This window comes from Zestomonas carbonaria (assembly GCF_904061905.1).
Taxonomy (GTDB): domain Bacteria; phylum Pseudomonadota; class Gammaproteobacteria; order Pseudomonadales; family Pseudomonadaceae; genus Aquipseudomonas; species Aquipseudomonas carbonaria.
The window spans coordinates 1-57,671 of the sequence record NZ_CAJFCI010000074.1; the positions used below are offsets into that span (position 1 = coordinate 1).

Annotated in this window: 42 protein-coding genes (1 of these 42 running past the window's edge); 15 read left to right on the top strand and 27 right to left on the bottom strand. The window is 66.1% G+C overall.

Going from position 1 to position 57,671, the window contains the following annotated elements:
• The 10 genes from PSEWESI4_RS18355 to tssB form a co-directional block, all read right to left on the bottom strand.
• Positions 1-381: contractile injection system protein, VgrG/Pvc8 family (locus tag PSEWESI4_RS18355; protein WP_268960801.1), on the bottom strand; the 381-nt coding region annotated here is incomplete at its 3' end.
• 30 nt (positions 382-411) lie between these two features.
• A complete protein-coding gene (gene icmH, locus PSEWESI4_RS18360) occupies positions 412-1,239 on the bottom strand; it encodes a type IVB secretion system protein IcmH/DotU (protein ID WP_187672673.1) in 828 nt (275 codons plus the stop codon).
• Position 1,240: 1 nt separating this feature from the next.
• Positions 1,241-2,578 carry a type VI secretion system baseplate subunit TssK gene (tssK, locus tag PSEWESI4_RS18365; protein WP_187672674.1) on the bottom strand — a complete coding sequence of 446 codons (1,338 nt, stop codon included), beginning with the start codon at positions 2,576-2,578 and terminating at the stop codon, positions 1,241-1,243.
• Complete coding sequence (gene tssJ, locus PSEWESI4_RS18370) at positions 2,575-3,486, bottom strand: type VI secretion system lipoprotein TssJ (RefSeq protein WP_187672675.1); 912 nt, start codon at positions 3,484-3,486, stop codon at positions 2,575-2,577. The genes tssK and tssJ overlap by 4 nt, the downstream gene beginning before the upstream one ends.
• Positions 3,483-4,835, bottom strand: a complete 1,353-nt coding sequence (tagH, locus tag PSEWESI4_RS18375; protein WP_187672676.1) for a type VI secretion system-associated FHA domain protein TagH — start codon at positions 4,833-4,835, stop codon at positions 3,483-3,485. Before tagH ends, tssJ begins: the two co-directional genes overlap by 4 nt.
• On the bottom strand, positions 4,832-5,851 hold the full coding sequence (tssG, locus tag PSEWESI4_RS18380; protein WP_187672677.1) for a type VI secretion system baseplate subunit TssG: 1,020 nt from the start codon (positions 5,849-5,851) through the stop codon (positions 4,832-4,834). The genes tagH and tssG overlap by 4 nt, the downstream gene beginning before the upstream one ends.
• On the bottom strand, positions 5,815-7,581 hold the full coding sequence (tssF, locus tag PSEWESI4_RS18385; RefSeq protein WP_187672678.1) for a type VI secretion system baseplate subunit TssF: 1,767 nt from the start codon (positions 7,579-7,581) through the stop codon (positions 5,815-5,817). Before tssF ends, tssG begins: the two co-directional genes overlap by 37 nt.
• A 7-nt stretch (positions 7,582-7,588) precedes the next feature.
• Positions 7,589-8,020: a type VI secretion system baseplate subunit TssE gene (tssE, locus tag PSEWESI4_RS18390; RefSeq protein ID WP_187672679.1), complete on the bottom strand. Its 432-nt coding sequence runs from the start codon at positions 8,018-8,020 to the stop codon at positions 7,589-7,591.
• 19 nt (positions 8,021-8,039) lie between these two features.
• Positions 8,040-9,521, bottom strand: a complete 1,482-nt coding sequence (gene tssC / locus PSEWESI4_RS18395) for a type VI secretion system contractile sheath large subunit (protein WP_187672680.1) — start codon at positions 9,519-9,521, stop codon at positions 8,040-8,042.
• 216 nt (positions 9,522-9,737) lie between these two features.
• A complete protein-coding gene (gene tssB, locus PSEWESI4_RS18400) occupies positions 9,738-10,241 on the bottom strand; it encodes a type VI secretion system contractile sheath small subunit (RefSeq protein ID WP_187672681.1) in 504 nt (167 codons plus the stop codon).
• Positions 10,242-10,635: 394 nt separating this feature from the next.
• Between tssB and tssH the strand changes: the two genes are divergently transcribed.
• The 5 genes from tssH to tssM all read left to right on the top strand — a co-directional run bounded on the left by tssH (position 10,636) and on the right by tssM (position 20,682).
• A complete protein-coding gene (gene tssH, locus PSEWESI4_RS18405) occupies positions 10,636-13,218 on the top strand; it encodes a type VI secretion system ATPase TssH (RefSeq protein WP_187672682.1) in 2,583 nt (860 codons plus the stop codon).
• Positions 13,219-13,404: 186 nt separating this feature from the next.
• A complete protein-coding gene (locus PSEWESI4_RS18410) occupies positions 13,405-14,799 on the top strand; it encodes a sigma 54-interacting transcriptional regulator (protein ID WP_235978963.1) in 1,395 nt (464 codons plus the stop codon).
• A complete protein-coding gene (gene vasI, locus PSEWESI4_RS18415) occupies positions 14,787-15,530 on the top strand; it encodes a type VI secretion system-associated protein VasI (RefSeq protein WP_235978964.1) in 744 nt (247 codons plus the stop codon). The genes PSEWESI4_RS18410 and vasI overlap by 13 nt, the downstream gene beginning before the upstream one ends.
• Positions 15,518-16,978 (top strand): type VI secretion system protein TssA, encoded by a 1,461-nt coding sequence (gene tssA, locus PSEWESI4_RS18420; RefSeq protein ID WP_187672684.1) that lies wholly within the window; start codon positions 15,518-15,520, stop codon positions 16,976-16,978. Before vasI ends, tssA begins: the two co-directional genes overlap by 13 nt.
• 11 nt (positions 16,979-16,989) lie before the next feature.
• Positions 16,990-20,682 carry a type VI secretion system membrane subunit TssM gene (gene tssM, locus PSEWESI4_RS18425; RefSeq protein ID WP_187672685.1) on the top strand — a complete coding sequence of 1,231 codons (3,693 nt, stop codon included), beginning with the start codon at positions 16,990-16,992 and terminating at the stop codon, positions 20,680-20,682.
• A gap of 118 nt (positions 20,683-20,800) precedes the next feature.
• Here the strand turns inward: tssM and PSEWESI4_RS18430 are convergent, their stop codons facing one another.
• From PSEWESI4_RS18430 to PSEWESI4_RS18445, 4 genes are read right to left on the bottom strand one after another with little or no spacing between them, the layout of a single operon-like run.
• Positions 20,801-21,628 carry an SDR family NAD(P)-dependent oxidoreductase gene (locus PSEWESI4_RS18430; protein ID WP_187672686.1) on the bottom strand — a complete coding sequence of 276 codons (828 nt, stop codon included), beginning with the start codon at positions 21,626-21,628 and terminating at the stop codon, positions 20,801-20,803.
• 25 nt (positions 21,629-21,653) lie between these two features.
• A complete protein-coding gene (locus tag PSEWESI4_RS18435; RefSeq protein WP_187672687.1) occupies positions 21,654-22,076 on the bottom strand; it encodes a MaoC family dehydratase in 423 nt (140 codons plus the stop codon).
• 10 nt (positions 22,077-22,086) lie between these two features.
• The gene (locus PSEWESI4_RS18440; protein ID WP_187672688.1) at positions 22,087-22,530 is read right to left on the bottom strand and encodes a MaoC family dehydratase N-terminal domain-containing protein; all 444 of its coding nucleotides are present in this window, start codon (positions 22,528-22,530) and stop codon (positions 22,087-22,089) included.
• A gap of 29 nt (positions 22,531-22,559) precedes the next feature.
• Positions 22,560-23,747 carry a lipid-transfer protein gene (locus tag PSEWESI4_RS18445; protein WP_187672689.1) on the bottom strand — a complete coding sequence of 396 codons (1,188 nt, stop codon included), beginning with the start codon at positions 23,745-23,747 and terminating at the stop codon, positions 22,560-22,562.
• 187 nt (positions 23,748-23,934) lie between these two features.
• Between PSEWESI4_RS18445 and PSEWESI4_RS18450 the strand changes: the two genes are divergently transcribed.
• The 8 genes from PSEWESI4_RS18450 to PSEWESI4_RS18485 all read left to right on the top strand — a co-directional run bounded on the left by PSEWESI4_RS18450 (position 23,935) and on the right by PSEWESI4_RS18485 (position 36,600).
• Complete coding sequence (locus PSEWESI4_RS18450; RefSeq protein WP_187672690.1) at positions 23,935-25,077, top strand: acyl-CoA dehydrogenase family protein; 1,143 nt, start codon at positions 23,935-23,937, stop codon at positions 25,075-25,077.
• A 35-nt stretch (positions 25,078-25,112) separates the two neighbouring features.
• A complete protein-coding gene (locus PSEWESI4_RS18455; RefSeq protein ID WP_187672691.1) occupies positions 25,113-26,627 on the top strand; it encodes an aldehyde dehydrogenase family protein in 1,515 nt (504 codons plus the stop codon).
• 26 nt (positions 26,628-26,653) lie between these two features.
• The gene (locus PSEWESI4_RS18460; protein WP_187672692.1) at positions 26,654-27,853 is read left to right on the top strand and encodes an iron-containing alcohol dehydrogenase; all 1,200 of its coding nucleotides are present in this window, start codon (positions 26,654-26,656) and stop codon (positions 27,851-27,853) included.
• Between the two features lie 65 nt (positions 27,854-27,918).
• A complete protein-coding gene (locus PSEWESI4_RS18465) occupies positions 27,919-29,478 on the top strand; it encodes a long-chain-fatty-acid--CoA ligase (RefSeq protein WP_187672693.1) in 1,560 nt (519 codons plus the stop codon).
• 427 nt (positions 29,479-29,905) lie between these two features.
• Positions 29,906-31,786, top strand: a complete 1,881-nt coding sequence (locus PSEWESI4_RS18470) for a DUF1302 domain-containing protein (RefSeq protein ID WP_187672694.1) — start codon at positions 29,906-29,908, stop codon at positions 31,784-31,786.
• Positions 31,787-31,799: 13 nt separating this feature from the next.
• On the top strand, positions 31,800-33,158 hold the full coding sequence (locus tag PSEWESI4_RS18475; RefSeq protein ID WP_187672695.1) for a DUF1329 domain-containing protein: 1,359 nt from the start codon (positions 31,800-31,802) through the stop codon (positions 33,156-33,158).
• 63 nt (positions 33,159-33,221) lie between these two features.
• Positions 33,222-34,178: a WD40/YVTN/BNR-like repeat-containing protein gene (locus PSEWESI4_RS18480; protein WP_187672696.1), complete on the top strand. Its 957-nt coding sequence runs from the start codon at positions 33,222-33,224 to the stop codon at positions 34,176-34,178.
• A 7-nt stretch (positions 34,179-34,185) separates the two neighbouring features.
• On the top strand, positions 34,186-36,600 hold the full coding sequence (locus PSEWESI4_RS18485; RefSeq protein WP_187672697.1) for an efflux RND transporter permease subunit: 2,415 nt from the start codon (positions 34,186-34,188) through the stop codon (positions 36,598-36,600).
• Positions 36,601-36,781: 181 nt separating this feature from the next.
• Here PSEWESI4_RS18485 and PSEWESI4_RS18490 read toward each other — a convergent pair whose 3' ends face one another.
• The 10 genes from PSEWESI4_RS18490 to PSEWESI4_RS18535 form a co-directional block, all read right to left on the bottom strand.
• Positions 36,782-37,792 (bottom strand): HAD family hydrolase, encoded by a 1,011-nt coding sequence (locus PSEWESI4_RS18490; protein WP_187672698.1) that lies wholly within the window; start codon positions 37,790-37,792, stop codon positions 36,782-36,784.
• Positions 37,789-39,141 (bottom strand): BatD family protein, encoded by a 1,353-nt coding sequence (locus PSEWESI4_RS18495; RefSeq protein WP_187672699.1) that lies wholly within the window; start codon positions 39,139-39,141, stop codon positions 37,789-37,791. Before PSEWESI4_RS18495 ends, PSEWESI4_RS18490 begins: the two co-directional genes overlap by 4 nt.
• Positions 39,138-40,661 carry a VWA domain-containing protein gene (locus PSEWESI4_RS18500; RefSeq protein ID WP_187672700.1) on the bottom strand — a complete coding sequence of 508 codons (1,524 nt, stop codon included), beginning with the start codon at positions 40,659-40,661 and terminating at the stop codon, positions 39,138-39,140. Before PSEWESI4_RS18500 ends, PSEWESI4_RS18495 begins: the two co-directional genes overlap by 4 nt.
• 1 nt (position 40,662) lies before the next feature.
• A complete protein-coding gene (locus PSEWESI4_RS18505) occupies positions 40,663-41,664 on the bottom strand; it encodes a VWA domain-containing protein (RefSeq protein WP_187672701.1) in 1,002 nt (333 codons plus the stop codon).
• Positions 41,651-42,154: a DUF4381 domain-containing protein gene (locus PSEWESI4_RS18510; protein WP_187672702.1), complete on the bottom strand. Its 504-nt coding sequence runs from the start codon at positions 42,152-42,154 to the stop codon at positions 41,651-41,653. Before PSEWESI4_RS18510 ends, PSEWESI4_RS18505 begins: the two co-directional genes overlap by 14 nt.
• Positions 42,151-43,095, bottom strand: a complete 945-nt coding sequence (locus tag PSEWESI4_RS18515; RefSeq protein ID WP_187672703.1) for a DUF58 domain-containing protein — start codon at positions 43,093-43,095, stop codon at positions 42,151-42,153. The genes PSEWESI4_RS18510 and PSEWESI4_RS18515 overlap by 4 nt, the downstream gene beginning before the upstream one ends.
• A gap of 9 nt (positions 43,096-43,104) precedes the next feature.
• On the bottom strand, positions 43,105-44,085 hold the full coding sequence (locus tag PSEWESI4_RS18520; RefSeq protein ID WP_187672704.1) for an AAA family ATPase: 981 nt from the start codon (positions 44,083-44,085) through the stop codon (positions 43,105-43,107).
• Between the two features lie 67 nt (positions 44,086-44,152).
• Positions 44,153-45,070: a LysR family transcriptional regulator gene (locus tag PSEWESI4_RS18525; protein ID WP_187672705.1), complete on the bottom strand. Its 918-nt coding sequence runs from the start codon at positions 45,068-45,070 to the stop codon at positions 44,153-44,155.
• 140 nt (positions 45,071-45,210) lie between these two features.
• Positions 45,211-46,758 carry an arylsulfatase gene (locus tag PSEWESI4_RS18530; RefSeq protein ID WP_187672706.1) on the bottom strand — a complete coding sequence of 516 codons (1,548 nt, stop codon included), beginning with the start codon at positions 46,756-46,758 and terminating at the stop codon, positions 45,211-45,213.
• A 228-nt stretch (positions 46,759-46,986) separates the two neighbouring features.
• Complete coding sequence (locus PSEWESI4_RS18535; protein WP_187672707.1) at positions 46,987-49,710, bottom strand: LuxR C-terminal-related transcriptional regulator; 2,724 nt, start codon at positions 49,708-49,710, stop codon at positions 46,987-46,989.
• Between the two features lie 629 nt (positions 49,711-50,339).
• Between PSEWESI4_RS18535 and PSEWESI4_RS18540 the strand changes: the two genes are divergently transcribed.
• Together PSEWESI4_RS18540 and PSEWESI4_RS18545 are read left to right on the top strand one after the other, a co-directional pair.
• Positions 50,340-51,923: a GMC family oxidoreductase gene (locus PSEWESI4_RS18540; protein WP_187672708.1), complete on the top strand. Its 1,584-nt coding sequence runs from the start codon at positions 50,340-50,342 to the stop codon at positions 51,921-51,923.
• A 142-nt stretch (positions 51,924-52,065) separates the two neighbouring features.
• Positions 52,066-53,181 (top strand): CaiB/BaiF CoA transferase family protein, encoded by a 1,116-nt coding sequence (locus PSEWESI4_RS18545; protein ID WP_187672709.1) that lies wholly within the window; start codon positions 52,066-52,068, stop codon positions 53,179-53,181.
• 25 nt (positions 53,182-53,206) lie between these two features.
• Here the strand turns inward: PSEWESI4_RS18545 and PSEWESI4_RS18550 are convergent, their stop codons facing one another.
• The 3 genes in view from PSEWESI4_RS18550 to PSEWESI4_RS18560 are tightly spaced (at most 15 nt apart) and all read right to left on the bottom strand, a layout consistent with a single transcriptional unit that may run on beyond the window.
• Positions 53,207-53,935 carry a fimbrial biogenesis chaperone gene (locus PSEWESI4_RS18550; protein WP_187672710.1) on the bottom strand — a complete coding sequence of 243 codons (729 nt, stop codon included), beginning with the start codon at positions 53,933-53,935 and terminating at the stop codon, positions 53,207-53,209.
• Positions 53,925-55,277 carry a fimbrial protein gene (locus PSEWESI4_RS18555; protein WP_187672711.1) on the bottom strand — a complete coding sequence of 451 codons (1,353 nt, stop codon included), beginning with the start codon at positions 55,275-55,277 and terminating at the stop codon, positions 53,925-53,927. The genes PSEWESI4_RS18550 and PSEWESI4_RS18555 overlap by 11 nt, the downstream gene beginning before the upstream one ends.
• Positions 55,278-55,292: 15 nt before the next feature.
• Positions 55,293-57,671, bottom strand: partial view of a fimbria/pilus outer membrane usher protein gene (locus PSEWESI4_RS18560; RefSeq protein WP_187672712.1) — the 3' portion only. 216 nt of this gene lie beyond the right edge of the window; the window shows 2,379 of its 2,595 coding nt (coding positions 217-2,595); the start codon falls outside the window, past its right edge — the gene reads right to left on this strand; the stop codon is at positions 55,293-55,295.

A 57,671-nucleotide genomic window follows, 5' to 3' on the forward strand; every position in this document is an offset into this window, starting at 1 on the left:
GATGCCCTGGGCGCGAAGGACGCTGTCGAGGATCTGCGGGACGCTGCGCTGCTGGAAGATCCGCCAGTTGGAACGCAGCTCGGCGCGGGCCAGGGCGGGTTCGACCACGGCGCTGTAGCGGGTGCGGCGAAAGCCGGTGTCGCCCTGGGCGAAGGCGCTGACCAGGCCGTGGACATGGCGCACCGCGCGTTCGCCGTGCCAGAGGGTGAACAGCGCGGGCCGGTCGAGGATCGCGCCAAAATCCACGGCGGGATCGCGGCTGGAGAGCTCGAGGGTCAACCGGAAGGGCGTGGACAGCCCTTCGTCCAGCTCGAAGGAGATGACCTCGAAGTCGCCGCTGGCGGGCGCGAAGGTGAAGCGCAGGTCGGATTGGCGGGGCATCGCGTGCAGCTCCTTGAGGTGATCCGCGGCTCAGTGCCTGAGAATCTCGTCCAGCGATTGCAGGACCTGTTCCGTGGTGTTGCCGAGGCTCATGGCGTAGAGGATGTAGACGCAGGCCAGCAGAGCCGCGGCGGCGATCCAGGGCGCCCACCAGGGCAGTTGCCGGCCGATGCGATAACGCCGGGAGGTGACGTTGGCGCTGGCGTCGGTCAGTTGCTCGGGGCTGTCGCCGCGCAGTTCGCGCAAGGTGCGGTGCAGCTTGTCGATGAGGGCCTGGAGCGACTTGTCGTTGTTGTCGTGCTGCAGGCCGTACTTGCCCCTGAAGCCGAGACAGAGGCACAGGTACTTGAACTCCAGCACGTCGCGGTATTTCTCCGGCTCCATCAGCATGCGCGAGAGGATGGTGAAGAACTTTTCGCCGCCCCAGGTCTCGTCGTGATAGGCGCTGAGCAGGGAGCGCTGCGCCCACATGGATTTGGAGCCCCAGGGGGTGCCCATTACCGCTTCGTCGACGAAGGTGCACAGGGCGTAGCGGAAGGCGAGCTGGGTAGCGGTGTCGTAGTTGTGCTGGTTGATTTCCTCGTCGAGCGCGGCGATCTGTTTGCGGACCATCTCGTAGAGCCCGCCCACGTCTTCGTATTTCTCCATCCCGCGCAGGCGGATGACCAGCCCGAACAGTGGGAGAGCGCCGTCCACCATCGGGTTGTAGCCATGGCCGCGCAGTTGGAAGTCGAGGTCTTCGTCGTGGTCGATGTGCTGGATGCCTTCGAACATGATGTCCTGCTTCTGCGTGACGACAGACGCCGGAGTGGTTCGCTGGTAGTCGGTACGGCGGCTGGCGGTTTCGGTGCTGCTCATGTCATTGGCTCCTGATGGCCCAGAACTGCAGTTCGAGCTCGGGGTATTCCCCAGCGATGTGGAAGCCGAAACCGGCGGTTTCGCGCATCATTTGCCAACTGGGGTGGGAACGGTCGAGCTGGAAGTAGGTGAAGCCCGCATGGAAGGGCAGGTGGCGCGGCGCCACCGGCAGGGGGCTGAGCGGAATGCCCGGCAATTGCAGGCTGACCAGTTCGGGCAGCTTTTCCATGGAGGCGACCTTGGCCTGCTGCACGAATTGCTGGCGCAGCTTTTCCAGCGGCATGCGCGCGCGCACGGCGAGGATGAATTCGGCGTCGGCCAGCAGGCGCTTGTCCTGGACGGCGGCGGTGAGCATGCCGTACTGCTGCTTGACGATCGGCAGGGAGACGGCGCGCGGTTGCAGGACGGTGCTCAGGGCGCGTCGCAAGGTTTCCTCCAGCGTGCGGAAGGACAGGCGCAGGTCGTCGTGCTGGTAGGGGGAATATTCCTGCGGCAGGCGCCCTTCGTCGGTGAAGGTGACCAGTTCTCCGCATGCCTGGCTGAAGGCGATGTAGAGCTGTTCGGGGTGCACGTGGCGAAGGCGCGAGAGATGCTGGAAATAGGGCTGCAGGCGGTTGAGCGTCTGCAGCAGGTTGAAGTCGGTGACATCCGCCACGCCGGCCTGGCCGGGTGAGCCGATGCGTTCCGCGATGTTCTTCGCGCGCTCGCGCATGAGGCCGGCGATTTCACCGAGGAAGCGCTGGAGCGGCGGGATGGCGGTGAGCGACAGGCTGGTGGGGTAGAAGGCTTCATCCAGCACCAGGCTGCCGTCCGGCCGCTTGTCGAGGATGCGGCACAGGGCGATGCCGGTGAAGGCGCTGCGGTCGTCGCGTTCCAGGGACAGTTGCAGGTTCGGGAGGGCGAGGTCCATCTGGACGTGGTCGCCCTCCAGGCTGTGGCTGTCCTTGACCTCCTCGGAGCGCGCCACATAGCGAGTGTTGGCATAGCTGTCGGGCCACTGGATTTCCAGCACGCCATCGGAGCGTAGCGGCAGGGTCAGGTACACCACCTGGTTGACGGCCGACAGGTCGTTGATCGCCAGCGGTGTGGGTGGCGGCACGTCGTTGGGAATGTCGAAGGTGCTGCCGTCGGGCATGGCGCCACGGGCGCGGACGATGGCGATCTTGCCGAAGCTCAGGTACTCGTGGTTGAGCTCCAGTTCGCTGAAGCCGTACAGGTGTTCGCTGACGCTGTTCACCCGCTGGTGGATGAGGTGTTCCAGCGAGCGAGACTGTTGCTGAAAGTGCTGGGGCTTGACGAACAGTCCTTCGCTCCAGATGACGGGGTTCCTTGAAGTCATGGTGTGGGTCTCGGCTTCGGCTGGCGGTAGCTTTCATCGGTGATGGCGACCTGGGTGTCGGTCAGGGTCACCAGCACGGCGTACTTGTGTCCGGTGGGTTCGAGGCGGAGCACCTGTTTCCAGACCGCGCCGTCCTGGTTGTGGAAGTTCGCCATCACGGCCAGGTAGTGGGTCTTCTCGTCGATTTCCGCGTAGTCGATGAACTTGAACTGGCCCGGCTGCAGGACGTAGTCGTCGTCGTCCAGGTAGGTCTTGCCCAGGGCCTTCTTCAGGTTCTTGGTGAGCATGTCGTGGTCGGCGCTGAGGAACAGCGAGTCGTCCTTGAGCTGCAGGACCTTGAAGGTAATGGGCGTGGCCGCCTCCCTGGAGGCGAAGGCGTTCTGTCGCTCCTGGAGGCCGTCGACCATCTCTTCGGCGTATTGCCCCAGGGCAGGGGGCTGGTCGGTATCGATCGGGAACGGCACGCCGGGACGCCAGGCCGACTTGTCCGGTGCGGGATGGGCGGAAGGTTTCCCAGGCATCTGCAGTGCCGGGTCGAACTGCAGGCTCAGGGACGGCTTTTTGCCGTACTCGGACGAGCCGGTGCCTTCCTGCTGCATGTATTCGAGCAGCGCGCGCAATTTCTCGGTCAGGTCGACGTGGCTGCTACCGCTCAGGTTGATGCGGTAGGGGCCTTCATTCCCGGTTCCGAGACCCGCCTGCTGGACGGGCGCCGCACCGGGAGGCGTCGCCGTGGCGTCGGTGGGTTCCGGCTGTACGCTGGCCGGGTTGGGATTGACGTCTGGGGCCGCGTACAGGCTGAGCGAGAGTTGCGTGGGCGGTGCTTTTTCCTTCTCGCCGCCGAACAGGCCGCATCCGCCTATCAGCGTGCCGGCCAGCAACAGCAGGATAGGGCGTCGGGCTTTCATTGGGCTTCCGCTCGAAGGGCCTGGTCGTAGGCTTGTTCGAACACTTCCCAGAACAGCTTTTCGAAGCCCTTCTGGCGGGAGGAGGTCAGCTCGTTGTAGTAGTGGGTGTACATCTGCCACGCCCAATCGTTGCTTTCCGACTGTGCGGTATGGCCTGGCCGATAGCGCTGGAAGCGCTGCAGGAGCACGTCGGGAGCGAAGGAGCGCAACAGGGCATCGAGGCTCGCGCTGATGGCCTGGATGATCGCGGTGTTGTGCTGGCGCGCCTGGGCCAGGCTCTCGTCGATGGCCGCCCTGGGGGACAGGTGGACGACACTGCGGTCGCTGGAGAAGAGCGCGCGGACGGTATCGTCGTAGCTCTGCCCGAGGCGCAGGGGATTGTCCTCGATCGGTTGCAGGGTGCGGTTGAGCAGCGCCAGGCGCTGCTGGGTACCGGCCTGGCTGCCGTACAGGGCGGCGATGCCGCGGATGGTGGCATTGAGGGCCTGTCCGGCCTCCAGCAGCAACTGGTGGGCCGATTGCCCGTCGAGCCGGCCGATCGGGGCGCCGAGCCCTTGCAGCAGGGGTTCGATGGCTTGCTGGGGATCGCCGCCAATCACCGGAGCGGCCGGCGTCGAGTAATCGTATTGCTGCGTCATGTTGGGTTCTCCGGAATGGGGCAGGGGAATGCCGGATACGGCTTCGAATCGGGTTTCGGCCAGGTCCGCCTGGGTCGTGGATGGCGACAGGCCATAGTGGGTGGGGTCGAACGGGTTCGAGGAGCGCTTCTCCGCCTGCTCCTTGGCACGGCGCTCGGCTTCGTCGAGGGCGGCGAGGGGGTCGAGGGCGCTGTCGCGTTGCGTGCCTTCGACGAGATCGTCCAGGGCTGAGCGGCCCTTGTCCCTCTCCGGGCGCATGTCTGGCGCGGCGGGACCGTTGGCCAGTTCGTCCAGTTGTGCGCCCTGGTCGTTGAGCATTTCTCCGACGCCGTACTGGCTGAGGTGGCGCGACGGATCGGGAAGCTGGTGGTCCTGATCCTGCAGGTGGGCGACGATCCTGTAGGGGCCGACATGCAGGGTGTCGCCCTCGCCCAGGCGGGCGCTGACGTTCTGGCCCACGGGGCTCTCGTTGCTGTTGACGCGGGTGTGCCCGGAGCGGTCGATCACGCAGAAATTGCCTTCCTCGAACAGGATCTCGCAGTGGATCGCATGCACGCGGTCACGGCTGTCGGTGAGTATCCAGTTCGCGCCGCGGCAACCGATGGTGCCGCCGGTGCTGTCGAAGGTGTGGGTGGGCGCGCAACCCTGCTGCAGCATTTGCGGGTTGACGACTGCGAGGGCGATGCGGCGAGGGGCGGCCGATTCGTTCATGAGCGCACCTTGATGCGGACGGTGGATTGTTTGCGCAGGACCTTGTGGTCGACGAAGCTCGTCCAGCCCAGATGGGTACCGTTGGTCCTGCCGAGATTGAAGGGGGGCACTTCCTCCTGGCGCAGCCCCAGTTCCAGGTCGTAGGCGGCCGGGTCGCGCAGCAGGAAGTCGATGAGCTTGCGCAGGCGCCCGTAGTTCTCGCCGCTGGGCAGGAATTCCCGGAAGCGGCGCTGGTCGAGATCGGAAATGACGATGGTGAACTTGCTGCTGCGCGAGCGGACCCGGCCACCGATGACGAAGCTGTCGCCCAGGGTGCCGTTGCGCTTGCCCAGGGCCAGGAGCTGGCTTTCCGCAATGTCGACGTAGCGGAGCTCGAACTCGCGGATGTGCACCGTGGTCAGGTCGAAGCAGTGCGCGATGATGCCCGCCACCACGGTCGGCGAGCGGCTGCGGCTGGCGATCAGCCCGGCGTAGCTGAGCAGGCGGCTCCATGGGATAGGGGTGGCTCCGCGCAGTTCCTCGTCGTTGAGCCCGATCAGGGAGAAGATGTAGCGCGAGAAGCGGTCCTTGGCCTCGCGCTGGAAACGCACGTAGTAGCGGTATTTACGCCAGGCCTGGTGCAGCAGGGTCAGCAGGCGGTGGTTGAAGAAGTCGAAGAACGCCGGACGGATGCCGATGCCCTGGGCGTATTCGTAGGCGAGCCGGTCCAGGTAGTAGCCGGGCAGCGGCGAGTCCGGTCCGTGCAGGCCGAAGAATGTCGCCTGCACGTGGTAATCGCTGCGCGCATGCTCGGGCATGCGCTCGGCGAGACCGATGTCGGAGGCGGGGAAGCCCAGGCCGGCATAGCTGGTCAGGCGGACGCGCTGCCGCTCCGGGTGCAGGGTCTCGGAGGACTCCAGGTCGTCCTCGTGGAGGTTGTGCAGATGCTCGAGCAGCCGGAAGAAGTTGTAGTTCTTCGCATCTGCCAGCAGGGCATCGGCTAGATCAGCGGTTGCTTGCCGGTCTGCAATGGCCATTCGTAGCGCTCGTTGTTGCTGGTGTTGATCACTTCCAACTGGTGGAAGGAGTTGATGCTGGCGTACAGGGCGAAGAAGTGGCTGAGCACGGTGCCGAACAGGTACAGGTCGCCTTCGCAGAGAAAGGCCGACTGGTCGAGTTTCAGCACGGTCTTCAGGCCTCGGATCGGCAGGCCTTTCATGAGGACGTCGGTCGGTACGGTGACGGCGTCGCCGATGCCGTTCAGGCGCTTGCGCGTCGTGCGGGCCTGCTGGATGTCGTGCAGCGCGGCGAAGTCGTAGGCGCGGATGACCGCCTTCAACGGTTCGGCCGAGAGCAGCGACAGGTAGTTGAGCGAGAGGTTGGAGATCAGCGTCCATTGCAGCCCGCCGTCCAGCACGGGGCGGTAGGAGGGCGTGGGACGGACGATGTTGGTGTACGAGGCGTAGGTCGGGGTGTTCCCGGAGGGCAGGCAGATGTCGCCCGCGCCGAGGGCCAGCGGCAGGTCGCGGTTTGTGCAGGTCAATGCCAGCGAGACGGTCTCGCTGACGCCGATGTAGGCGGTTTCGTCGTCGCGCACGAAGGCGACCCGATGCACGACCCCGTCCTCGCTGAGCGCGTTCTCTATGCGGGTCCGGTAGTAGAGCGCGCTGCGCCCGTGGGCGTGCTCGATCTCATGCTGGAACGACTCGAACGGATGGAAGGTCCGCAGCCGCTCGCCGCGTGTTCCGTCGGGGTCTCGCCGCCAGCCGTACACCTCGTCGATGCTGAAGATCTCGTAGCATTCCGGCCTGTGGCCGATGGGCCGCAGGCGCTGGTCGACGGCCCGGCCATCGAGGTTGATCGGTTCCGCGTCGTGGGCGAACAGGTTGACCGCCGGCGCACAGTACAGCGAGATGTCCGATGTCCTCAGGCGGATATCGGCGGGCATCGGCCGGGAAAAATGGAACTCGAAGCGGATCTGCCTGGCCTTTTCGGCGGGCCAGAGCGAGCGCAGGGCGTTCAGGCTGAAGAAGTGGAAGCGCTGCGGGAAGGTGAAGTATTCCTGCAGGATGCGATAACCGTCGAAGACGTTGCGAGGGTAGGGCAGCAGTGCCTCGTCCGGATTGAAGCCGGGAAAGCTCACCTGGCGTGGCTGGATGCGTTGCACTTTACCGTTGAGCTCGACGCGAACCTCGCTGAGGTACTTGGCGAGCCACAGATAGAGCGTCTGCGCGGTGGTGTCGTCGCCGCTCAGGTGGAAGTCCAGCCTGTCGCAGTCGATGGCGTTGAGGTCGTTGTCGGTGATCGAGCCCAGGTCGATGCGTACGATGGATTTCTCGCGCGTGTGGGCATCGCTGACCTCCAGCAGGCGCAAGGGGTGGATGATGACGTCGGTGCAGGTGCGGAACTCGCAGGAGACACCGTCGACCGGCCTGGAGAGAATCCGCGTGCCGCGCGGGATGACTTGTCGTTCGCTGATGGCCCGCCCCGCCGGGTCGAAGCGGATGATGGTGGCGCTGGGCAGCGGGCGCAGGTAGTTAGGCCACAGCAATTGCAGCAACGAGTGCGTCAGCTCCGGAAGGTCGTCCTCGATCTTCAGGCGCAGCTTGGCGGTGAGGAAGGCGAAGCCTTCGACCAGGCGCTCCACATCCGGGTCCGCCGCCTGGTCGCCCAGGAAGCGCGCGAGCTGGGGATTGTCGTGGGCGAACTGGCGTCCTAGCTGGCGTAGCTGGCTCAGCTCGTCTCGGAATTTCTGTCGTAGCGGCATGCCTGCCTCACCTCATGATCCTTGTCGATCGGTCCAGTCCATTGATGACGAGGTCGATTTCCATCTGTTCTTCCGAGTTGAAGACGGGCACCAGGCAGTCGAGTCGGAAGTGCAGTTCCAATGGCTGCGAAGGGTCAGGTTGCGCCCTCACGTTGAGGACCTTCACGCGAGGCTCGTGCATGGCCACCGCGCGCCGGATGTCTTCGCAGACACGCAACTGGAGGTCGGCGCTGCCCATGGAGGCGTCGTTGAAGTCCCGCAGACCCGCACCAGGGCTGCTCGCGGAGCAGCCCTGGTGTGAGTTGAGGAGCCATTCCAGATGTCGCTTGATCGCCTGTATGCGCTCGTGGGCGAGATCCTGGCGCGACAGGGCGCGCCGGGGTATCGCCTCGGGATCGAGTCGTTCGAACAGGCTGCCAAGCCCTGCCGTCCTGGGCATGGGTCAGTGTCCTGGCTGGTTATTCCTTGTCCAGCTTGCCGACCAGCGACAGCTCGAAGTTGGCGCCCATGTACTTGAAGTGCGGACGCACGGCCAGGGACACCTGGTACCAGCCCGGGTTGCCCGCCACGTCCTGGACCTCGATGCGGGCGGCGCGCAGCGGACGACGGCTGCGAACGTCGGCGGAAGGGTTCTCCTGGTCGGCGATGTACTGCTTGATCCAGACGTTGAGCTCGCGCTCCAGGTCCTGACGCTCCTTCCAGCTACCGATCTGCTCGCGCTGCAGGACTTTGATGTAGTGCGCCAGGCGGTTGATGATGAACAGGTAGGGGAGCTGGGTCCCCAGCTTGTAGTTGGTCTGGGCTTCCTGGCCTTCCGGGGTCTTGGCGAAGATCTTGGGCTTCTGTACCGAGTTGGCCGAGAAGAAGGCGGCGTTGTCGCTGTCCTTGCGCATGGTCAGCGGAATGAAGCCTTCTTCGGCGAGTTCGAATTCCTTGCGGTCGGAGATCAGCACCTCGGTGGGGATCTTCGCCTGCAACTGGCCGAGCGATTCGTACAGGTGGACCGGCAGATCGTCCACGGCGCCACCGGATTGCGGGCCGATGATGTTCGGGCACCAGCGGTAGCGGGCGAAGGACTCGGTGATGCGGCTCGCCATCAGGTAGGCGGTGTTGCCCCACAGGTAGTTGTCGTGGTCGCCGTCGATCGCTTCGCGATAGGAGAAGCTGCGGACCGGGTTCTCCAGCGGGTCGTAGGGTTGGCGCAACAGGAAGCGCGGCATGGTCAGGCCGAGGTAGCGGGCGTCTTCCGATTCGCGCAGGCCGCGCCACTTGGCGAAACGCGGGCCTTCGAAGATGTCCTTGACTTCCTTCAGGTTCGGCAGGCCCTGGAAGTCGTCTAGGTTGAAGAATTCGGGACCGGCCGCGGCAATGAACGGTACGTGGGACATGGCTCCGACGGAGGCGACGTAACGCAGCAGCTTGATGTCGGGTGCGGACGGGCCGAAGGTGTAGTTGCCGATCATGCTGGCCACCGGTTCGCCACCGAACTGGCCGTAGTTGGCGGTGTAGACGTGCTTGTAGAGTCCGCTGCGGGTGATGTCGCCGGCGCTCTCGAAATCCTCCAGCAGCTCTTCCTTGGTGACGTGGAGGATCTCGATCTTGATGTTCTCGCGGAAGTCGGTCCGGTCGACCAGGATCTTCAGGCCGCGCCATGCCGATTCGAGTTGCTGCAGGCCAGCATGGTGGAGGATGGCATCCATCTGCTCGCCGAGCTTGTGGTCGATCTCGGCGATCATCTGATCGACCAGCACCTTGTTGATCAGTTGCTCGCGATCATCGCTCTTGAGCATCTCCGCGATGAATGCCGCGACGCCGCGCTCGGCGACGGCATAGCCTTCATGGCTGGGAGCGATTCGGGTCTGGGCCATGATCTGGTCCAGCAGGCCGGCGGAGGCGGCGGGAGCGGCGGATTCTACGGTCGAGGTGTTTTCTTGGGACATGACGGTGACTCCTTGTCAGCGCGATGGCGAAAAGGGGAGGCGTGGGGCTGAGGGCCCTTCTCGGTGGCGTGTCTTAGGCTCTGTACGAAAAGTGCCTGCGCTCGGTGATGCTTCGTTAAAAACCGGTTCGGAATGCTCATTTAGCACTCGTAAACTCCGCTTCCTCACCGATTTTTGCCTCGCCTGACCTTCGCTCGACGACTTTTCGTACAGCCCCTAGCTGTGGGGCTGGTCAAGTACCAGGTCGAGCTCCTTGGCCAGCTTGGCGCGCGCCTGTTCGTCGGTCAGCAGCGTTTGCAGTTGCTTGCGGAAGGCGGGGACGTTGCCCAGCGGTCCCTTGAGCGCGGTGAGTGCTTCCCGGAGTTCGAGCAGTTTGTTGAGTTCAGGAACTTGTTTGGCGATCGAGTCGGGCGTGAAATCGCTGATCGACTTGAATGCCAGGTTCACACGCAGGGTATCGGATTCATCGGCGCCGAGTTTTGATGGAACTTCCATGTCCAGCTTCAGGTTCGCCTTTTCCAGTACAGCATCGAAAGTATCTTTGTCGATGCGAACGGGTTGGCGTTCCTCAAGTGCCGTTTCTTCACCGTGACCTTTGAAATCGCCGGTGACCAGCAACTTCAATGGCAGTTCGATCTCGGCCTGTTGATCGCCCGTTGCGGGCACGTACTTGATGTTGATGCGCTCCTGGGGGGCTACGGAGCCGGGCTTGCTCGACATGACAAACTCCTTCTGTAGGTCGAGTGCGCATGGGGTTGAAGCGACAGTAACGTCTGTCAGTTCGCCATCCATGCGAGACGTTTGAATTTTCACTACTTAACGGTTTCACCGCTTTTCGCGAACTTTTGCGCAAACACATCGGTAGTCGCCGTGTTGGCACGTTTTCCTAGTTCAACAGTTCTTGAGCAGAAATCGCAAGAGGTGGCTATCTGCCATATTTATCGTCTGAAAGTATTCATGATGGCAATGTGATTTCTAACTTTTAAGAAATTTCCTAATTGCCATGTCTTGGTATTTTGTGAAGTAGGTTCGACGTAGAAAGTTGGAATTTACAGATAGCTCCGTTCTCTGCGAGTATCGAAAAAGGACTGTTATCCGTTACAAGAGTTGTCAGATGATCAGGATCGATCTGCCGGCGCTCATCGAGCGTCTGAACCCGGTTTGCCGGCATGGCCTGGAGGAGGCCGCCAGTCTGTGCATCAGCCAGCGCGGCTCTGAAGTGACCGTCGCCCACCTGCTGTTCAAGCTGCTGGATAACCCTTTGGGAGATGTACGCCTGGTGCTCAAGCATGCGGGCGTGGATGTGGACTCGGCGCGCCAGGCGCTCTCCAGCGCCTTTCCCGAACAGGGCGACGGACACGACCAGTACCCGGCATTCTCGCCGTTGCTGGTCGAACTGCTGCAGGAGGCCTGGCTGATCGGCTCGCTGGAGCTCGAGCAGCCTGCGATTCGTGGTGGAGCCGCGTTGCTCGCCGCCCTGCTCAATCCCGCGCGCTACCTGCCGCTCCAGGCGATCCGCCTGCTCGACAACATCAACCGGGAGACGCTGCGCAAGCAGTTCGGCACGCTCCTGGCGAACTCCTCGGAGACCGTCGAGAAAGGGCATGCCCCCCTCGCCGAGCTGACGTCGTCCGATACGGCGCTGGCCAGGTTCGGACACGATTTCACCGCGCAGGCTCGCAAGGGAGGCATCGACCCGGTGTTGTGCCGCGATGCCGAGATCGACCTGATGATCGATATTCTCTCGCGGCGCCGGAAGAACAACCCCATCGTGGTCGGCGATGCCGGCGTGGGCAAGAGCGCGGTGGTCGAAGGGCTGGCCCTGCGCATCGTGCAGGGGCGCGTTCCCGAACCCTTGCGCCAGGTCGCCCTGTGGGGGCTCGACCTCGGTGCCCTGCAGGCCGGCGCGGCGGTCAAGGGCGAGTTCGAAAAGCGCCTGAAGGCGGTGATCGACGAGGTGAAGGCCGCTCCGCAGCCGATCATCCTGTTCATCGACGAGGCGCATACCCTGATCGGCGCCGGCAATGCCGCTGGCGGCAGCGATGCGGCCAACCTGCTCAAGCCGGCGTTGGCGCGGGGCGAGTTGCGCACCATCGCGGCGACCACCTGGTCCGAGTACAAGAAGTATTTCGAGAAGGATCCGGCGCTCACCCGCCGTTTCCAACTGGTGAAGCTGGACGAACCCAGCCAGGAGCAGGCCGTGCATATCCTGCGCGGCCTTCGTCCGATCTACGAGCAGGCGCACCGGGTGTACATCGGCGACGACGCCCTGCGTGCCGCCGCCGCGCTATCGGCGCGCTACCTGTCCGGCCGGCAGTTGCCCGACAAGGCCATCGATGTGCTGGATACCGCATGCGCAAGGGTGGCGACCGCCCTGGCCGAACCGCCGCGACGGTTGTCGGCACTCGAGCACGAACTGTTGCAGATCGACTCGGAAAGCACCCAGTTGCGCCGCGACGCGCGTTCCGGCCGCCAGGTCGATGAGCGCCGACTGGCGTCGCTGGACGAGTCCCGCGAGAGCGTCCAGGCGCAAATGCGACAGTTGCACCATGCCTGGGAGCAGCAGAAGGCCCTGGTGGAGGAAATCCTCGCCCTGCGCCACGAGGTCGAGGAGGGTGCGGACGAAGAGCGTGGGACAGGCGCCGCTCCTGCGCTGGCCGACAAGGTCGGACAACTCGCCGAGCTGCAACGGGACGGAGCGCTGCTGCACGCCGATGTCGGCCACGAGCAGATCGCTCAGGTCATTGCCGACTGGACCGGCATTCCCATCAACAGCATCACCAGCGATCGCATGGAGCGGCTGCAGGAGTTGCCCGCCACCCTGCGCGAGCGGGTCAAGGGGCAGGAGGCCGCCATCGAGCGGGTCCATCGTCACCTGCTGACCGCCATCGCCGATCTGCGCCGTCCGGGTACGCCGCTGGGGGCCTTCCTGCTGGTCGGGCCCAGCGGCGTCGGCAAGACCGAGACGGCATTGGTCCTGGCCGATGCCCTGTTCGGCGGCAAGCAGTTCCTCACCACCATCAACATGTCCGAGTACCAGGAGAAGCACACGGTTTCCCGCCTGCTCGGCGCACCGCCGGGTTACGTCGGCTACGGCGAGGGCGGCGTGCTGACCGAGGCGATCCGCCAGCGCCCCTATTCGGTGGTGTTGCTCGACGAGGTGGAAAAGGCCCATCCGGAGGTGCTGAACATCTTCTACCAGGCCTTCGACAAAGGCGAACTGGCGGACGGCGAGGGGCGGCTGATCGACTGCAAGAACATCCTGTTCATGCTGACTTCGAACCTGGGTTTCGACCAGCAGGACGGCGCCCTGGGCGATCTGGATGAGGCAACACTGCGCAGCCGGCTCATGGGCTTCTTCAAGCCGGCGCTGCTCGCCCGCATGCAGGTGGTGCCGTACCGCTACCTGGACGAGGAGGTGCTGGGCGAGATCGTCGATGCGCGCCTGGCGCGCATCCAGAAACAGTTCTCCGAACGTTATGGCGCGACCCTGGATGTGGATACCAGCGCGCGGAGCGAGCTGCGCGCCCGTTGCACGCGCCATGAGAACGGGGCGCGCATGCTCGATGCCGGAATCGACGGCGAGTTGCTGCCGCCCCTGTCGTTGGCGGTGCTGCAGTGCCTGGCCGGCGGCGTTCCATTTTCCGGTGCCCGGCTGGATTGGGATGGCGGGAGTTTCCTGGCGACCCTGGACTGAGGAATCAAGGAGATGGATGCGCTAGGGATCGCGAACATGGCGCGGGACATGGCTTCGGCCGTGAGGCCGGATGAGCTCGCCAGATGTTTCCTGCTCGGCAGCGTACGGCTGCATGAATTGGAGCTGGGCTTCTGTTACCGGCGCGATGCGGCTGGAGACTCTCTCGTTCCCCTGGCGAGCACGGCCATGCCGGTGACGGCCCTGCCGGTCATCGGCATGGGCGAGCTGGACAATCCCCTGGTCTACAGCCTGCATGATGGCCAACCCTGCCAGGTAGATGACCTCCTGCGTCTGGTCGATGTGGGGCAGGGTTTCGAAGCTCTGCGCGAATGCCTGCCGGCCGGCCGGTCATTGCTGGCCTGGCCGCTGACGGATGGCCGTCGGCATGCCCTGGGCGTGAATGTTCTGATTGGCACGGCACGGCAACTGAGGGATGTGCATGGTGATCCCCTGTGGCAGGCATTGGCCGGCATGCACGAGCAGTTGTTCGCGCGTCTGCGGGAGCAACTGGAGGCGGTCGAGAGCGTGCGTTACGAGCGTTCGGTACGCCAGGCGCACGAGGCCGAGAAGGACAAGGCGGGCGCCAGGCGTTTGCTGGCCGCTGAATTCGTCGGTGTCAGCGACGTGGCGTGCAAGGTGCGCGAGGAAATGTTCAGCCTCGCCGACTCCAGCCTGTCCACGCTGATTACCGGGGAGACCGGCGTGGGCAAGGATCACGCCGCCTGGTTGATCCACCAGGCGTCTTCGCGGAGCGGGCGGTTCGTGCCGGTCAACTGTGCGGCCATCCCGAAGGACCTGATCGAGGCCGAGCTCTTCGGCAGCACCCGTGGCGCCTTCACCGGTGCCACGCAGACGCGCACCGGCCTGGTGGCGGAAGCCGATGGCGGGACCCTGTTCCTCGACGAGATCGGCGACATGCCCTACGAACTGCAAGGCAGGTTGCTGCGGGTACTCAACGAGAAGAAGTATCGGCCGCTGGGCGCCACGCGGGAGCGGGAGTCGGATTTCCGCCTGATCTGCGCGACCCACCAGCCACTGGCGCAACTGATCCGGGACGGGCGTTTCCGCGAGGACCTCTATTTCCGCATCCGCCAGCACAACCTCCATCTGCTTCCGTTGCGCGAGCGGCTGGAGGACATCGAACCGCTGGTGGCCCACACGCTCCTGCAATTCAATCGCGAGCGCCAGGCCGCGGTCGCCGGTATCGAGCCGGAGGCGTTGGCGTTGCTCCAGGCGCACGGTTTTCCCGGCAATGTCCGTGAGTTGCGCAGCCTGGTGCTGGCCGCCGCCGAACGGACGCCACGGGGAGCGCTCGTCGGTGTCGACGTCGTGCGTGAGCGGCTCGCCCATCTGGATGGAGCCGCCGGAGGTGGTGAGAGTCGGCCGGAACTGAACGGCCTGCTCGAGGGCGACAGCCTGCCCGAGGCGGTGGAGGCTTTCGAGAAACTGATGATCGATACCCGCCTGCGACAGTTCGAAGGCTCGCGCAGCCAGGCCGCGCAGAGCCTGGGTATCCCTAAACGTACCTTGGCACGCAAGTGTCAGCAATGGAACCTGGACAGGGAGACATGTCCTTCATGAGAGCGCTTTCCCCTTTGTTGTTGCTGGCGCTGGTCGCCGGTAGCGGGTGCGAGGCCCGGAACGATACCCATGAGGTCGAAACGAAGGTCACCACCGAGATGGCCGCCGTTACCACCACCGTCGTCGATGCCCTGCCATCGGCCGACTGCACCGCCATCAGCGTGGCGGTCGATCGGCTGGCGTGTTTCGACGCGATTGCCGGGACGCCGGCCGATCCGCCCAGTTCTCCAGCGGTTTCCAGCGCGCCGGGCGCATCGACCGAAAGTGTGCGCCAGCCCCTGATCGTCGAACTGATGCGCAGCAACGAGGCCGAGCGCCAGGAGGAGGACAGCCGGTTCCTGATGACGGAGGCACGGGACCCGGTTCAGGTGGTGATATCCGCGCCGGCCCTGGGCAGCGTGGCGCCGCGACCGTACCTGGCGATCAGTTGCCTGTCCGACATCACGCGCCTGCAATTGCTGGTGGACAAGACCATCGAGCGTAATCAGGTACGGCTGCGCTTGCTGGTGGACGGCCGGCCGGTATCGGACGCCGCCACCTGGCAGGTGCTGGAGGAGGGCGGCATCGTCGACGCGGGACGGGGACTGGTCGCCATCGATCTGCTGCGTCGCCTGGGGAAGGGCAGCCGCCTCCAGGTGGAAAGCGATTACCCGCCCTTCGACGGACTGGTGTTCGATGCCACGGGCCTGGAGGCAATGATCGAGCGGGAGAGAAAGGCATGTCACTGGTGACCGAGTTCGAACCGCTCGACCTGGCAGCCTTGCTCAGGCCTCTGGAGTCCACCCACCCGGCCGGCCACTTCGACGAGGAAGACGAGACCTATCAGGCCATCGACCAGGAGATGGTCAAGCTCGGCGGCCTGCACGAAGGACGTATCGACTGGCCGTATGTCGACGAGGCCTCTCGCCAGTACCTGGGCAACCAGTGCAAGCATTTCCGGATCGCCGGCCACCTCATGATGGCGAGGCTGCGAGCCCGGACCTGGCGCGCCTGGGGGGAGTCGGCGAGTGTCCTGGCCGGCATGGTCGAGCATTTCTGGGAGAGTGGCCATCCGAAGCCCGGACCGACCGGTTATCCGGCCAAGCGTCGGATGCTGGCGTTGTTCCTCGAGCGTCTCGGGGAGGCATTGTCCCAGCTCGGCGCCACGGGCTTCAGCGACGAGCACGAGGCTTCCGCGCGCCATGCGTTGGAGAGCTTGCAGGCACAGGCCGGAACGGCTCAGCTCGACGAGGAGACGCTGGCGCGGTTGCAGCGGCAGTTGGCGCGCAAGGTGGAGGAAGTCCGCTCGCCCATCCGCCCGGAACCGCCGCCGGTGTCGGCTCCGGGGCAGCAGGGCGGACAGGCCATCAGCGAGCAGTATTTCAGTACCGGCGGCGGCCTGCAGATGAGCAACGAGCGTGAGATACGACGCACGCTGCTGACCGTCGCCGACTTCGTCAACCAGGAGGATGCCTACGATCCCGCCGGTTACACGCTACGTCGTTTCGCCCTGTGGGGGCATATCCGTGCCGCGCCCATGGCCAAGAGCGAGCAGCGCACCGAGTTGCACTGCGTATCGGCGGATACCGTCGAGGCCTATCAGGAATCCCTGTCCTCCAATGTCGTCGATCCCGTGCTACTGCAACGGATCGAGAAGAGCGTGGCGTCCTCGCCGTACTGGATCCGGGGCAGCTTTCTCGCCGCGGGAGTCGCCAGGCGCCTGGAGATGAACGAGGTGGCCGAGGCGATCCGCTATGCGGCCGAACGCTTCGTTCGTCGCATACCGCTGCTGATGGAGCTGCGCTTCCACGACGGCCGGCTGTTCGTCGACGAGGAAACCAGAGGCTGGCTCAGCGGTACCGGCGACGGCGAGGCCGGACCGGGGCCTGCTCAGGAGTACGGCGGTTTGCGCGAAGAGCTGGCCGCCCAGTTGGAGATCGAAGGCGTCGAGGTGGTGCTCAAGCGCCTGCAGGACCTGCAGGCGAGTTTCACCGCGCCGCGACAGCGCAGCTACGCGACCGTCATCGCCGCCGACCTGTTGGCCTCGCGCGGCCTGCCGTGGCTGGCCGAGGGCCTCTACGCCAATGTCGGCGAGCTTATGCAAGGCACGACCGCCGCCGTATGGGAGCCCGATCTGTTCGAGCACCTGGCGCGACATATCCGTCCCCATTCCGCCATCGAACAGGGAAGCAAAGGTTAAGGAGTACCGTCATGATCATCTGGACCTACATCAAGCGCTTTGGCCTGCCTTTGCTGCGCCAGTTCAAGAGCGCGATGCCCATTCTGTTGCTGCTGGGCGTCGTTTTCCTGCTGGTCGCCATCTGGTGGCTGGGTCCCCAGTGGACCTGGCGTGACAGCCAGCCGCTGGCGGACCTGTCCATGCGGGTGCTGCTCACCGTCGTCGTGGTGCTGATTCCCACCCTGGCGTGGGCCCTGGTATTGCGCAGCCGCAACAGGCAGTTCGAGGAAGAACGTCGCCAGGCCATGCAGGTCCAGCACGATCCGGTGCTGCGTTTCGTGCGGGCGCAGGAGCGGGCACTGGACCGCAGCCTGGCCATGCTGCGTGAGAACCTGGGCGGGCGTAATCCGCTCTACCAACTGCCGTGGTATCTGGTGCTCGGCCGGGAGAACGCCGGCAAGACCAGCCTCATCAACCGTTCGAACCAGAACTTCCGCCTTACCGGCGTGACCAAGGCCGGTAGCCGCAAGCTGCATGACGATCCGGACCTGGCCTATCCCGTCGACTGGTGGATCGGTGATCAGGCGGTGCTGATCGATCCGCCGGGTGAAATCATCAGCCAGTCCGAGGCCTCGGCTGCCGGAGAAAAAGACAAGGAAAGCCCTGGGCAGGCGGAGCAGGGAGAGGACGGAAGCTCCCGCGCCAGTGACGACGACCACCTGCCGCTGGGTACCCACGCGCGTCTCTGGGAAGGGCTGGTGGGCTGGCTCGGCCGCAATCGCAGCCGTCGCCCCCTCAACGGTGTGGTCCTGGTCGTCGATCTGGTCACGCTGCTGACCCAGAAAGTGAGCGACCGCAAGGCCCTGGCCCTTCTGCTGAGGGCGCGCCTGGTGGAGCTCAGTCGCCAGTTGGGCACTCGGCCGCCGCTGTACGTGGTGCTGAGCAAGTTCGACCAACTCGACGGTTTCGGTCCTTTCTTCGAGCGCTTGCCGCGTTCGGTGCGGGAGGACATCTTCGGCTTCACCTTCACACTGGACTCGGTGGACGACTTCGATGCCTGGCTGGAGGAGTTGTCCAAGCGCTATGACGCTTTCGTCGGGCGGGTCAACGAACAGGTCTTCGACGCCCTGGGCAAGACGAGCGGCCTGGAGCAGCGGGATGGGTTGTTCTCGCTGGTGCGCCAGCTTGCCGGCATGCGCCCCGTGCTGCTCGGCTTCCTCCAGGAGATCCTCGGCAGCGACCGCTATGCGACGCCCGCCCTGGTACGCGGCGTGTATTTCTCGTCGGTGTACCAGCAGGGACAGGTGTGCAATGCCTTCGTCAACGCCGCCGCGAAATCCTATGGAATGCAGGTGCCCGTGCAGGCGGTCCAGCCGGATGGCCGCTCCGTGGTCTATTTCGCCCAGCGCCTGTTCCACCAGGTCATCTATCCCGAAGCGGGGCTCGCCGGCGACAACGTCAACGTGCTGGCCAGCAAGAAGCGCATTCTCGCCGTGAGTGGCGCGGTCGCGGCCCTGGGTTGCCTGGTGGTCATCGGGGGCTGGCAGCACTACTACAACGTCAACCGCGAGAAGGCGGCGAGCGTGCTGGACAAGAGCCGCGAATTCAGCGCGCGCAACATCGACGGCCGTGTCGACCCGACCGGCCGCAACCTGCTGGAACCACTGGACCAGATCCGCAGTGCCGTCTCCGTGTTCGGTGACTATCGCAATGCCTGGCCGGTGGTCTCGGACATGGGCCTGTACCAGGGCCGCAGCATCGGTCCCAAGGTGGACGAGGCCTATCTGCAACTGCTCTCCAAACGCTTCCTTCCGGCTATCGCCAGCGGGGTGATGGATTCGATCAACAACGCCGAGCCGAACAGCAACGACCAGCTTGCGGCGCTGCGGGTCTACCGCATGATCGAGGATCGCCAGAACCGCCGGCCGGCCATGGTCGAGGACTGGATGGCCAAGGTCTGGCAAAACGCCTTCCAGGCCGAGGGGCGGGTGCAGAATGCCCTGATGAACCATCTCGAGTACGCCATGCAGTATGTCGATACCGATCTGCCGCAGTACCGCCCGAGGGTTCGCGAAGTGCAGCAGCAGTTGCGGCAGATTCCCCTGCAGCAACGCGTCTACATGGCGATGAAGCAGCAGGCCCGCGAGGCACTGTATGCGCCCCTGGATCTGCGCCATGAGGTAGGCCCGGCGTTCGACGTCGTCTACAAGTCGGTTTCCCCGGAGAGCCTGGAGGGGGATGGCACCCGCATAGACGCGCTGCTCACGGCCAGGGGCTTCCGCAATTACTTCGAGCCGTACGGCAAGGACCTGACCGACCTGGCGATCATCGACCAGTGGACCCTTGGCGAACGCAAGCGCATCGATTACTCCGAGGCCGACAAGCAGGCGCTGGCCGAGCGTATCCGAACGCTCTACAACGCCGACTACATCGATACCTGGCGGCGTGGCCTGAATCAGTTGGAAGTGGTCGATTTCGACAATATCGCCCAGGCGGTGGAAGTGCTGGGCAGCGTGACCAGTCCCTCGGCGCCGATGCGCCGGCTGGTGGAAACCGTCCGGGACAACTCGGTGCTCTACCCGGAAGCCGAGCCGGCCACGGGAGAGGCCAAGGCGGTCGTCGCCAAGGTTGGCGAGGCAGCCGGCGACGCCTCGGGGCGCGAGCAGGCCGCGAGCATCGCCCGGGCGTTCGCGCCGATGAGCGAGCTGCTGATCGCCAAGGGCGACAAGCAGCCCTATCTGGACGGGACCATGGCAGCGGTCGGCGACGTGTACAGCCTCATGAAGTCCGTGCAGGACAGCCCGGAGCGGGGCAAGGCGGCGTTGAACGTCGTGCTGGACCGCTTCAACCTCAAGGGCGCGGACCCCATCGGCAATCTCCTGCGCGTGGCGACCGGCCTGCCGGAGCCGCTCAACCACCAGGTGAAGAAGCTGGCCGACGAATCCTCCCAGGTGCTGCTGATCGAGGCCCTGCGCGAGCTGGAGCGGCGTTGGGATGCCGATGTCTACAGCTTCTACGCCCAGCGCCTGGCGGGCCGCTACCCGTTCAACCCCGCCAGCCGGAGCGATGCCTCCCTGGAAGACTTCGCGGCCTTCTTCGGCCCGCAGGGGCGCTTGCGGCAGTTCAGCGACCAGTACCTCAAGCTGTTCTTCGAGGACAACCTGGACGCGCTGTATTCCGAGCGTCGCGGCGGCTATCTGGTCCGGACCGACGTGCTGACGCAACTGGAGACGGCCAACCGCATCCGCGACGCCTTCTTCAACAATCGCGGCGCGCTGGGTGTGCAGTTCACCGTCGAGCCCCTGGGGCTGACACCGAACCGGCGCAGCAGCGTGCTGGGCGTGGAAGGGCAGTTGGTGCCTTACAACCACGGGCCCAGCAACAGCGTGGGGCTGATCTGGCCGAACAGCCTGGGCGAGGGGGGCGAGAGCCGGGTGACCCTGGTCAACAGCAGCGGCAATAGCAGCACCCTGAGCTATCGCGGTCCCTGGTCGCTGTTCCGCCTGCTCAGTCAGGCGCGGCTCAATGGCTCGGCCGTCAACAGCGTGGACCTGAGCTTCATGGCCGGCGATGGCGCCATGCGCTACCGGGTTACGGCGGAGAAGGCGGTGAACCCCTTCACCCAGCGTCCGTTCAATGGTTTCGTGCTGCCACGGACGCTGTTGCAGGACGCGCCCCGGCAGACCCATGCGGCGGCCGAAGGTTCGAGCGGAGGCGGCGCCTGAAGGCGCCGCCACCCGTGACGCCACGGGATGAAAACGAAAAGGCCACTCCTGCGAGTGGCCTTTTCGTTTCCGCTTCGGTGACGGATGTCGCCGTCGGCGGCGTCAGCGACGGTGGATCTCAGAGTGAGATGCCCCCGCCGCAGATCAGGACTTCCCCGGACACGTAGTCCGACTCCGGATAGCAGAACATCGCGACGGCGCCCGCGGCCTCTTCGGGACGGCCGGCTCGCCCGAGGGGAATCGAGCGCTCCATCATCTTGGCCAGGTCGGGGCTGATGCCCACCTTGATCTTGCGGCCTTCGATGTCCACGGAGGCGTCGGCATCGGCGGTGGCTTCGGTGAGGCGGGTGGTGATGAAGCCGAAGGCCACGCAGTTGACGTTGACCTTGTAGCGACCCCATTCCTTGGCCAGGGTCTTGGTCATCCCGACGATGCCGGCCTTCGCGCTGGAGTAGCCCACCTGGCCGGGGTTGCCGCCGAGGCCGGCGACCGAGGAGATGTTGACGATCTTGCGGAAGTTCTCGACGCCTGCCTCGGCTTCCCGTTTGGAGGATTCGCGGATGAAGCCGGCGGCGGCGCGGAAGATGCGGAAGGGCGCGGTCATGTGCACGTCGAGCATGGCGTACCACTGCTCGTCGGTCATCTTCTGCACCACGTTGTCCCAGGTGTAGCCGGCGTTGTTGACGATGATATCGACACCGCCGAAATGGTCGATCGCGGTCTTGACGAAGCGCTCGGCGAAGTCCGGGGCGGTGACGCTGCCAATGCAGGCCACGGCCTTGCCGCCACGGGCGATGATGTCGGCGACGGTTTCTTCCGCCGGTGTGGCGTCCAGGTCGTTGATCACCACGCTGGCCCCTTCCGACGCCAGCTTGAGAGCCACTTCGCGGCCGATGCCACGGCCGGAGCCAGTGATCAGCGCCACCTTGTTGTCGAGCTTGCCCATTGTGTTTTCTCTCCTCGTTCTGTGGTTATTGCGCAAGGGCGATGACGGCCGTGCCGAGAATCTTCGTTTCGCCGAACTGGTTGGCCATCTGCACCTCGACACCGACGCGGTGCTCGCCGTCCTGTTCGAACTTTTCCACTACCTGGCCGGTCAGCACCGGCTGGTTGCCCAGGTGGGTGATGGATACGAAGCGCACGCTGAAGGAGCGCAGGGCCGACTGCGGGACCCAGCCGGTCAGCAGGCGGCCCAGGTAGGCCATGCCCAGCATGCCGTGGGCGAACACGTCGGGCATGCCGGCGCGACGGGCGAAGTCGATGTCGATGTGGATGGGGTTGTCGTCCCCGGAGGCGCCGGCGAAATGGGCCAGGGTAGCGCGGTCGATCGGGGCCGGACGGAGCTCGGGCAGCGGGTCGCCGACCTGTAGGTCGTGGTAGCTGAGTTGCGTCATGTGCGGTTCCTTACTTGTTGCGCACGACGAGGACAGTGCGCATCTCGCCCACTCGTTCGCCGTTCTGATTGGTGAGGGTCGTCAGTTGGGTGACGAACTCCAGGGCGCCGTTCTTCTTGTCGGTGATGTCGCTGACCCGGGTTTCCACGGTCAGGATGTCGCCGGCGAAGATCGCGCCCTGGTAGTCGAAGGACTGCTCGCCATGCAGGATTCGAGCGATGGGTACGCTCATCCGCGACAGCATCTCGGTCAGGCTGCGCGAATCCATGATGGCGCTGAAGGCGAAGGTCGGTGGCGCCAGCAGGGACTGATAACCCAGGGCCTTGGCCGCCTCCTCGTCGTGGCATTCCGGACGGGTATCGCCGATAGCACGGGCAAAGGCCCGGACGCGGCCCTTTTCGACTTCCCAGCGGCTAGTGGGCAGGGTCAGGCCGATAAAGCTCTTGTCAATCATCAGAATCTCCTTCGCTGATTCCGCGTTATTCAATCCACGCGGCGATAGAGGGTGACTACGCATGCGCCGCCAAGCCCCAGGTTGTGTTGCAGGCCGATGCGTGCGTTGGCGACCTGGCGTACCCCGGACTGCCCGCGCAATTGCTCGACCAGCTCGGTGCATTGGGCCAGGCCGGTGGCACCCAGCGGATGGCCCTTGGAAAGCAGGCCACCAGAGGGGTTGACCACGTACTTGCCGCCGTAGGTGTTGTTGCCGGAGTCGACGAATTCGGTGGCGCCGCCCTCGGGACACAGGCGCAGGCCTTCGTAGGTGAGGACCTCGTTCTGCGCGAAGCAGTCGTGGAGTTCCACCACGTCCACGTCCTCCGGGCCGATGCCGGCCTGGGCGTAGACCTGGTCGGCGGCGGCGCGGGTCATGTCGGCGCCGACCAGGGCCATCATGCTGCGCTTCTCGAAGGTGCCGGGCAGGTCGGTGGTCATCGCCTGGGCGGCGATGTAGACGCTGGCGTCGAGGCCGTGCTTGCGGGCGAAGTCGGCCGATACCAGGATCGCCGCGGCGGCGCCGCAAGTCGGCGGGCAGGCCATCAGGCGGTGGAGATGGACTTCGGGGAAGACCAGCGGCGAGGCCATCACGTCCTCGGGAGTGATGACGTTGCGCAGCAGGGCCATCGGGTTGTGCTCGGCATGGCGGCTGGCCTTGGCCTTGACCTTGGCGAACAGCTCGGGGCCGGCGCCGTAGCGATCCATGTATTCCTTGCCGGCACCACCGAAGTAACGCAGGGCCAGCGGCTGCTCGAAGGGGCAGATCTCGTCACACAGCGTGTCGAAGTTGGCGAAAGGCGAGGGGCGGTCATCCCACTGGGATTTCAGCGCGCCCGGCTGCATCTGCTCGAAGCCTACGGCCAGCACACATTCGGCGGCACCGGACTCGATCAACTGACGAGCAAGGAACAGCGCCGACGAGCCGGTCGAGCAGTTGTTGTTGACGTTGACGATCGGGATGCCGGTCATGCCCACCTGGTACAGGACCCGCTGGCCGGCGGTGGAGTCGCCGTACACGTAGCCGGCGATTGCCTGCTGCACGTCGCGGTAGTGCAGGCCGGCGTTCTCCAGGGCCTTGCGTACGGCGGCGGCCCCCAACTGGTCATAGTGCACGCCGCTGCCAGGCTTGACGAAGGGCACCATGCCGACACCGGCGACATAAGCTTTGCTGTTCATTTCGCGTTTCCTCTCTCCGAAGTTGCCGGATAGCTCCGGTTGCCTCCTTCGCATAGTGCAGAGAAAGGCCCGCGTGCCACCCCTCCCGGTGTGGGAGGGGGTGTAGCAGGGGGGGCTGCGTTAGGTTGGCGACCATCCGCAACTGTCGGTACTCACGTTCGAGTGGAATTTCCGGAGGAATGACGCAATGACCATCCCGCGCACTTTGTTCAGCGAAGAGCACCTGCAATTCGGCGAATCGATCCGTCGCTTTCTCGAGGCGCAAGTCTTGCCTCATTACGAACGCTTCGAAGAACAGGGCTATATCGACCGGGAGGTCTGGGCGAAGGCAGGGGAGAGCGGTTTCCTCTGCTTCAGCATGCCCGAGGAATACGGCGGGTTGGGCGCGGACAAGCGCTACAGCGTCGTGCAGATGGAAGAATTCTCCCGTGTCGGCGCGACCAACCTGCTGGGCATGACGCTGCATTCGGAAATCGTCGCGCCCTACATCCTGCACAACGGCAGCGAGTACCTGAAGCAGACCTACCTGCCACGCATGGCCAGCGGCGAGATGATCGGCGCGATCGCCATGACCGAGCCGGGCGCCGGCTCCGACCTGCAGGGCGTGCGCACCACCGCCGTCCGCGATGGCGACGACTACGTGCTGAACGGCTCCAAGACCTTCATCACCAACGGCATGCATTGCGACCTGGTGATAGTGGTGGCCAAGACCGACCCGGCGGCAGGCGCCAAGGGCATCAGCCTGTTCGTGGTGGAAAGCTCGACGCCGGGGTTCACCAAGGGCAAGCGCCTGAAGAAGGTCGGCATGAAGGCCCAGGATACCGGCGAGCTGTTCTTCGACAACATGCGGGTGCCGGCGCGGAACCTGCTCGGCGAGGAGGGCAAGGGTTTCGTCTACCTGATGCAGGAGCTGTCCTGGGAGCGCCTGCAGTTGGCGATCAGTGCCACAGCCCTGGCCGAGGCGGCGCTGGACTGGACCGTGCGCTACTGCCATGAGCGCAAGGCCTTCGGCAAGGAGATCCTGCAGTTCCAGACCACCCGCCACAAGCTGGCCGGGCTTAAGACCGACGTGCAGATCGGCCGCGTATTCCTCGACCGCTGCGTCGAGCTGTTCATCGAGGGCAAGCTGGAGGCGGCCGAGGCATCCATGGCCAAGTACTCGATGACCGAACTGCAGTGCCGGGTCATCGACGAGTGCGTGCAACTACACGGTGGCTACGGCTACATGTGGGAATACCCCATCGCCCGTGCCTGGGCCGATACGCGGGTATCGAGGATCTATGGCGGCACCACCGAGATCATGAAAGAGCTGATCGCCCGGACGCTCTGAGGCATCTCCCCCCCGCAGCCCATAGGAGACGCAGCATGCAGATACCACGCATCGAGCATTTCATCGCCGGCGGTGCCCTGGCGCCGGCTGGCGGCCAGTACCTGGAGGTGCACAATCCCGCCACGGGCGAGGTCATCGCGGAGGTAGCCGCCGGCAGCGCGGCGGACCTCGACCGGGCCGTCGCCGCGGCCCAGGCGGCGGCCGCCGACCCGGCCTGGCGCGACATGCCCGGCGAGCAGCGCGCCACGCTGCTCCATGCCCTGGCCCAGCGCCTGTACGCCCATGCGGAGGAACTGGTCTACCTCGAGTCCATCAGTTCGGGGGGCACGGTCAGCCGCATCGCCGGCCTGGATCTGCCGGCGGCCCTCGACATCTGCTGGACCATGGCCGGGATCGTCAAGGATTATCCCTTCGTCGAGAACCTGCCGGCACGCCCGCTGCCCGAGCTGACCCACGGCCAGGTGGTGAAGGAGCCAATCGGTGTCTGCGGCCTGATCACCGCCTGGAACTTCCCGCTGCTGCTGTTGCTGGCCAAGACCATCCCGGCCCTGGCGGCGGGCAACGCGGTGGTGGTCAAGCCGTCCGAACTGACGCCGCAGACCACCGCTCGCTTCGCCGAGATCACCGCCGACCTGCTGCCGCCCGGGGTGTTCAATGTGGTTCACGGCCATGGCCACGAGGTGGGTGCGGCGATGAGCCGGCATCCGGATATCGGCAAGATTTCCTTCACCGGCTCGAGCCGTGTCGGCAAGTTGATCCAGGTGGCCGCCGCCGAGACCTGCAAGCGCGTCACCCTGGAACTGGGTGGCAAGGGCGCGGCCATCGTGCGGCCCGACGCGGATCTCAATCTGGTGGCTTATGGTGCCCTGTTCGGCGTGATGCTGAACGCCGGGCAGATGTGCGAGTCGGGAACCCGCCTGATCGTCCACAAGTCCATCGAGCAGCCGCTGCTCGCCGCCCTGGCGGAAACCGCCGCGCGCCTTGCGGTGGGCAACCCGCTGGATCCGGCGACCTCGGTTGGCCCACTGTCCAGCGTTGCCCATGGCGAGAAGGTCCTCGACTACATCCGCCTGGCCCTCGACGAGGGCGCGCACCTGGTCTGCGGCGGCGAGCGGGTCCAGGTGCCAGGCTGCGAGGGCGGGCTGTTCATCGCCCCCACGGTGCTGGCCGGGACGAACAACCGGATGAAGGCCGCCCGCGAGGAAATCTTCGGCCCGGTGCTGGTGGTGATGACCTACGAGGATGACGAGGAGGCCATCGCCCTTGCCAACGACAGCCCCTATGGCCTGTCTGCCGGCGTCTGGACCGCCGACCTGGTGGTGGCGCAGCGGATGTCGCGCCGCCTGCAGGCCGGTTCGGTGTGGATCAACGACTGGCACGCCATCCGTACTGACGCGCCCTTCGGTGGCTACAAGGAGAGCGGCTATGGCCGCGAGTTCGGGATTGCCGGTCTGGAAAGCTTCCTGGAGACCAAGACCGTGATCACCGCCTTCCAGCGCGATCCCCATGCCAAGCCGCTGTACGGCCTGCTGCACACACAGCGGGCCTGAGTGCGAATCCAGAGGAGCTGAGACTGATGTCGAATACAGGTTACTTCCACTACTGGATGCGCACTCAGGTGCACTGTGCCGCCGGTGCGCTGGTGCGGGTACCGGCTCTGCTGCAGCAACTGGGCGGTAAGCGCGTGCTGCTGCTGGGCAGTGCCGGCGTGCGCCGCGCCGGCCTGCTCGAACGCCTGGAGGCCGTCTTCGCGGCCAACCGGGGCGGTGGCCAGGCGGAGCTGGCCGGGGTGATCGAGTGCATCGAATCCGGTGTCTCGGCCGCCGCTATCAACCAGGCGCTGGCCCGGGCCCGCGAACTGGGGACGGACTGCATCGTCGCTCTGGGCGGCGGCAGCGTGCAGGATGTCGCCAAGGCCGTGAAGTACGCGCTGGCCCACGGCCTGGCCGATATCCAGGATGCGCTGCTGGGCGGCATCCGCCTGGAAACCAGCCCGCCGGAGGGGCTCCTGGGCATTCCGCACATTGCGATACCGACGCTGGCCGGCGGCGGTGCCGAGGTGAGCAATACCGCGGTGATCCGCTGCGAACGCCTCGGTGGCCTGCGGGCACTGCTGAGGGCGCCTGGCCTGGAGGCGGACATCGCCGTGCTCGACCCGCAACTGACCGTCGGCCTGTCCCGTTCGCTCACCGCCGCCGCAGGCATGGAGGCACTGGCCCAGGCCCTGGAGGTGGTCGCCAGCACGGGCAGCAACCATCTCAGCGACGCCAATGCCTTCGCCGCCGTCGCCCTGATCGACTGCTGGCTGGAGGCGGTGGTCAACGAACCGGGCAACCTGGATGGCCATGGCGCGCTGCTCCAGGCCAGCACCCTGAGCGGGGTGGCGCGGACCAACGTCCTCGGCGCGATGCCGGTGCACAACTGCGCCTGTGCCCTGGCATCGCTGTACGACATTCCCCTCGGCCAGTTGAAGGGTGCATTGTTACCGGTGGTGCTGGAGGTGCTGCGCGACTTCTACCGGCCGGTGGCCTGGCGCCTGGCGCGCGCCTTCGGCATCCCGACCACGGGACGCAGCGCCGACGAGACCCTGGACCAGGTCATCGCGCGGCTGCGCATCCTGCTGGATGAGATCGGCATGCCGTGGGCCATTCCCGGCCTGCCGCAAGGCGAGATGGAGCGGATCGTCCAGGCCGTGTCCGTCGATCCGGCCGCGATGTTCTGCCGGATGTCGCCGGCGCAGATCGAGGCGATCATTGCCAAGGTGGCAGGAACCTGAGCCCACGCCCTTCTCCAAGGACCAAGCCAAGAACAAGAAGCGACACAGATATCCCAGGAGATCCCATGTATTTCACCCAACCCCTGCACCGTAACGTCCAACACTCTCCCGACCGGCTGATGACGATCCATGGCGAACGCAGACACAGCAACCGCCAGTTCGTCGAGCGGGTGGCGCGGCTTGCCGGCGCCCTGCGCCGCCTGGGGCTGGAGCGCGGCGACAGGGTCGCCATGCTTTCGCTCAACTCGGACCGCTACCTCGAATACTGCTTCGCGGTGCCCTGGGCCGATGGCGTGCTCAATCCGTGCAACATCCGCTGGAGCGAAAAGGAAAACGCCTACGCCCTGGAAGATTCTGGCACTTCTATCCTGTTCGTCGACGAGACCTTCAAGGGCGTGGCGACTGGCTTGCGCACGGCGGTCGAATCGATCCGCCACGTCATCTACACCGGCGACGACGCGGTACCGGAGGGCATGCTCGACTACGAGGCGCTGCTCGCCGAAAGCGAACCGATCGAAGATGCCCGAAGGGGCGGCGAGGACCTCCTGGGGATTTTCTACACCGGTGGTACCACGGGGTTCCCCAAGGGCGTGATGCTCAGTCACCGGTCCTTCTGGAGCAGCCAGATCGCCCTGGCCACCGAGCCGTTCTTCCTGCCGGAGGAGACCATGCTGCGGGTGGCGCCCATGTTCCACCTGGCCGACATGGCCATCGGCTATGCCATGACGCTGTTGAACCACACCCATGTGATCCTGCCGTCGTTCAATCCGGTGGACGTGGCCGCCGCGATCCAGCGGCACCGTGTCGGGATGGCGCTGTTGGTGCCGACCATGGTGCAGATGCTGGTCAGCCACCCGGAGGTGGGGCGCCATGATCTGTCTTCGCTGCGCCTGTTGGTGTACGGCGCATCGCCGATCCAGGAACAGCTCCTCCACGACCTGCAGGCGAATCTGCCGCACCTGCTGTTGTGCCAGGCCTACGGCCAGACCGAGATGGGCCCGCTGATCTCCTTGCTCGGTCCGGACCAGCACACCCCCGAGGCGGCCGCCCGGGGCATGCTGCGCTCCTGCGGCCGTCCCGGCCGGGCGCTGGAAGTGCGCATCGTCGATGGCGAAGGACGGGAAGTGCCGCGCGGCACCGTCGGCGAGATCGCCGTGCGCGGCCCCAACGCCATGCAGGGCTACTGGAACAAGCCCGAGCAGACCAGGGCGGTGCTGCGTGGCGATGGCTGGCTGCTCACCGGCGATGGCGCCTACATGGACGAGAACGGCTACCTGTTCATCGTCGACCGGGTCAAGGACATGATCGTTTCAGGGGGCGAGAATGTGTTTTCGGCGGAAGTGGAAAACGCCCTGGCCAGCCATCCGGACGTCGCCATGTGCGCGGTCATCGGCATTCCCAGCGAGGAGTGGGGCGAAGCCGTGCATGCGGTAGTGGTGGCCAAGCCGGGCTGTACGCCGTCCGCCGAGGAACTGCTTGCCCATTGCAGGGCGCGCATCGCCGGATACAAGACGCCGAAGAGCCTGGAGTTCCGTAGCGAGCTGCCGCTCTCCGGTGCCGGCAAGGTGCTCAAGACCGAACTGCGTGCGCCCTTCTGGAAGGGCAAGTCGCGCAGCGTCGCCTGATCCCTCCCTGCGCGCCGCCCCGCAGGCCTCCTGCCTGCGCGGGCGCACCCGCGCGTTCATTTCGCTGAGCGGGCTGCGGCCCGCTTTTCGCGCTTTCCCTCCTGGCACCCGTCCGGCTGGCGTCGTGGCCGGCTCCATGTCTGCCTTCGACGTCGCGGGGAATCCGTAGAGGCTGGCTTGCCAGCGAATGGCGCCCCTGCACGCTCCCTGGCCCGATGGCGAGCCCCTGGCAACGGCTACTGCGGGCAGCCCGCCACATTCACCACCCCTTCGCCCCCTCTCTCGTTGGGAGGGGGCAAGTCGGGCGCGGAGCAGTTTACTAACCCTGCCAACCACCACCGGCTCCGGATCGTCAGGGAGGGGCCGCTCGCCGAGGACGGGGTTGGCAGCTCCCCCAACGAATCGGGTCCATCAAGGGAAGTACACAATGACAAGAATAACTTCTGCACAAGCCGGCTTCGCCCGCCACGCGCTGGGCCGGGCCGTCCTGTTGGGCATGCTCGGCGGCACCGCCGGATATGCCCAGGCATTCAATTTCGAAACCGAGAGCGGCTGGTCCGGGAGCCTGGACACCACGCTGTCGCTGGGCAGCAGTTGGCGCGCCGAGGCGCGCGACAACGAGTTGTACAGCCGCCTCGACGGCCAGGTGATCGGCAAGAACGACGGGCTCGGTGGCTCCAACACCGATGGAGGCAACCTCAACTACGATCGTGGCGACCGCTTTTCCACCATTGCCAAGATCCTCACCGAGTTCGAGATGAGCAAGGGCGAGATGGGCGGGTTGCTGCGCATCAAGGGCTGGTACGACCAGGCCCTGGAAGATGAAGACGTGTACTTCGGCAACCAGGCCAACGGTTACCGGCGCAAGCCGCTGTCCGACGATGGTTTCGAGGACCTGCAGAAGAACAAGGGCGTGTTCCTGCTCGATGCCTATGTCTACGACACCTACTACCTGGCCGATCGCCCGTTGCAGGTGCGTCTCGGCCGCCAGGTGGTGAACTGGGGCGAGAGCCTGTTCGTCCAGGGTGTCAACCAGATCAACCCGCTGGATGTGCCGTCCCTGCGTCGTCCTGGCACCGAGATCAAGGAAGCGCTGCTGCCGGTGTGGATGATCTCCGGCAACTTCGGCCTCAGCGAAGGGCTGTCCCTGGAGGCCTTCTACCAGTTCAAGTGGGAGCCCACCGCCATCGAGGGCTGTGGCAACTACTGGTCGGTCACCGAGACCATCATCTCCACCCACCCGGGTGGTTGCACCATGGCTACCTCCCTGCCCAACGTGAGCAACCCGGTGGGCTTCCGCAGCGGTTCCAGCCTGCCCCTGTCCAAGGGCAAGGACGCCAAGGACTCGGGGCAATGGGGCCTGGCACTGCGTTACCTGGTCGAGTCGATCGACACCGAGGTCGGCCTCTACGCCATGAACATCCATGCGCGCACGCCGAACGTCTCGGCGCAGAGCGGCAACTGGGGCGCCATCCCGGTGGGCGTGGCGGGGCGCGGGGCACCGTTCATCAACCCGATCCAACTGCACCAGGACCTGCCGTTCGGCGCCACCTCCACGAGCGCCTTCTGGGAGTATCCGGAGAACATCCGGCTGTACGGCCTCAGCGCCGCCACCACCCTGGCCGGCTGGTCGGTCGGTGCCGAACTGAGCTACTCGCCGAACGTTCCGGTACAGCGCAACGGCAACGACGTGCTTGCCGCCGTCCTGCAGGGCGTGGGACCGGTGGGCGCGCAGGCCGTCGCGCTGGGCCAGGACGCCTACCTGCGTGGCTATGATCGCTTCGAGAAGACCCAACTGCAGATCAACGGCATCAACCTGTTCTCCAACGTGCTGGGCGCGTCCAGCCTGCAGGTGGCCGCCGAGATCGCCTTCCAGTGGAACGACGTACCCCAGGGCGACGACGACATCCGCTATGGCCGCGCCTTCATATTCGGCAACGGCTCCCACCCAACCTACGGCGGCAACACTTGCGGCGCCCGCAACCCGCAGCCGTCCGGCTGCAAGGACCAGGGCTACATCACCGACTTCGCCTGGGGCTACCGCGTGCGCGGCCAACTGGAGTACCCGGACCTGTTCGGCATCGGCGTCGCCACCTACCCGAGCCTGTTCATCGGCCAGGACATCGATGGCGTGTCGCTGGATGGCCAGTTCAACGAGGGCCGCTTCACCGTCGGCACCGGGGTGCGCTTCGACTACCTGAAGAAGCACAGCCTGGAGTTCAACTACGTCACCTTCAACAACGACGCCGAATACGACCCGCTGCGTGACCGTGACTACTACTCGGTCAACTACAGCTACAAGTTCTGATGAGGAAACCGGCATGAAAACAATAACGATGCGCCGCAGCCCCCTGGCCCTGGCCCTGGTGGTTACGATGATGGCCAGCGCCGGCAATGCCTGGGCCAAGCTGACCCCCGAAGAGGCAGCGCGGCTGGGGAATGACCTGACGCCTGTCGGGGCCGAGAAGGCCGGCAATGCCGATGGCAGTATCCCGGCCTGGGACGGTGGCCTCACTGAACCGCCGGCCGGCTGGACTCCGGCCATGGGGTATGTGGACCCCTTCCCGGAGGACAAGCCCCAGGTGGTGATCAGTGCGGCCAATGCCGAGCAGTACAAGGACAAACTGACCCCCGGCACCCTGGCGCTGCTGAAGAAGTACGACAACTTCAGGATGCCGGTCTACCAGACCCGGCGTACCGCCGCGCTGCCCACCGCCGTCACCGACACGGCCAAGGCCCAGGCCACCCAGGTGGAGCTGCAGGGTTTTGGCCTGAGCAACCTGAACGGTTCCAACATTCCCTTCCCGATCCCGAAGAATGGCCAGGAGGCGATCTGGAACCACCTGGTGCGCTATATGGGGGGCGGCCTGGACCGCACCTACCACTGGTTCCCGGTGCGCAGTGGTGGCGACTCGTACAAGGTGGGTTTCCGCGAGTACCGTGTCTACGACCAGAACATGGATCGTCGCGAGGACAACCGCCTGTTCAACATCCTCGGCTACTTCCTCGAACCGGCGACCCTGCAGGGCACCGTGTATCTGGTCAAGGAGCCGGTGGACCAGGTCAAGGAGGCGCGTTCGGCGTGGATCTACAACTCCGGCGCGCGACGTGTGCGCCGTGCGCCCGACCTGGCCTACGACAACGTCAGCGACGGCACCGAGAGCATGCGCGTGACCGACCAGTACGACGGCTACAACGGCGCACCGGACCGCTACGAGTGGAAGCTGGTGGGCAAGCAGGAGCTCTATGTGCCGTACAACGCCTACAAGCTCTCGGACAAGTCGCTGAAGTACGCCGACATCCTGCAGAAGGGCACCATCAACGCCGACCTGATGCGTTATGAGCTGCACCGCGTCTGGGTGGTCGAAGGCACCCTGAAGACCGGCCAGAAGCACATCTACGGCAAGCGCGTGATGTTCCTCGACGAAGACAGTTGGACCGTGCTGGAAGAGGATGCCTACGACACCCGTGGTCAACTGTGGCGTGTCGGCGTGCATCCGCTGATCCAGTTCTACGACGCCGGCCTGCCCTGGTATCGCGCCAACATCTGGCACGACCTGTCCAACGGCAACTATCTGGTGGCCGGCCTGGACAACGAGGTCAAGAAGCCCTGGAAGTTCGACGTCAAGGGGCGCCAGGCCGAGTTCCAGCCGGACGCCCTGCGCCGAGCCGGCCACTGAGTACGTTGCACCTGACGGCGGCCCATCGTGGCCGCCCTTCCAATAACAGGAAAGGAACAGCCAATGACCCGTTTCGGCAAGCCGACTCATGCATTGCTGTGGGCGGCGTTCATCATGGTGGCCGGGTTTCGGGCCGAGGCATCCGCTTCGGCCGGGGAACCGCTCAAGGTGGATCGCATCATCCTGCTCGATATCCAGCGAGCCGGTTCGCAGTTGTTCAGTGCCGGTGAGCACGGCTGGATACTCCGCTCGGACAACGACGGCGCTGATTGGGAGGCCGTGCGCACACCGGCGGATCGTACCCTGACCGGGCTGGCCTTCGGCGACGACCAGGTCGGCGTGGCCGTCGGCCATGGCGCCACCCTGTTGCGTACCGCTGACGGTGGCGCGACCTGGACTGCCATTCCCCTCGACGGCATCGGGCGCGACGCCCTGCTCGGCGTGACCTACCTGGGTGACCGACGCTTCGTGGCCTACGGATCCTTCGGACATTACCTGGAGTCGCTCGACGGCGGCCTCAGTTGGACGCGGCGGCAGATCCTGAACGAGGACTTCGACCGGCACATCGCCAAGGTACTCAGGGCCGGCGACCACCTGTTCCTGTTCGGCGAGTCCGGAACCCTGTTGCGTTCCGCCGATCTCGGCGCCAGTTGGGAGCAGTTGGAGTCCCCCTATGAAGGTTCCTTCTTCGGTGGCCTGGCGACCCCCGGCGGCACGCTCCTGGCCTTCGGCATGCGTGGCAGCCTCTACCGCTCGACCGATGCGGGGGCCAGTTGGGTGCCGGTGCCGCTGGACACCAGGGTGGCCCTGCAGGGCGGCCAGGTTCTGCCGGACGGCCGCATCGTGCTGGTGGGCAACGCAGGCATGCTGGCGATCAGCGGCGACGATGGGCGCAGCTTCGTCCTGGGCAAGGCGGCCCGCGGCAGCCTCGCCCAGGTAGCGGCCGTGATGGAGGGCGTGCTTGCGGTGGGCGACAGCGGAATACAGGCGCTGAGCCTGACATCAGCGGCAGCGAATTGAGGTTGATATGAGCCATTACCAAGACAGTCGTGGTCTGGAGCACGATCTAGAAGGCAGGTTGCTCGACCGCCAGCATTTTTCCCGTGGCCTGGTCGGCCGGGTGTCGTACTGGATCTTCCATTTCCGTCGGCCGCTGCTGGTCTTCTTCATCCTTCTGACGCTGCTGTTCACCTTCAGCGCCACCCGGCTACGGGTGGAGGCGGGATTCTCGAAGATGATCCCCCTCCAGCATGAATACATGCAGTCCTTCCTCAAGTACCAGGAGCAGTTCGGCGGCGCCAACAAGGTGCTGGTGGCGCTGAAGAGCGAGAAGGGCGATATCTTCACGCCGGCGTTCATGCAAAGCCTGCGCGAGGTCACCGAGGAGGTGTTCTACGTCAAGGGCGTGGAGCGCAGTTCGGTCACGTCCCTGTTCACCGCCAACGTCCGTTACAACGAAGTGATGGAAGACGGTTTCCGTGGCGGCAACATCGTGTCCGGCGATTTCAGCGGCACGCCCGAGCAGCTCAAGATCGTGCGCGAGAACGTGCTGAAGTCCGACTGGATCGGCCGCATCGTCGCCAACGACCTAAGCGCCGCCATGGTCGTCGCCAACCTGCAGGAATTCGACCCGGAGACCGGCGCGCGGCTCGACCTGCAACAGGTGGGACGTGCCCTGGAGGCGGTCCGCGCCAAGCACGAGAAGGATGGCGTCAGCGTCCACATCATCGGTTTCGCCAAGTCGGTGGGCGATATCGCCGACGGCTCGGCGGGCGTGCTGCTGTTCTTCGGCCTGGCCTTCCTGGTCACCGCGCTGCTGCTCTACTGGTACTCCGGCTCGCGCATGCTCACGGCCTGGGCGCTGATCTGCGCGTTGGTGCCGGTGGTCTGGCTGCTCGGTCTGTTGCCGCTGCTGGGGTTGGCGCTGGACCCCATGTCGATCCTCGTGCCGTTCCTGATCTTCTCCATCGGCGTATCCCATGCGGTGCAGATGACCAACGCCTGGCGGCTGGAAACCCTGCACGGCCACGACGGGTTGACCGCTTCGCGCAACTGCTTCCAGAAGCTGTTCATCCCCGGCGCCATGGCGCTGCTGGCCAACGCCCTGGGCTTCCTGGTGATCGCCTTCGTGCAGATCGAGATGGTCCGTGAGCTGGCCATCACCGCCACCCTGGGGGTCAGCCTGATGATCCTCACCAACAAGCTGCTGCTGCCGATCCTGCTGTCCTACATGCACTTCTCGGCCCGGGACGCGGCGAGCCTGAAGGGCAAGGAAACCGCCGGCGACTGGCTGTGGGAACGCCTCGGCCCGCTGGCCACCCGCAAGGGCGGCACGGCGGTGATCCTGTTCGCCGTGCTGCTGCTCGGCCTCGGCCTGTGGAAGGCTGGCCAGCTCAAGGTCGGCGACATGGGCGAGGGCGTGCCGGAGCTGCGCGCCGACTCGCGCTACAACCAGGACGTGGCCATGATCACCCGCCACTTCGCCATCGGCGTCGACCTGCTGCAGGTGGTGGTGGAAGCCAACGGCAGCGACTCGCCCTGCGTCGACCGCGAGGTGCTGGGCAAGGTCGAGGACTTCGAGTTCGCCATGAAGCAGACCGACGGCGTCGGCACCGTGCGCGGCCTGGCGGGTTTCGTCGGGCAGGTCACCCAGGGCTACGCGGAGACCTTCGTCAAGTGGCGCGCGATCCCCGAGGAGCGGGCGCAGATCGCCCAGGGCGTGGGTTTCGCCACCCGTCTCGGCAACGAACTGATGAACTCGACCTGTACCGCCATGCCGATCTCGCTGTACACCGAGGACCATCAGGCGTCGACCATCGACCACATCATCCAGCGGATCAAGGCGTTCAAGGCGGACAACGACAGCGAGCACCTGCGCTTCCAGTTGGCCAGCGGCAACGTCGGCGTCATGGCCGCCACCAACGAGGCGGTGGCCGCGGCGGACAAGTGGGTCAACCTGGCGCTGTTCGCCTCGGTGACGCTGCTCTGCCTGTTGAGCTTCCGCTCGCTGCGCATCACCCTCTGCATCATCCTGCCGCTGGCGTTGGTGACCGTGCTGTGCAACGCGCTGATGGCGTTGCTCGGCATCGGCCTCAAGGTCAATACGCTGCCGGTAGTGGCACTGGGGGTCGGAGTCGGCGTGGACTACGGCATCTACCTCTTCGAGCGTATCCGCCACGAGATGCACTCGCGCCACCTGGATCTGCGCGCCGCCTTCGTCGAAGCCTTGAAGCAACGCGGCACTGCCTCGCTGTTCACCGCGGTGACCATGACCATTTCCGTCAGTACCTGGCTGTTCTCCACCCTCAAGTTCCAGGCGGACATGGGCGTGCTGCTGGCCTTCATGTTCCTGGTCAACGTGTTCGGCGCCATCCTCCTGTTGCCCGCGCTGGCCGCCTGGCTGGTGCGGCCGGCGCAGGGCCGGCGTCAGGCAACGAAGTAGTGTGAGCGCTCGTGGTCCACGGACCACTCTCCAATCCCGGGAGGTCAGCTTCTCCCGGGATTTTTTTCGTCTTCTCCGACCGGGTGGCATGGAGCTGCCCCATCGGAAGCGCGGCCGACGTGCGCACCTCGGTTGAGTACAAGGACATCATCGCCGGCGCTTCTAGGGGAGGGAGCAAACCTTACTGCCCGCTCGTGGTGGGCGAGAAGGGAAAGACCTGGCGCCATTCCGCCGCCATGTCGACCACGGTCCAGCCGTCAGCCTTGGCGATGTCCAGCGCCTTGTCCAGGTGGCCGATACTGGAGTCGCGGTCGTAGGCGGTTTCACGCTGGGCGTCGGTGTGATGGACCAGGCCCGCGAAGCGCTTGCCGCTGCCGGCGGCGGTCCATTGCAGCATCTGCAGGTCGCCGTCGGAGTTGCCGAAGGCGAACAGCGGTCGGCGGCCGATGATCAGCTCGATGCTTTCCACCTTGCCCGGACCATCGTTGTTATGGGCCAGTTGCGGGGTACGCAGGACCGACAGGCGGCCGCCCTGGTCCTGGAAGCGGGAAAGGTAGTGGGTGCCGATCACCTGTTCCGGCGGAATGCCGTAGACCTCCTCGGCGAAGGCCCGCATGAAGACCACGTCGCCACCGGACACTATGTAGGTCTTGAAACCATTGGCGCGCAGGTAGTCGAGCAGCTCCAGCATCGGCTGGTAGACCATCTCGGTGTAGGGCCTGTGGGTCCTGGGATGCACGGCCCTGGCCAGCCAGGCCCGGGCATTGCCGAGCAGGGCATCGGTGTCCAGGCCGGCATGGGTGGCGCTGACCACCTCGAGCAGGCCCGGCATGCCGCTCTCGAACAGGGTCTTGAGGTCGTTTTCCAGCACGGCCTTGAACGGCTGCTGTTCCTTCCATTCGGGATGCTGCGGAGCCAGGCGCTTGACCTCGTCCATGGCGAACGCCAACTGGATGTACAGCGGCTGTTCGCTCCACAGGGTGCCGTCGTTGTCGAACACGGCGATGCGCTCGGCGGGCGGGACGAAGCCTTTGGAGCCCTCGCTGGTCACTTCTCCGACGAAGGTCATGATCGCGTGCCTGGAGGGCCCATCGCTCCATGAGGGCAGTGGATCGGCCGCCTGGGCCAGGAACGGCAGCACCAGCAGCAGGTACAGCCACCAGTGAACACGGAGGAGGGGGGATGGGCTCATTGGTTTGTCCTCTTGGGGGGGAACGGTGGGTAAAGTGGTTTCAATCCTGGCCTGACGACCAGGCGCAGGCCTTGCGCGGAGGTTTCCCGACGCAGTTTCGGCAGGAGCCGCCGCAGCGTGGAGAGGTCCGCGCCGTTCTGAGGCTCCTGGCCATAGCGGGATTTCAGGAATGTTCGCAGTTGCGCGGCGAGGTCGGCGGAGACCTTGCCGGAAAGCCCGTTCAGGGTGACCGAGCCGCAGCGGCGTCGAACCCACAGGTACAGGGCATCCAGTCGTGCCGGCTGCCGGGTGAGTTGTCCCGGCACCTGGCGCCAGGCGAATGCCGCCGAGGCATGCCAGGCTGCCTGCCGGGCCTTGCAGTAGCGGCCCAGGGTGTCGAGCGCGGCGAGAAACCGCTGACGCGCGAAGACGACGAGGCCTACGCCCAGCAGGAGCATTCCGGCCAGCAGGAGCCAGTGCCGAGCGAGTTGCCAGCGGGCATGCCGGCCGAGTCGCTGGAGGTCTTCGGAGATATCGAAGGCGGCCTGGTAGGCGGCGGGTGCTTCGACCTCGAACTCGACGGCTTCCGCCGATACGCGGCGCAGTTGGCTGGCATCCTGGTCCCACCACTGCAGCTCGATGGCCGGCAGTCGGTAGCGGCCCGGGCGCTCCACCACGTAGCTGAGGCTGTCCAGGCGTTGTGCGCCGAGAAGATCGCCGCGACCATCATCCACGGGGTGTAGCCGGGGGGCCCCACGGTAGTGCTTGAGCCCCTCGATATGCGCCGCCTCCGGGGCGGGAAGCCGCGCCGCCTGGGCACCCATGGCGATCATCCGCAGTTCCCGGGTGACGCTGTCGCCGACCCGCAGGGGATCGTGGGAACGGAGGATACGTTGGTCGAGGGTGACCGTCCGGGCCACCAGCGGTGGCCGCTGCGGATCCGTTCCCGGCAGCGGGTGGGCGACGAAGCCGAGTGGCTGGCTGTGGACCCTGAGAGGGCCGGCGGCCTGGCCGGGGCTGACCTGGATGGCCAGTGCCGGTATGTCGAAGCGCCGGGCCTTGTCCGGGATGATCAGGTAGGTGAAGCGCAGGCCGAAGAGGTTCTTCCCGTCACGCCGTTCGCTCAGGTGATCCGCGCGGCCGCGCGGGGAAGTCACCGCTGCGTCGGCCAGTTCCAGTTCCGGCAGTTGCGGCGGGGCGGTGAACCAGGTGTCCACCAACAGGTCGACCTCGAGGCGCAGCGTACCGCCGACCGGCACCGTCGCGGCCGGAACCAGGCGGGTTTCGACCCGCACGACGAGTTCGTCGCCCAGCGCGGCGAGGGGCGCCAGGCAGGCCAGCCACACCAGCCACACCTGCAGCGTCTTCACGGCTGTTCCCCGGTGTCGTTTCGGGCGGCCTGCTGCAGGCGGAATTTCTGCTTGAGGAACTGTGCGGGCGAGGTGTTCAGGTTGCGCAGCCAGAGTTCATCCGAAGTGGCCTGCTGCGCGGGCATGGAGGTTTCCTTGCCCTTGTCGGCGCCCTGCTCGAACTCGATCTTGTCCGGCGCCATTTCAGGCGCCGCCTGCCGTTGTTCCTCGAGGTCCTTGCGCAGGGCGGTGACCAGTCGCAGGTTGGCGCGGGCCTCGGGAAACACCGGTTGCAGTTCCAGGGCCCGCTGGTAGGCGCTGATCGCCTCGGTCAGTTTGTACAGACGGGCATAGCTGTTGCCGAGGTAGAAGCTGGCATGCGCGCCCTCGGCCTGGGCGAAACTGTCCGCCGCGGCCTGGTAGTCGACGGCCCGGTAGGCCGCCAGGCCTTTCCAGTAAGGATCGCGGAAGGCCTCCCGGGCGCGCTGGAAGTCGCCCCGCTCGAACGCCCAGCGACCTTGCTGGTCCGGTGTGAAGAACGCGTCCGCCAGCGGGCCGGCGTGAACCGGCGTCGACAGTGGCGCCAGGCTCGTCGCCAGCAGCAGGCAGGCCAGCCAGTGCAGGCTCCAGCCGCGCCGCACGCAAAGGAAGGCGATCGCCAGCAGCGGCCAGCACAGCCAGTAGCCGGCGTCCTTCCAGTGCGGTTGTGCGCCGTCGTCTTCGCCCGCCTGGAAATGGCGCTGGGCATGCAACTCGATCCAGTCGAGGTCGTCGTCGTCCAGTGTCAGGCTGCCGAGCGGGGCGTCGGCCGCTTCGGCGAGCCGCTCCAGGCCCTCCACATCGAAGCGCGCCGAGGCCGGTGTACCGACCGCCAGGATCAGCACCTGTGGCGCAGCCCCGGCCAGGGCTGGACCGATCCGGGGGAGCTGGTCGGCGTCGACGCCATCGGTGACCAGGACCAGTGTGCCCGGGCCCTGCTCGACGGCCAGCAGGCGCCTGGCCAGGCCGATGACGCCGGGCACATCCTTGCCGGGCGTTTCGATCAGCTCGCTGGACAGGGCCTCGATGAAGCTGTCCAGCAAATGCGGGTCGTCGGTGACCGGCAGCACCAGGTGGGCGCTGCCGGCGTAGGCGATCAGCCCGGTACGGGCGCCCGCCCGGCGCTGGACCAGGTCGTGCAGCTTGCGCTTGGCGGCTTCCAGGCGGGTCGGCGGCACATCGTCGGAGTCCATCGAGGCCGACAGGTCGAGGGCGAGGATCAAGGGGGCCCGGTCGTCGAGGAACTCCGGGCGGTCCTGTTCCCAGGTCGGTCCTGCGGTGGCCAGGCCGCCGAGGATCAGCAGGGCGCTGAGCAGGTGCACCGGATGCAGGCGGCGGCCGGCGGCGGGGCTGACCAGCAGGTACGGGAGCAGGTGCGGGGCGATGATTCCAGCCGCGCCGGTGGCGTTCCGCTGGCGTTTCCAGAGATATGGCAGCAGGATGCCGGGCAGGACCAGCAGTAGCCAGAGCGGACGGAGGAAGTGGAAGGCGCCGAGGTCCATGTCAGCCTCCCTGTCCGGGCCGCGGAGCAGCGGTCCTGGCCGGTTGGCGGTGCAGGGCGGCCAGTCCGTGGTAGAGGACGAGCAGGATCAGCCCCAGGCCCAGTGGTATCCAGAACAGGTCGCGCTTGGGCTGATGGCCGAGGGTCTTCACCTGGTGGGGGGTGAGGCTGTCGAGGGTGGCATAGGCCTGCTCCAGGGCGTCGCGGTCCGCGGCCTGGAAGAAGCGGCCGCCGGTGGCTCGGGCGATGTCGCGCAGTTCCTGCAGGTCCACCTTGGCGTCACCGCTGGCATTGGCGTCGCCGATGGCGATGGTGTGTACCAGGATGCCCGCGTCGGCGGCCAGCCTGGCCGCGCGCGTGGGCGGGATGGCGCTGCCGGTGTCGTTGCCGTCGGTGAGCAGGATCAGCAGCCTGTCCTTTTCCCGGGCTCCTTCGAGCAGCTTGACCGCCAGGCCAATGGCGTCGCCGATGGCGGTGTTGGGGCCGGCCATGCCGATACCGATCTCCTCCAGCAGCAGGTTCAGGCTGGCGTGGTCGCGGGTCGGTGGCGCCTGCGGGTAGGCGCCCGTGCCGAACACGATCAGGCCGAGGCGATCATCCGGACGCCTGGCGATGAAGTCCCGTACCACGCCCTTGACCGCGCTCAGGCGATCGATGCGGCGACCCGAGGCGTCGGTGTAGTCGGTGGTTTCCATCGACTGGGAAATGTCGAGGGCGAGCAGCAGGTCGCGTACCGGTTGCTGGCGCTCGATGGGTTTCTCCAGCAGGACGGGGCGGGCGCAGGCCACCACCAGCAGGATCCAGAGCGACAGGTTGAGCAGCAGTTGGCCACGGCTGCCGCGTGGGCCGGAACGGCCGGGCGTCTGCCCGATGGCACGGCTGACGGCGGCGAAGAATGGGACGCGCAGGGCATCGCGCGGCTCGCGGTATTCGCCCAGGTAGCGATACCCCAGCCAGGGCAGCGGCAGCATCAGCAGCAGCCAGGGATAGTCAATCTGCCACATGGTGGTTCTCGATCCAGTCGCGGCAGGCACCGAGCAGTGCCGGCAGGTCGTCGGCCAGGGCCTGGACCGTCGGCGCCGGGGCATAGGCGAGAGTGGCCAGTTGCTCACCGAGCCTGGCCGGCAGCGGCCTTGGGCTGGTGCGTTCGAGGAAACCTTGCCAGTCGGCGCCACCCAGCGCGGCCACCGGCGGGCTGCCAGGCATCGACAGCGCCACGCGCTTGAGCAATTCCGGGATTTCCCGCAGGGCGGCCAGCCCGCCGTGCTCGTCGCCCAGTGCCCGCTCCAGCTCGGCCAGGCGGAGCAGGGCTTCGCGCCGATAGCGGTCGCGCCGCCAACGACGCCAGCGGCGTCCCGCCCAGAATGCCAGTCCGGCCAGCAGGACAAGCAACACCAGCAGCCAGCCCCAGGTTTGCGGCCAGTAGCTGACCAGGGGATCTACCGGCGGCAGTTCCCGGAGCTGGTCGAGCCGAGGTGCTTCATGCCCATTCATCGCGAGGCTCCCGGCAGGCGGCCCAGTTCCTGGCGCAGTTGCTCCAGGGCGCCTTGCCCCGTGCTGAACATCAGCAGCGGCACCCGGCTGCGACGTAGCAGGCCGGCAACCTCGTTCAGGCGGCCGAGGAGGAACTCGCCCAGTGGCTGGCGAACCTGCCGGTGCCCGACCTCCAGGGCGACCTGCAGCTCGCCCTGGGTGACCACCAGGCGTCCCCGGGTGGGCAGTTCCAGGGCCAGCGGGTCGTAGACCAGCATGGCGATCACATCGTTGTGCGCGGACAGCCGGCGCAGCAGTTGCAGGGTGCGCGGGCTGGCGCCGGCGAAGTCGCTGACGATGCAGATCAGATGGTCGTGGCCGGCCATGGCCAGGCAGTCCTGGAGCATGTCGTCGAGGCGGGCGCCGTTGTCGATCTCCGGCTGCGTGGCACACAGGGTCCGGTTGTGGCTGGCGATGGCGGCACACAGGGCTTCGACCTGCCTGCGGCTGCGCAGGGGACGGAGGCGCGAGGTCGCCTGGTCGCCGAACACGATGCCGCCGACCCGGTCGCCTGCCTGAAAGGCGATCCAGGCGGCCAGGGCCCCCAGTTCCGCTGCGATGGCCGATTTGAAGCTGCGCCTGGAGCCGAAGTACATGTTCATGCGCTGGTCCACCAGGACCAGCGCCGGACGATCACGCTCCTCGCTGAAGGTGCGCACGAACGGCCTGCCGTGGCGCAGCGACGCACGCCAGTCGAGGCGGCGCAGGTCGTCGCCTGGCAGGTAGTGGCGCAACTCGTCGAAGTTCAGCCCGCGTCCGCGCAGGCGCGAGGCATGCTGCCCGGCGAGGATGCTGGAGCGGGGCTGGCGGGACAGGAAGTCCAGCCCCCGGGCCGGCCGCTCCAGGGCGATCAACCGGTCGAGGGAAACCTGGACCAGGCCGGTGGTGTCGTGGTGATCCATGCTGGCGGCCTAGGCGGGAATGGCGACCTTGTCGAGCAGGCGGTCGAGCACCTGGTCCGTGCTCACGCCATCGGCCACCGCGTCGTAGGACAGCATCAGGCGATGACGCAGCACCGGGTGGACTACCGCACGTACGTCATCCGGCGAGACGAAATCGTTCCCCGCCAGCCAGGCATGGGCCCGGGCGACCCGGTCGAGGGCGATGCCGCCGCGCGGGCTGGCGCCGACCTGGATCCAGCGGGCCAGGTCGGCATCGTGGTTCGCTGGCCTGCGGGTGGCGTTGACCAGATCGACCAGGTAGCGGTCCACGGCCTCGGAGACATGCAGCGCGCCGATCTCCTGGCGCGCATTGAAGATGACCGCCTGGGCCAGGCGATCGCCGCCCTCCGCCGAGTCGGTCGGCGCGGCCCGTTCTTCCAGGCGCAGCAGGCGGAGCATGCGGGTTTCGTCCGGCGCGTGCGGATAATCCAGCAGGACCTTCATCAGGAAACGGTCCATCTGCGCTTCGGGCAGCGGGTAGGTGCCTTCCTGCTCGATGGGGTTCTGGGTCGCCAGCACCATGAACAGCTCGGGCATGCCGTGGCTGACCCCGGCAACCGTGACCTGGCGTTCCTCCATGGCTTCCAGCAGGGCGGCCTGGACCTTGGCGGGGGCACGATTGATCTCGTCGGCGAGGATCAGGTTGCCGAACAGCGGCCCGGCCTGGAACCTGATCTGGTTCTGCCCGTCCACCTGCTGGAGTATCTCGGCGCCGGTGATATCCGACGGCAGCAGGTCGGGGGTGAACTGGATGCGCGACATCCGTGCTTCCAGGCAACGGCTCAAGGCCTTGACGGTACGGGTCTTGGCCAGGCCGGGCAGGCCTTCGAGCAGCAGGTGGCCATTGGCAAGCAGGCCCAGCAGGACCTGGCGGACGACATCGGCCTGGCCCAGCACGGCCTGGCCGATGGCGCGTTCCAGTTCAAGGATCCGTTCTCGCGGATTGATCATGACGGCCTCGATGGGGTTGTCCTCTGACGTCGGGCGCCCAGCCGTTCGAGGCTGGAGGTTGCCCGCATCATCGGTAGAGCTGGCGATGGGTCTGTTCATCCGCTTCCAGGATGATCTCCTTCAGCGCGGCTGCGGCCGGAGAAAGGCTCTGGCCCCTGCGGCTGACGACTCCGTAGGCGGTGCTGAAATCGAGTCGCTCCTTGGGCAGGGGGAGGACGGCCAGGCGCCCGGCGTGCACGTCCTCGGCGATCACGTCCCAAGGCGCCAGGCCCAGCGCGTCGCTTTCGCAGACCAGCCGGTGCAGGGCGAGGAAGTTGTCGCACTGGACGCTGAGGGGAGGGTGGTGGTCGTTCAACTGGCTGAGGATGATGCTTTCCTTGACGGGAATATGGGTCGCCGCCAGCGGGTAGCGACCGAGTTCACCCGCCTCCGGTGTGCCCTGCTGCAGCACGGGATGCCGCGCACGGCAGAAGATCACGATCGGGTAGTTGTGCAGAAGGGTTATGGCCAGTTGCGGGTCGTCGATCACTTCGCGCACGTCCGCCACATAGAGTTCGAGACGGTTGCCCAGCAGGTGGTCGCGCAGTTGCAGGCGGTTGTCGACCTGCAGGAACAGCCGGATGCGGGGATGGCGTGCGAGCAGGCGGCCCAGCGCGCGGGGAACCAGGCCGGCCGACGGGTAGGCGCCGGCTCCTACGTGGAGTTCGCCGCTTTCCAGGTTGCTCAGTTGGCTCACCGCGTTCTTCAGTTCCTGGTCGCTGGCCAGCAGACGCTGGGCGTAGCGCAGTACCAGGCGCCCATGCTCGGTGAGGTTGACGCCGCCGCGCGGCGAGCGGTCCAGCAACTGGCAGTCCAGCGAGCGCTCAAGGGCTTGCAGGCTGCGGGTCAGGGCGGGCTGGGAAAGGTTTACCGCCTCGGCTGCGCGGGCGAAGTTGCAGTGCTCGGCGAGGGCGACAAAATGTCGTAGTTGACGCAAATCGTGCATGGCCGGTATTCCGTTGGGGAGCCGTTCCTCTAACTGTAGCCAGCGGGATTGCGCGCCTCCTCCCCGGATTCCGGGAGTGGAATCGCCGAGCCGGGGGAACGGCACGCCGGCGCGGAGGGCCGCGCCGGCGTTGGCGGCCTTCAGCGGCTGCTGGCCCTGGCTGCGGCCGCTTCCATCTGCTCCATCACCTGGTCGATGGAGAAGCTCGCGGGCTTCTGCCGTGGCGGGAAGGCCTTGAACGTCTGCAGGAACTTGCCGACCTGCTGCTGGGCGGGCACCAGCAGGAAGACGTGGTCGATCAGCCAGTCGTAGTAGGTGTTGGAGGTGATGTTGGCGCGTTCGTAGGGATCGCGGCGGAGGTTGAAGATCAGTGGGACGCGCAGCTTGACGAAGGGCTCGGCCCAGACCTGCAGGGTGCCGGGTACGCGCTGCTCGGCGAAGACGAACTTCCAGTCGTTCCAGCGCATGGCGGTGAGGTCGCCATCGTCGGAGAAGTAGAACACTTCCTCACGGGGCGAGCGTTCGCTCTTGCCGGTGATCAGCGGCAGCATGTCGTAGCCGTCCAGGTGCACCTTGTAGGTCCGGCCGATGGCCTTGACGCCGCCTTTCAGCAACTGCTCCTTGATGTCCGGCGCTCCGGCCGCGGACAGCAGGGTCGGCAGCCAGTCCATGTGGTGCATCAGTTGGTTGGAAACACTGCCCGCCGGGACGTGCTCGGGCCAGCGCACCATGGCCGGGACCCGCCAGCCGCCTTCCCAGTTGGTGTTCTTCTCGCCCCGGAACGGGGTCTGCCCGGCGTCCGGCCAGGAGTTCATGTGCGGGCCGTTGTCGGTGCTGTAGATGACGATGGTGTTCTTGGCCACGCCCAGGTCTTCCAGGGCCTTGAGCAGATCGCCGACCATGGCATCGTGCTCGACCATGCCGTCGGCGTATTCGTCCTGGCCGGACTTGCCGCGGTTGGCGTCCTTCACATGGGTGCGCAGGTGCATGCGGGTGGCGTTCCACCAGACGAAGAAGGGTTTGTCGGCCTTGACCTGGCGCTGCATGAAGTCGACGGCGGCGCTGGTGACCTCTTCGTCGATGGTTTCCATGCGCTTGCGGGTCAGCGGGCCGGTGTCTTCCACCTTGCCGTCGGCAAATGACTTGATGACCCCGCGCGGACCGAATTTCTTGCGGAATTCCGGGTCCTTCGGATAGTCCGAATGCTCCGGTTCTTCCTCGGCGTTGAGGTGGTAGAGGTTGCCGAAGAATTCGTCGAAGCCATGGTTGGTCGGCAGGAACTCGTTCTTGTCGCCCAGGTGGTTCTTGCCGAACTGGCCGGTGGCGTAGCCCCGGGCCTTGAGCAGGCCGGCGATGGTCGGGTCCTCTTCCCGCAGGCCGAGGTCGGCGCCGGGCAGGCCTACCTTGGATAGTCCGGTGCGGTACACGCTCTGCCCGGTGATGAAGGACGCGCGCCCGGCGGTGCAGCTCTGCTCGCCGTAGTAGTCGGTGAAGAGCATGCCTTCCTTGGCGATGCGGTCGATGTTCGGCGTGCGGTAACCCACCACGCCCATGGTGTAGGCGCTGATGTTGCTCTGGCCGATGTCGTCGCCCCAGATCACCAGGATGTTGGGTTTGTCGGCGGCCATGGCCGCCGAGGCGCTGGTGAGCAAAGCCAATGTGGCTAGCCAGGTTCTTGTCCTTTTCATCGCTGTCTCTCTCGCATGGATATCCCGCTGTCCGGGAGCATCACTGCGCCTGGCGGGAAGGCCGGACGCTCGAGCGGCAATGGTCGGCGGCCGACGGAAGCTTGCGCAAATGCGACTTTCGCATCGTGGCGATACCTGCCTTGCATAAGGCTCGGCGGCACGCCGTTGCAAGGCCCGCTGGCCGTGGCTGCGGGATGGGCCTCGATGCGGGAACGGGACGGGTAGTGGTCAGGACAGCAGCCCGAGGTTGCGCGCCTTGGCCACGGCATCCTCGCGGGAGAAGGCGCCGAGCTTGCTGAAGACGTTCTTCAGGTGCCATTTGACGGTGCCGGGAGAGAGGTTGAGTTCCCGGGCGACGCTCTTGGTGGACAGGGCGCGGGCCAGCAGCATGACGATCTCCTGTTCGCGCGGCGAGAGAATGCCCTGGCCGGCAGCCGGCTCCTTCCCGGCCTCCGCTGTCTCCCCCGGTGCGCTGTCTGGGCTGGCGGCGCGCTCCAGGCAGCGCTGCAGATAGGCCTTCTCCCGCGAGCTGAGGCCATTCTCCATGGACAGGGTTTCCAGCAGGCGGAGGCCGGCTCCACCCTCATCGAGGAAGACGCGGTTCATGCCGCATTCGCTGGCATCGCGCAACGCCGCCTGGGCATGGTGCCGGGCCTCGGCGTGCTGCTCCAGCGCCAGATGGGCGATCGCGGCGCGGATGCGCTGCACGGTCGCCTGCAACAGCAGGCCATCGTCCAGGCAGGCCTGCGCCCAGCTCCCACCCAGTTCCGCCGCGCGCCGATAGTCGCCTTCGGCGAGGGCCAGGGCCGTTTCCGCCATGCCGGTGATCAGGGGAATCTCGGCCCAGGCGCAGTTGCGTTGGTTGTCGTAGGGCTCGGCCAGCGCGCGCAAGCGGCGCATGGCTTCCCGGGCCGGTGGCAGGTCCGCGCACTGGCAGGCGATGCGCACCTGTTCCGCGTAACGCCAGGCCTGCAGCCGATCCAGGCTGGTGTCCTCGGCAATCTCGCCCAGTCGCTCGAGCGTGGCGAAGGCCGCATCCGGCATGCCGCCGGCACATTGCAGTTGCGCCCGTGCGAGGTAGGTGTAGAGGATGCATTCGATGGTGCCCAGCACCTCCGCGACGTCCAGGCATTCCTCGACGTAGTCGTCGGCGGCGTCCAGGTCGTCCAGACCGTAGCAGGTCAGGGCCAGAGTGGCCTTGGCCAGGATTGCCGCCTCCTGGGCCAGCAACGGCGCGCGGGTGATCTGCCCCAGGGTGGCTACCAGGTTGCGCTGCGCCTGGTACAGGTCGCCCTGGACATAGAAGCTGAGGCCGCAGAGGGCGTCGAGGAAGGGGCGCGGGCGTGCACCCTGCTGCTGGGTCAGGAGCCGCTGGGCGTTGTGTGCCAGGTCGCGGGCCTGGACCGCATGGTTGGCCTTGAGCAGGGCGACGCCGGCGAGCGTGTAGAGCATCAGCAGATGGAAGTTGCGCTGCTGGGGCGGCTGCTCGAGGAGCGGTGCGAGCAGGTCCAGGACCTGCGCCGTGTCGTCGCGCTTGATCAGGTACATGGCGCGCAGCAGACGCAGTTCGACCGCCACTTCCGGGTTGTCCACCGCAGGATGAGCGCGAACGGCCTCCAGCGTCAGCTCGAAGCCATCCAGGCGGTTGCAGGTCAGTTCGGCCCAGCCGACCGACAGCAGCAACTCGATCTCCTGGCGCCAGGCATCGCGCGGCAGGACGTCGACCAACTGCAGGAGCTGGGCGAAATGGGCCTCGCCGATCAGCGGTCGGGACACACGGGTGAGCAGTTCGATGCTGCCGCTGAGGTCTCCGGCGTACTGCGCATGGCGAATGGCCTCGACATACATGCCCTGCTCGGCGAACCAGCGGCTGGCGGTCCGGTTGATCCGGTTCATTTCCGCTGGCGGCAACTGACTGCGCAGCCTGCCCAGGTAGCCGGCGAACATCTGATGGAAGCGATACCACTGCACGCTGCCTTCGAAGTCGATCGGCAGCAGGAACAGATTCTGTTCGAGCAGGACGTCGAACACCTCGCTGCTCCGGACGTCGCCCGTCAGCGCTGCGCAGAGCTCGCGGTTGAAGCGCCGGCAGGTCGAGATGCGGACCATGACGGCGATCTGCTCGGGGGTCAGCACGCGGGCGATGCAGTCGTCGAGATAGGCATCGAGGCTGTGATGGTCGGCGGCCATGGCGCCACCGAACCCGCCCTGGAGGCTGCGTTCGAAATCGCCGCCATTCCTCAGCGACAGGGCGCTCAGTTGCAGGCCGGCGGCCCAGCCGTCAGTCATCTCGTGCAAGCGCCGTTGCTGCGCCTTGGACAACTCGCCGATCCCCTGCTGGGCCAGCAGGACGGCCTGTTCTTCGGCTGTCAGGCGCAGTTCCGAGAAGCCAAGCTGCATGAGCTGGCCCTTGATGCCGATGGCGATGAGGTCGAGGTCCGGACGCTGACGCGAACTGATCACCAGATGGAAGTTGTCCGGCGCCAGGTCGACCAACTTCTGGATGAGCCCGAGTGCCGGCAGGGCGGCAAGGAACTGCAGGTCTTCGAGGAACAGGTACAGCGGCCGCGAATGTTCGTACAGCGCGTTCACCAGCAGAGGCAGCAGGACCTCCAGGGAACGCCCGTCGTTGCGTTCGCTCAGGCCGATCATTTCGTCGGTCACCGCCAGGCCCGCGGTTTCCAGGCTGGCTACCAGGTAGGCGGCCCACAGCGTCTCGTCGTCGGGACCCAGGTTGTACCAGCCGACAGCATTGCCGGAGGCGATGAGGCGTTGCCGCCACTGGGCCGCCAGGGTGGTCTTGCCGCTGCCGGCCGGGCCGATGATCAGTGCCAGTCGGCAATCCTTGCCCGCCTCCAGTTGGGCAAGCAGGCGCTCGCGTTGTAGCGACCGGGCATCGACGCGTGGCGGCATCAATTTGGTACGGATCAGCAGGGTGTTGGCGCGTTTCATGGGGCGGGTCGGCTCGAAGATCGCAGGCGTGTGCAGCTACTCAGTGTATTTCGCAAGCCTGTCCGGGAATAGGAACAGTCCGTTGCCTCCAGGTTTCCTGGGGCGTTGTCGTCGGTGGCGCGTGGCTGGCATTCCACCCGCTCTCGCCCCCTCTCACCCCCTCCCATGGAGGGAGGGGTGCGGTCGGATCGGAAGCGGTACCTTTCGGGCATAAGCTGACTTCAGCTCTTCGTCGATGGGGGCAAGGTGGCTTGAGTATAGCGACCCGGCCCCGCAGTCCTCCGGTGACGTCCGGCCCGGTACATGCAACCTTCCGGAAAGTTGTGGTGCCGATCGGGCGACCCGGGTTGGACATCGGGTGGATGAGGAGCGTCCGGTGTGGTGTTTGATCGCCTGTCCCACTGGACGGGCTGGTTTCGGTGGGAACAGGCTCCACGGCTGGCATGCTGAGTCGTCATCCTCGGGCCCCAGCTCCTGTTCCCGCCATTTTATTCGCGGGCAGCGCGAGGCGCGCTGCCGGCTGTTGATAGCCGATGTACCTGATGGGCGACGTCCGCATGGCCTTCGCCGGGCCGCCGGTCGCCCGGAGCTGATCTCCACGACCTCAATACAATAACCAGGAGCCCGCAATGGAGTTCGATTACATCATCGTCGGTGCCGGATCGGCCGGCTGCGTCTTGGCCAACCGCCTCAGCGCCGACCCAGCCGTTTCCGTCTGTCTGCTCGAAGCCGGGCCGGAGGATCGCTCTCCGCTGATTCACGCGCCGGCCGGCATTGCCGCCATCCTGCCGAGCCGGCATGTCAACTGGGCTTTCCAGACCGTGCCACAGCCGGGGCTGGGCGGGCGCATCGGCTACCAGCCACGCGGCAAGGTGCTCGGCGGCAGCAGTTCGATCAACGGCATGATCTATATCCGTGGGCACCGCAACGACTTCGATGACTGGGCTGCCCTGGGTAACGAAGGCTGGTCGTTCGCCGACGTGCTGCCGTACTTCCGCAAGAGCGAGACGTACCACCGCGGCGCGAGCGAGTTCCACGGCGACCAGGGGGAACTCTATGTCGGACGCATCGAGCCCCATGCCATCACCGAGGCGTTCATCGAGTCCGGCCAATGCGCGGGCCATCGCTATAACGACGATTTCAACGGCGCGGAGCAGGAGGGGATCGGCCAGTACGACACCACCATCCGCGATGGCCGCCGCTGGAGCACGGCCACGGCCTTCCTCAGGCCGATCCGCGCGACCCGCAGGAACCTCGTCGTGCTGACCGGCGCCCTTGCCGAGCGGGTGGTGCTGGAGGGCAAGCGGGCGGTCGGAGTCCAGGCGCGGATCAGGGGCAGTTCGGTCACCCTGAAAGCGCGTCGCGAGGTGCTGCTGAGCGCGGGGGCCTTCGGCAGCCCGCACCTGCTGCTGCTGTCCGGCATCGGTCCCGAGTCGGAGCTGAAACCGCACGGCATCACCGTCCGTCATGAGCTGCCCGGTGTCGGCCAGAACCTGCAGGACCACCCGGACGTGGTGGCCAGCTACAAGAGCCCCGACACTTCCCTGCTGGGCTATTCGCTGCGCGGCAGCCTGAAGCTCGGCGCGGCGCTGACCCGTTACGTGGTGAGCAAGCGTGGTCCGCTGGCCAGCAACTTCGCCGAGTGCGGCGGGTTCCTCAAGACCGACGAGAAGCTGGCCCGCCCGGACGTCCAACTGAATGCGGTAGTCGCCATCATCGACAACCACAACCGCACGCTGCACTGGGGGCACGGATTCAGTTGCCACGTCTGCGTGCTGCGGCCGAAGAGCGTCGGGAGCCTGGGCCTGCGCTCGGCCGACCCCGCAGCACCGCCGCGCATCGACCCGAACTTCCTGGCCCACGACGACGACGTGCAAACGATCCTCAAGGGGTACCGCATGACGCGCGAGATCTGCGAGCAGTCGCCGATGTCCCGCTTCGCCCTGAAGGACATGTATAGCGCGGGGCTGGATAGCGACGAGCAACTGATCGAACTGCTGCGACGGCGCACCGACTCGGTCTACCACCCGGTGGGAACCTGCAAGATGGGTAACGACGAGAACGCGGTGGTGGACAGCCAACTGCGTGTGCACGGCATCCAGGGGCTGCGGGTGGTGGATGCCTCGATCATGCCGACCCTGGTCGGCGGCAACACCAACGCGCCGTCGATCATGATCGCCGAGCGCGCGATGGAGTGGATCGCCCAGGACTGATCTTTGCAGTCCCTGGATGGCGCCGTACCGGGACGGTGGGCGCTGTGCCGGGCCTGGCCGGCTCCATCAGCCAGCGCTGGCCGGTCATGGCGAACGAATGATGTCGAAAGGACGCGCTGGATTCACGAGAGGATGATTTCCCATGTTGTCAGGTATCAAGATCGTCGAAATCTGCGGGATCGGTCCCGGCCCCTTCTGCGCCATGCATCTGGCGGATCTCGGTGCCGAGGTCATCGCGGTCGAGCGTGCCGAGTCGATATCGATCACCGGTGAGTCGAATGCCGCCACCAACCCCATGAATCGCGGCAAGCGGTCGGTGGTTGCCGACCTGAAAAGCGCCGAAGGGCGTGAAGCGATATTGAAGCTGCTCGAAGGCGCCGATGCCCTGATCGAGGGCATGCGGCCGGGCGTGATGGAGCGCCTCGGGCTGGGGCCGGACGCCTGTCATGCACGCAATCCCCGACTGGTCTACGGGCGCATGACCGGTTGGGGACAGCGGGGACCGCTGGCGCATGCCGCCGGCCACGACAACAACTACATCGCGCTCTCCGGTGCCCTGCATCACAGCGGGACCGCGGGCGAGGCCCCGTCGGCGCCCATTACCCTGATTGGCGACATCGGTGGTGGCGCGCTGTATCTCGCGGTGGGCATCCTGGCCGGCATCCTCAATGCCCGCGCCACCGGCAAGGGCACGGTAGTGGATGCGGCGATCGTCGACGGTTCCGCGCACATGATGCAACTGATGCAGACGCTTGGCCGCCTCGGCCTGATCCAGGAAGAACGAGGCAAGAGCGTCCACGACGGCTCGCACTTCTACGCCACCTACCGTTGCGCCGACGATCACTACGTGACCCTCGGTTCGATGGAGCCGCAGTTCTACGCGCTACTGCTGGGGAAGCTCGGGCTGGAAAACGATCCGAGCTTCGCCAGGCAGTGGGATGTGCGGCACTGGCCGGAACTGCGTGCCCGGCTGGCCGAAATATTCGTCACCCGGACCCGCGACCAGTGGTGCGAACTGTTCGAGGGCACCGACGTCTGCTTCGCCCCGGTGCTCAGCGCCCGCGAGGCCGCGCAGCATCCGCACCTGGTCGAGCGCGGTGTCTACTTCCAGCGCGACGGTCTGCTGCAGGCCGCTCCGGCGCCGCGTTTCGATGGACGGGTGGTCACACCCGGCGCCATTCCCGTACGAGGCTCGGACACCGAGGCGGTCATGGCGGCGCTCGTTAGCGACAACCCGGCTGCTGCCTGGCGTTCTTGAGAAGGGAAGGTCTTTGCTCGGGCACTCAGTGCAGACGTGCCCGGCCTTCCTGGCTGTTGCCGTCGTCGTCGATCCAGGTGAAGCGGATTTCGTCGCTGGCGGTTGCCGGAAGCCTGTGGGGCAGGGGCAATGGTTGTTGCGAGAAGGGGGAGAGCAATTCGCCCGGTATCTGCAGGCGGTCGCTGCCGTCGAGCAGTTGAAGGCTGGCCAGGGTGACGAAGTAGGGCGTCGGGTTCTCTACCCGCAGTTGGTCGCCGTCGAGGCTGAAGGCCAGCCGGGTTGGGGCCTCCTCCGCCCTCGGAGAGAGGTCGCGCGGGCGGTACAGGACTTTCATCTGGGTTCGCAGTGTGACTGTCAGCCGGGATTGTCCAGCTTCCAGCGGCTCGTTCGGCTGCGGTGGAATTTCATAGAGGTTCAGCCAGTACAGGGTCTCGCGGTCACGCGGCAGCGCCTGGCCGGTTGGCAGCAGGCGCAGGCTGCGTTGTTGGCCCGGCTCCAGGCGGAACAGAGGCGGCAGTGGCAGGAGCGGAGCCTGTGCGGTTTCCGGCGTCGAGTCCAGGGCGCCGTCGTCGATCCAGGCCTGGGTAACCACCGGATAAGGGTTGAGATTGACCAGCAGCAGCGATGCTTCGCGTTGGCCCTCGTGGAAAATCACCCGGGTGCGTTCGGCTGTGACGCCGGCCTGGACGTCGAGGCTGAACAGCAACCCCAGGCCAGCCAGCGCCAGGCGCAGGCGTCGTCGGTCACTGGACACGGATCACCACCTGGGCGGTGGCTTCCACGCGGCCCGGGGTGGCCGTGGGCTGGGTGCCTACCGAGAGCTTTTCCAGGCGCGCGCGGAAGATCTCGCTGTAGTGGGCGATGCCGCCGTTCGTGCCGGTTGGGTTGGAGGCCGCGCCGATCACCGGATACCAGCCGCGCGCCTGGGCGTTGCTGCCGTTGGCCGAGTCCTCGCTGGCCAGCAGGTTCATCGGGGTGCTGTTGCGGTACAGACGGATGCCCACGCCCTTCGCGACCCCCGGTTGGCCGTAGTTATCCGAGACCAGGTAGGCCAGTCCGCCATTGCTGTTGGCCAGGCCCAGCGCCGAGGACGCCGCCAGCGCGCCCGCGGATACCTTGATGCCCAGTGCGGTGCCCGTCGCCGCGACACTGTTGATCACGCCACTCTGGCACTTGAAGGCCACTTCGAACGGCATCTCGCGGAAAGCGCCGGCATTGACCTCGCCAAGGGAGATGGGCGGGAACACCACCCGTGGGGTGACGTTGGTCACCACGCAGGTCGGATAGCGCTTGAGCGTCACGCGGTTGTAGAGGCCGATCGCCCCGGGCCAGTAGTGGTGCCAGCCGCCCCAGTTGCCGCCGATGTGGGCCTGGCCGACGGTGGGGTAATCCAGCCCAGGCCCCTTGATGGCGATGTAGCCCGCCGGCTGGGTGTAGCCATAGATCTGCGATGGGGTGCCGGGGGAGTAGTAGCGGGTCGGTTCCAGCGGTGCGCTGAACAGTTCGGTACGTACAGCGCTGAGGTTCTTCGCCTTGACCAACTGAAAGCCGCGCGAGTCGATGTCCAGTCCGCTGAGCCGGCGCTCGCGCCAGACGTCGGTGAAGTATTGGCCGGTCTCCACGTGGGTCAGGCGCAGAAGGACGTTGGGCCAGGCTGTGCGGTAGGCGGCCTGCAGGCCGATGGAATTGCCGACGCTGTCGCCGCCGTCGTACCAGCCGCTGTAGAGGTTGTCGCCGTTGGTGGAGAACATCTCGTAGACCGCATCCTCCGGCGCACAGCGAAAGAACACCCGCTCCGGATCATAGCCGGCGGCGGCTCCGTACTGGGTGTGCGGTGCCACGGAGCTGGCGATCAGGGTCGGGTAGGGCTGGAAACCCGGGTCGCTGACGTTGATCACACTGGGCAGGCCGAGCGAGCCGTTGCAGGTATCGCAGGCTCCGGCCCAGGAGGCGGCGGTGCCTTCGCCGGGGCGGATCTGGGTATTGGAGGTGGTCGTGCTGCTGCCGACGCTGGTGACCTTGTAGCAGGTGGCCCAGGCATCCTGGGCCAGGAGCAGCGCTAGCAGCGGGGACAGGAATTGGACTGTTCGGAGCATCATGGCCTCTTCGATTCAACGCTGGGCGGAAGCGGGGGTGCAGGTGGCTTGCAGGCGGATCAGAACCTGGTCGCGCCGGGCCTTCTTGAGGTCGTAGGGCAAGTGGCAACTGTCTTGCGGCGCGTTGCCCCACTGCACGCGCAGCCGGCCCTGTTCGCCCTCGGCGCGGGCATAGACCTGGCTGCCCTGGCCGACCATGCCGATGTTCACGCCCTGGCTGTCGAACACGTCGGCGCCCAGCGGCAACGGTGTGCCCCCGGGCGTGCGCGCCTGGATCAACAGCGGGTGGCCGGTCAGGGTCTTGAACTCCACACGCACGCTGGCGCCGGCGTAGGGAGCGATCTTGCGTTCGGTCTCCATCAGCTCGGCGTTCTCGGATATGCCCTGTGGATCCAGGCTGATGGGGTTGTAGCGATAGGGCGACAGCGATGGCACCACGGCGAAGCCATTGCCGTCGATCCGCGCGCCCTGGCCGCCGCGCACGCCGGCTCCGCTGGCGCCACGGGCTTCGACCAGGGCGAAGGTATCGCCCACGTAGGGCCCGAGGGTCAGGCCGCCGCCGTGCAGCACGGCCGCGCCGCGCACGCCGCCGTTGACCTGGCGATAGTCGCTGCTTTCGGCGTAACCGACATTGAGCGTGGCCACGGCGGTCTGCTTTTGCAGATTGCCGTTCCAGTTGCTGCCCTGTCCCTCGCTGTCATGCCCGGCGGCCACCGCATAGCTGAGGGTGCGGTCTTCGCCGAGGGTGCCGTTGATGCCGGTCTGGTAGCTGGTGCCGCTGCTGTCGCCGGAACGCCGGGCGGCCATGGCGCTGAGGGTTGGGGCACGACTGGAGGAGCCCAGCGGCATCGACACGTTGAGGGTAAGGATGTTTGTGCGGTTGCGGCCTTCGCGGTCGATCGGCGACGGCGGTTGCGGCCCGCCGGCGACCGGGACGAGATCGCCGCGATACCAAGTGGTTTCCTGTCTCGAGTAGGCGATGTTGTAGCTGAGCTGGCGCCAGGTGTTGGAGTAGCCGAACTGCAACTGGGTGTCGCGGTTCTTCCCATCGTAGTAATCGCTGGTGGAACCGGACAGATAGAGGTTGCCGTAGCCGCCGAGCCCCTGGTTGATCAGGAGGGTGAACTGGTTGCGTTGCTTGTAGTTGCTGGAGTCCCAGTGCTCGCCGTGGTCGGCCGCCGTGCGCGAGCCGAGCACGTCGCCGAGGTCGCGATAGCCTTCCGTCGAGTAGCGGTAGCCGGCCAGGGTCAGCATCGTGTTGGTGGGCTGGAATGTACGGCTGTAGTTGAGGCCGATGCGCCAGCCTTGTTCGTGCTCGTCTTCCTCCACGCGGGCGCTGGAGAACGTGGTGTTGAGGCCGAAGGCACCGTAGGGTGTGGCCAGTACGCCGCCGCCGAGCAGTGCCAGGTAGTCTTCCGCGACGCGGGCGCCGAGGTTGGCGGTCAGCGCGTTGCTTAGGCCGTGCTGGTAGGTGAGGTCGCCGAACAGGTCGTCGCCGTCGCCATACTGGCGTGCCTGCCCCAGGGTGGCGCTGTAGCGCGACAGGCCCGGACGCATCGACTCGGGAACCGCCGAGAAAGGCACGCTGAAGCGCGACTCGCTGCCGTCCGCCTCGATCACCTGGACGTCCAGGTCGCCGTCGTAGGAGGTGCCGTACAGGTCGCTGATGACGAAGGGGCCGGGAGCGACCGTGGTTTCGTGGATCTTCTTGCCGTTCTGACTGATCACGACCCGTGCGTTGGTCGTCGCGGTGCCGCGCACCAGGGGGGCGTACTGGCGCTGGGAGTCGGGCAGCATGCGGTCGTCGGTGGCCAGGCGCAGACCCCGGTAGCCCATGCTGCCGAACAGGTTGCCCTCGGTGTAGCTCTCGCCCAGCGTCAGCTCGCTGCGCAGCCCTGGCAGGGCGCGTTGGGCGTAGCTGCGGATGCTGTTCCAGTCGCCATGGCTGCTCCCGTTGTAGTCGGAGTAGGTGTAGTTCGACTGGTGTCGCAAGCGCCACAGGCCGAGGTTGATACCGCCGTTCAGGCCCAGGTAGCCGTAGTCCGAACGGCCGCCGCTGTTGCCATCGAAATCCGAGCGGTAGAGGTTGGCGTCGTAGTTGACGAAGGCCATGCTGCTGCCGGCGTCCCATTCGTCCGGGCTGACGTAGCCGCGTGGCTTGATGTCGAGCAGGGCCTGTGGCACCGACAGGTCAAGGCGCAGGCGTGCCATGTCGAGGCTGAAGGTCGAACCGGGCAGGCGTATGGCCAGCCCCTGGCAGTCGTCATTGCCGGATAGCGGCACCGGTCCCGGCTGGGCGCCGAGGCTGCGACGCAGGAAGCGCTCGCTGAAGCAGGGCTCGACGCGCTGGTCGCTGGTGCGGAAGGTCACCGGCGCGCGGCTGCGGAACTGGCC

Excerpts from the sequence above, each read along its gene's own strand:
- icmH (WP_187672673.1), bottom strand. The coding sequence starts at position 1,239 with ATGAGCAGCACCGAAACCGCCAGCCGCCGTACCGACTACCAGCGAACC.
- tssK (WP_187672674.1), bottom strand. The coding sequence starts at position 2,578 with ATGACTTCAAGGAACCCCGTCATCTGGAGCGAAGGACTGTTCGTCAAG.
- tssJ (WP_187672675.1), bottom strand. The coding sequence starts at position 3,486 with ATGAAAGCCCGACGCCCTATCCTGCTGTTGCTGGCCGGCACGCTGATA.
- tagH (WP_187672676.1), bottom strand. The coding sequence starts at position 4,835 with ATGAACGAATCGGCCGCCCCTCGCCGCATCGCCCTCGCAGTCGTCAAC.
- tssG (WP_187672677.1), bottom strand. The coding sequence starts at position 5,851 with ATGGCCATTGCAGACCGGCAAGCAACCGCTGATCTAGCCGATGCCCTG.
- tssF (WP_187672678.1), bottom strand. The coding sequence starts at position 7,581 with ATGCCGCTACGACAGAAATTCCGAGACGAGCTGAGCCAGCTACGCCAG.
- tssE (WP_187672679.1), bottom strand. The coding sequence starts at position 8,020 with ATGCCCAGGACGGCAGGGCTTGGCAGCCTGTTCGAACGACTCGATCCC.
- tssC (WP_187672680.1), bottom strand. The coding sequence starts at position 9,521 with ATGTCCCAAGAAAACACCTCGACCGTAGAATCCGCCGCTCCCGCCGCC.
- tssB (WP_187672681.1), bottom strand. The coding sequence starts at position 10,241 with ATGTCGAGCAAGCCCGGCTCCGTAGCCCCCCAGGAGCGCATCAACATC.
- tssH (WP_187672682.1), top strand. The coding sequence starts at position 10,636 with ATGATCAGGATCGATCTGCCGGCGCTCATCGAGCGTCTGAACCCGGTT.
- PSEWESI4_RS18410 (WP_235978963.1), top strand. The coding sequence starts at position 13,405 with ATGCCGGTGACGGCCCTGCCGGTCATCGGCATGGGCGAGCTGGACAAT.
- vasI (WP_235978964.1), top strand. The coding sequence starts at position 14,787 with ATGTCCTTCATGAGAGCGCTTTCCCCTTTGTTGTTGCTGGCGCTGGTC.
- tssA (WP_187672684.1), top strand. The coding sequence starts at position 15,518 with ATGTCACTGGTGACCGAGTTCGAACCGCTCGACCTGGCAGCCTTGCTC.
- tssM (WP_187672685.1), top strand. The coding sequence starts at position 16,990 with ATGATCATCTGGACCTACATCAAGCGCTTTGGCCTGCCTTTGCTGCGC.
- PSEWESI4_RS18430 (WP_187672686.1), bottom strand. The coding sequence starts at position 21,628 with ATGGGCAAGCTCGACAACAAGGTGGCGCTGATCACTGGCTCCGGCCGT.
- PSEWESI4_RS18435 (WP_187672687.1), bottom strand. The coding sequence starts at position 22,076 with ATGACGCAACTCAGCTACCACGACCTACAGGTCGGCGACCCGCTGCCC.
- PSEWESI4_RS18440 (WP_187672688.1), bottom strand. The coding sequence starts at position 22,530 with ATGATTGACAAGAGCTTTATCGGCCTGACCCTGCCCACTAGCCGCTGG.
- PSEWESI4_RS18445 (WP_187672689.1), bottom strand. The coding sequence starts at position 23,747 with ATGAACAGCAAAGCTTATGTCGCCGGTGTCGGCATGGTGCCCTTCGTC.
- PSEWESI4_RS18450 (WP_187672690.1), top strand. The coding sequence starts at position 23,935 with ATGACCATCCCGCGCACTTTGTTCAGCGAAGAGCACCTGCAATTCGGC.
- PSEWESI4_RS18455 (WP_187672691.1), top strand. The coding sequence starts at position 25,113 with ATGCAGATACCACGCATCGAGCATTTCATCGCCGGCGGTGCCCTGGCG.
- PSEWESI4_RS18460 (WP_187672692.1), top strand. The coding sequence starts at position 26,654 with ATGTCGAATACAGGTTACTTCCACTACTGGATGCGCACTCAGGTGCAC.
- PSEWESI4_RS18465 (WP_187672693.1), top strand. The coding sequence starts at position 27,919 with ATGTATTTCACCCAACCCCTGCACCGTAACGTCCAACACTCTCCCGAC.
- PSEWESI4_RS18470 (WP_187672694.1), top strand. The coding sequence starts at position 29,906 with ATGACAAGAATAACTTCTGCACAAGCCGGCTTCGCCCGCCACGCGCTG.
- PSEWESI4_RS18475 (WP_187672695.1), top strand. The coding sequence starts at position 31,800 with ATGAAAACAATAACGATGCGCCGCAGCCCCCTGGCCCTGGCCCTGGTG.
- PSEWESI4_RS18480 (WP_187672696.1), top strand. The coding sequence starts at position 33,222 with ATGACCCGTTTCGGCAAGCCGACTCATGCATTGCTGTGGGCGGCGTTC.
- PSEWESI4_RS18485 (WP_187672697.1), top strand. The coding sequence starts at position 34,186 with ATGAGCCATTACCAAGACAGTCGTGGTCTGGAGCACGATCTAGAAGGC.
- PSEWESI4_RS18490 (WP_187672698.1), bottom strand. The coding sequence starts at position 37,792 with ATGAGCCCATCCCCCCTCCTCCGTGTTCACTGGTGGCTGTACCTGCTG.
- PSEWESI4_RS18500 (WP_187672700.1), bottom strand. The coding sequence starts at position 40,661 with ATGGACCTCGGCGCCTTCCACTTCCTCCGTCCGCTCTGGCTACTGCTG.
- PSEWESI4_RS18505 (WP_187672701.1), bottom strand. The coding sequence starts at position 41,664 with ATGTGGCAGATTGACTATCCCTGGCTGCTGCTGATGCTGCCGCTGCCC.
- PSEWESI4_RS18510 (WP_187672702.1), bottom strand. The coding sequence starts at position 42,154 with ATGAATGGGCATGAAGCACCTCGGCTCGACCAGCTCCGGGAACTGCCG.
- PSEWESI4_RS18515 (WP_187672703.1), bottom strand. The coding sequence starts at position 43,095 with ATGGATCACCACGACACCACCGGCCTGGTCCAGGTTTCCCTCGACCGG.
- PSEWESI4_RS18520 (WP_187672704.1), bottom strand. The coding sequence starts at position 44,085 with ATGATCAATCCGCGAGAACGGATCCTTGAACTGGAACGCGCCATCGGC.
- PSEWESI4_RS18525 (WP_187672705.1), bottom strand. The coding sequence starts at position 45,070 with ATGCACGATTTGCGTCAACTACGACATTTTGTCGCCCTCGCCGAGCAC.
- PSEWESI4_RS18530 (WP_187672706.1), bottom strand. The coding sequence starts at position 46,758 with ATGAAAAGGACAAGAACCTGGCTAGCCACATTGGCTTTGCTCACCAGC.
- PSEWESI4_RS18535 (WP_187672707.1), bottom strand. The coding sequence starts at position 49,710 with ATGAAACGCGCCAACACCCTGCTGATCCGTACCAAATTGATGCCGCCA.
- PSEWESI4_RS18540 (WP_187672708.1), top strand. The coding sequence starts at position 50,340 with ATGGAGTTCGATTACATCATCGTCGGTGCCGGATCGGCCGGCTGCGTC.
- PSEWESI4_RS18545 (WP_187672709.1), top strand. The coding sequence starts at position 52,066 with ATGTTGTCAGGTATCAAGATCGTCGAAATCTGCGGGATCGGTCCCGGC.
- PSEWESI4_RS18555 (WP_187672711.1), bottom strand. The coding sequence starts at position 55,277 with ATGCTCCGAACAGTCCAATTCCTGTCCCCGCTGCTAGCGCTGCTCCTG.